At 50.7% G+C, this 57,671-nt stretch carries 52 protein-coding genes and 1 pseudogene (2 of these 53 cut by a window edge); 32 read left to right on the top strand and 21 right to left on the bottom strand.

Annotated elements, in window-relative coordinates:
• Positions 1 to 610, top strand: partial view of a TonB-dependent receptor gene (locus tag INP77_RS08260; protein WP_228518824.1) — the 3' end only. The gene continues 1,742 nt to the left of window position 1, outside the view; only the last 610 of its 2,352 coding nucleotides appear in the window; its start codon lies beyond the left edge, outside the window; it ends in the stop codon at positions 608 to 610.
• Positions 611 to 648: 38 nt separating this feature from the next.
• Here the strand turns inward: INP77_RS08260 and INP77_RS08255 are convergent, their stop codons facing one another.
• Positions 649 to 1,926: an HD domain-containing phosphohydrolase gene (locus tag INP77_RS08255; protein ID WP_194748577.1), complete on the bottom strand. Its 1,278-nt coding sequence runs from the start codon at positions 1,924 to 1,926 to the stop codon at positions 649 to 651.
• Positions 1,919 to 4,858 carry an EAL domain-containing protein gene (locus INP77_RS08250; protein WP_228518823.1) on the bottom strand — a complete coding sequence of 980 codons (2,940 nt, stop codon included), beginning with the start codon at positions 4,856 to 4,858 and terminating at the stop codon, positions 1,919 to 1,921. The genes INP77_RS08255 and INP77_RS08250 overlap by 8 nt, the downstream gene beginning before the upstream one ends.
• Before the next feature lie 170 nt (positions 4,859 to 5,028).
• On the opposite strand from INP77_RS08250, the gene INP77_RS08245 reads away from it, so the two are divergent.
• The 5 genes from INP77_RS08245 (at position 5,029) to INP77_RS08225 (ending at position 10,330) form a co-directional block, all read left to right on the top strand.
• Positions 5,029 to 6,186 (top strand): sialidase family protein, encoded by a 1,158-nt coding sequence (locus INP77_RS08245; RefSeq protein ID WP_228518822.1) that lies wholly within the window; start codon positions 5,029 to 5,031, stop codon positions 6,184 to 6,186.
• Positions 6,187 to 6,303: 117 nt separating this feature from the next.
• The gene (clpB, locus tag INP77_RS08240) at positions 6,304 to 8,886 is read left to right on the top strand and encodes an ATP-dependent chaperone ClpB (protein ID WP_194748575.1); all 2,583 of its coding nucleotides are present in this window, start codon (positions 6,304 to 6,306) and stop codon (positions 8,884 to 8,886) included.
• A 122-nt stretch (positions 8,887 to 9,008) separates the two neighbouring features.
• The gene (locus INP77_RS08235) at positions 9,009 to 9,545 is read left to right on the top strand and encodes a hypothetical protein (RefSeq protein WP_194748574.1); all 537 of its coding nucleotides are present in this window, start codon (positions 9,009 to 9,011) and stop codon (positions 9,543 to 9,545) included.
• Positions 9,546 to 9,575: 30 nt separating this feature from the next.
• Complete coding sequence (locus tag INP77_RS08230) at positions 9,576 to 9,995, top strand: secondary thiamine-phosphate synthase enzyme YjbQ (RefSeq protein ID WP_194740530.1); 420 nt, start codon at positions 9,576 to 9,578, stop codon at positions 9,993 to 9,995.
• A 35-nt stretch (positions 9,996 to 10,030) separates the two neighbouring features.
• The gene (locus tag INP77_RS08225; RefSeq protein WP_194748573.1) at positions 10,031 to 10,330 is read left to right on the top strand and encodes a hypothetical protein; all 300 of its coding nucleotides are present in this window, start codon (positions 10,031 to 10,033) and stop codon (positions 10,328 to 10,330) included.
• A gap of 47 nt (positions 10,331 to 10,377) precedes the next feature.
• On the opposite strand, the gene INP77_RS08220 is transcribed toward INP77_RS08225, so the two are convergent.
• Complete coding sequence (locus INP77_RS08220; protein WP_194748572.1) at positions 10,378 to 11,757, bottom strand: murein hydrolase activator EnvC; 1,380 nt, start codon at positions 11,755 to 11,757, stop codon at positions 10,378 to 10,380.
• 16 nt (positions 11,758 to 11,773) lie between these two features.
• Positions 11,774 to 13,324: a 2,3-bisphosphoglycerate-independent phosphoglycerate mutase gene (gene gpmI / locus INP77_RS08215; RefSeq protein ID WP_194748571.1), complete on the bottom strand. Its 1,551-nt coding sequence runs from the start codon at positions 13,322 to 13,324 to the stop codon at positions 11,774 to 11,776.
• 146 nt (positions 13,325 to 13,470) lie between these two features.
• Between gpmI and INP77_RS08210 the strand changes: the two genes are divergently transcribed.
• The 4 genes from INP77_RS08210 to INP77_RS08195 all read left to right on the top strand — a co-directional run bounded on the left by INP77_RS08210 (position 13,471) and on the right by INP77_RS08195 (position 15,785).
• On the top strand, positions 13,471 to 13,890 hold the full coding sequence (locus INP77_RS08210; protein WP_194748570.1) for a rhodanese-like domain-containing protein: 420 nt from the start codon (positions 13,471 to 13,473) through the stop codon (positions 13,888 to 13,890).
• Between the two features lie 11 nt (positions 13,891 to 13,901).
• Positions 13,902 to 14,159, top strand: a complete 258-nt coding sequence (grxC, locus tag INP77_RS08205) for a glutaredoxin 3 (RefSeq protein WP_194748569.1) — start codon at positions 13,902 to 13,904, stop codon at positions 14,157 to 14,159.
• A gap of 95 nt (positions 14,160 to 14,254) precedes the next feature.
• Entirely contained in the window at positions 14,255 to 14,731 is a 477-nt protein-coding gene (secB, locus tag INP77_RS08200; RefSeq protein ID WP_194748568.1) for a protein-export chaperone SecB, read from the top strand.
• A gap of 61 nt (positions 14,732 to 14,792) precedes the next feature.
• The gene (locus INP77_RS08195) at positions 14,793 to 15,785 is read left to right on the top strand and encodes an NAD(P)H-dependent glycerol-3-phosphate dehydrogenase (protein WP_194748567.1); all 993 of its coding nucleotides are present in this window, start codon (positions 14,793 to 14,795) and stop codon (positions 15,783 to 15,785) included.
• A 20-nt stretch (positions 15,786 to 15,805) separates the two neighbouring features.
• Here INP77_RS08195 and INP77_RS08190 read toward each other — a convergent pair whose 3' ends face one another.
• The 6 genes and pseudogenes from INP77_RS08190 to INP77_RS08165 all read right to left on the bottom strand — a co-directional run bounded on the left by INP77_RS08190 (position 15,806) and on the right by INP77_RS08165 (position 21,172).
• A complete protein-coding gene (locus INP77_RS08190; RefSeq protein ID WP_194748566.1) occupies positions 15,806 to 16,228 on the bottom strand; it encodes a cupin domain-containing protein in 423 nt (140 codons plus the stop codon).
• Between the two features lie 148 nt (positions 16,229 to 16,376).
• Positions 16,377 to 16,988, bottom strand: coding sequence for an FKBP-type peptidyl-prolyl cis-trans isomerase (locus INP77_RS08185; protein ID WP_194748565.1), 612 nt, complete (start codon positions 16,986 to 16,988; stop codon positions 16,377 to 16,379).
• A 177-nt stretch (positions 16,989 to 17,165) separates the two neighbouring features.
• Positions 17,166 to 17,729: pseudogene (locus INP77_RS08180) on the bottom strand (DUF4276 family protein); the annotation flags it as partial.
• A 32-nt stretch (positions 17,730 to 17,761) separates the two neighbouring features.
• The gene (locus tag INP77_RS08175) at positions 17,762 to 18,883 is read right to left on the bottom strand and encodes an AAA family ATPase (protein ID WP_194748564.1); all 1,122 of its coding nucleotides are present in this window, start codon (positions 18,881 to 18,883) and stop codon (positions 17,762 to 17,764) included.
• A 314-nt stretch (positions 18,884 to 19,197) separates the two neighbouring features.
• Positions 19,198 to 20,838: a chaperonin GroEL gene (gene groL / locus INP77_RS08170; RefSeq protein WP_194748563.1), complete on the bottom strand. Its 1,641-nt coding sequence runs from the start codon at positions 20,836 to 20,838 to the stop codon at positions 19,198 to 19,200.
• A 46-nt stretch (positions 20,839 to 20,884) separates the two neighbouring features.
• Positions 20,885 to 21,172 carry a co-chaperone GroES gene (locus INP77_RS08165; RefSeq protein ID WP_194748562.1) on the bottom strand — a complete coding sequence of 96 codons (288 nt, stop codon included), beginning with the start codon at positions 21,170 to 21,172 and terminating at the stop codon, positions 20,885 to 20,887.
• Positions 21,173 to 21,462: 290 nt separating this feature from the next.
• Between INP77_RS08165 and INP77_RS08160 the strand changes: the two genes are divergently transcribed.
• Positions 21,463 to 22,431: a hypothetical protein gene (locus INP77_RS08160; RefSeq protein WP_194748561.1), complete on the top strand. Its 969-nt coding sequence runs from the start codon at positions 21,463 to 21,465 to the stop codon at positions 22,429 to 22,431.
• Between the two features lie 465 nt (positions 22,432 to 22,896).
• Here INP77_RS08160 and INP77_RS08155 read toward each other — a convergent pair whose 3' ends face one another.
• Positions 22,897 to 23,505: a TetR/AcrR family transcriptional regulator gene (locus INP77_RS08155; RefSeq protein WP_194748560.1), complete on the bottom strand. Its 609-nt coding sequence runs from the start codon at positions 23,503 to 23,505 to the stop codon at positions 22,897 to 22,899.
• A gap of 134 nt (positions 23,506 to 23,639) precedes the next feature.
• Here INP77_RS08155 and INP77_RS08150 point away from each other — a divergent pair, with 134 nt between their 5' ends.
• The 12 genes from INP77_RS08150 to INP77_RS08095 all read left to right on the top strand — a co-directional run bounded on the left by INP77_RS08150 (position 23,640) and on the right by INP77_RS08095 (position 32,591).
• Positions 23,640 to 24,437: an SDR family oxidoreductase gene (locus INP77_RS08150; protein ID WP_194748559.1), complete on the top strand. Its 798-nt coding sequence runs from the start codon at positions 23,640 to 23,642 to the stop codon at positions 24,435 to 24,437.
• Positions 24,438 to 24,485: 48 nt separating this feature from the next.
• The gene (locus INP77_RS08145; protein WP_194748558.1) at positions 24,486 to 25,391 is read left to right on the top strand and encodes an alpha/beta fold hydrolase; all 906 of its coding nucleotides are present in this window, start codon (positions 24,486 to 24,488) and stop codon (positions 25,389 to 25,391) included.
• 75 nt (positions 25,392 to 25,466) lie between these two features.
• Positions 25,467 to 26,882 carry a DHA2 family efflux MFS transporter permease subunit gene (locus INP77_RS08140; RefSeq protein WP_194748557.1) on the top strand — a complete coding sequence of 472 codons (1,416 nt, stop codon included), beginning with the start codon at positions 25,467 to 25,469 and terminating at the stop codon, positions 26,880 to 26,882.
• Positions 26,883 to 26,898: 16 nt separating this feature from the next.
• Complete coding sequence (gene fabF, locus INP77_RS08135) at positions 26,899 to 28,173, top strand: beta-ketoacyl-ACP synthase II (RefSeq protein ID WP_228518820.1); 1,275 nt, start codon at positions 26,899 to 26,901, stop codon at positions 28,171 to 28,173.
• A gap of 90 nt (positions 28,174 to 28,263) precedes the next feature.
• Positions 28,264 to 29,139, top strand: a complete 876-nt coding sequence (locus INP77_RS08130; protein ID WP_194748556.1) for an alpha/beta fold hydrolase — start codon at positions 28,264 to 28,266, stop codon at positions 29,137 to 29,139.
• A 201-nt stretch (positions 29,140 to 29,340) separates the two neighbouring features.
• Complete coding sequence (locus tag INP77_RS08125; protein ID WP_194748555.1) at positions 29,341 to 30,273, top strand: NAD(P)-dependent alcohol dehydrogenase; 933 nt, start codon at positions 29,341 to 29,343, stop codon at positions 30,271 to 30,273.
• Between the two features lie 2 nt (positions 30,274 to 30,275).
• Positions 30,276 to 30,989 carry a YafY family protein gene (locus INP77_RS08120; RefSeq protein ID WP_228518819.1) on the top strand — a complete coding sequence of 238 codons (714 nt, stop codon included), beginning with the start codon at positions 30,276 to 30,278 and terminating at the stop codon, positions 30,987 to 30,989.
• Positions 30,990 to 31,214: 225 nt separating this feature from the next.
• On the top strand, positions 31,215 to 31,385 hold the full coding sequence (locus INP77_RS08115) for a hypothetical protein (RefSeq protein WP_228518818.1): 171 nt from the start codon (positions 31,215 to 31,217) through the stop codon (positions 31,383 to 31,385).
• Positions 31,386 to 31,520: 135 nt separating this feature from the next.
• Entirely contained in the window at positions 31,521 to 31,664 is a 144-nt protein-coding gene (locus INP77_RS08110; RefSeq protein ID WP_194748554.1) for a hypothetical protein, read from the top strand.
• Between the two features lie 82 nt (positions 31,665 to 31,746).
• Entirely contained in the window at positions 31,747 to 31,914 is a 168-nt protein-coding gene (locus tag INP77_RS08105) for a hypothetical protein (RefSeq protein WP_194748553.1), read from the top strand.
• Positions 31,915 to 32,030: 116 nt separating this feature from the next.
• Positions 32,031 to 32,234 (top strand): hypothetical protein, encoded by a 204-nt coding sequence (locus tag INP77_RS08100; protein ID WP_194748552.1) that lies wholly within the window; start codon positions 32,031 to 32,033, stop codon positions 32,232 to 32,234.
• A 138-nt stretch (positions 32,235 to 32,372) separates the two neighbouring features.
• Entirely contained in the window at positions 32,373 to 32,591 is a 219-nt protein-coding gene (locus INP77_RS08095) for a hypothetical protein (protein WP_194748551.1), read from the top strand.
• A 103-nt stretch (positions 32,592 to 32,694) separates the two neighbouring features.
• On the opposite strand, the gene INP77_RS14885 is transcribed toward INP77_RS08095, so the two are convergent.
• The 8 genes from INP77_RS14885 to INP77_RS08060 form a co-directional block, all read right to left on the bottom strand.
• Positions 32,695 to 33,102 carry an amidase gene (locus INP77_RS14885; RefSeq protein WP_228518817.1) on the bottom strand — a complete coding sequence of 136 codons (408 nt, stop codon included), beginning with the start codon at positions 33,100 to 33,102 and terminating at the stop codon, positions 32,695 to 32,697.
• Positions 33,103 to 33,130: 28 nt separating this feature from the next.
• Entirely contained in the window at positions 33,131 to 34,459 is a 1,329-nt protein-coding gene (gene atzF / locus INP77_RS08090) for an allophanate hydrolase (protein ID WP_228518816.1), read from the bottom strand.
• A gap of 43 nt (positions 34,460 to 34,502) precedes the next feature.
• Positions 34,503 to 36,065: a regulator gene (locus tag INP77_RS08085; RefSeq protein WP_194748550.1), complete on the bottom strand. Its 1,563-nt coding sequence runs from the start codon at positions 36,063 to 36,065 to the stop codon at positions 34,503 to 34,505.
• A 34-nt stretch (positions 36,066 to 36,099) separates the two neighbouring features.
• Positions 36,100 to 36,783 (bottom strand): cysteine hydrolase family protein, encoded by a 684-nt coding sequence (locus tag INP77_RS08080; protein WP_194748549.1) that lies wholly within the window; start codon positions 36,781 to 36,783, stop codon positions 36,100 to 36,102.
• Positions 36,784 to 36,968: 185 nt separating this feature from the next.
• Positions 36,969 to 37,337 (bottom strand): oxalurate catabolism protein HpxZ, encoded by a 369-nt coding sequence (hpxZ, locus tag INP77_RS08075; protein WP_194748548.1) that lies wholly within the window; start codon positions 37,335 to 37,337, stop codon positions 36,969 to 36,971.
• Between the two features lie 14 nt (positions 37,338 to 37,351).
• Entirely contained in the window at positions 37,352 to 38,701 is a 1,350-nt protein-coding gene (locus INP77_RS08070; protein ID WP_194748547.1) for an AtzE family amidohydrolase, read from the bottom strand.
• A 5-nt stretch (positions 38,702 to 38,706) separates the two neighbouring features.
• Positions 38,707 to 38,919 carry a DUF4089 domain-containing protein gene (locus tag INP77_RS08065; RefSeq protein WP_194748546.1) on the bottom strand — a complete coding sequence of 71 codons (213 nt, stop codon included), beginning with the start codon at positions 38,917 to 38,919 and terminating at the stop codon, positions 38,707 to 38,709.
• Between the two features lie 102 nt (positions 38,920 to 39,021).
• Positions 39,022 to 39,720 carry a GntR family transcriptional regulator gene (locus INP77_RS08060; protein ID WP_194748545.1) on the bottom strand — a complete coding sequence of 233 codons (699 nt, stop codon included), beginning with the start codon at positions 39,718 to 39,720 and terminating at the stop codon, positions 39,022 to 39,024.
• A gap of 499 nt (positions 39,721 to 40,219) precedes the next feature.
• Here INP77_RS08060 and INP77_RS08055 point away from each other — a divergent pair, with 499 nt between their 5' ends.
• Positions 40,220 to 42,127 carry a bifunctional diguanylate cyclase/phosphodiesterase gene (locus INP77_RS08055; RefSeq protein ID WP_194748544.1) on the top strand — a complete coding sequence of 636 codons (1,908 nt, stop codon included), beginning with the start codon at positions 40,220 to 40,222 and terminating at the stop codon, positions 42,125 to 42,127.
• Positions 42,128 to 42,180: 53 nt separating this feature from the next.
• Here the strand turns inward: INP77_RS08055 and INP77_RS08050 are convergent, their stop codons facing one another.
• Together INP77_RS08050 and INP77_RS08045 are read right to left on the bottom strand one after the other, a co-directional pair.
• Positions 42,181 to 43,362 (bottom strand): EAL domain-containing protein, encoded by a 1,182-nt coding sequence (locus tag INP77_RS08050; RefSeq protein WP_194748543.1) that lies wholly within the window; start codon positions 43,360 to 43,362, stop codon positions 42,181 to 42,183.
• A gap of 328 nt (positions 43,363 to 43,690) precedes the next feature.
• Positions 43,691 to 44,833, bottom strand: coding sequence for a diguanylate cyclase (locus tag INP77_RS08045; protein ID WP_194748542.1), 1,143 nt, complete (start codon positions 44,831 to 44,833; stop codon positions 43,691 to 43,693).
• 578 nt (positions 44,834 to 45,411) lie between these two features.
• Here INP77_RS08045 and INP77_RS08040 point away from each other — a divergent pair.
• From INP77_RS08040 to INP77_RS08005, 8 genes are all read left to right on the top strand, one after another.
• The gene (locus tag INP77_RS08040) at positions 45,412 to 45,915 is read left to right on the top strand and encodes an RNA polymerase sigma factor (RefSeq protein ID WP_194748541.1); all 504 of its coding nucleotides are present in this window, start codon (positions 45,412 to 45,414) and stop codon (positions 45,913 to 45,915) included.
• A gap of 25 nt (positions 45,916 to 45,940) precedes the next feature.
• A complete protein-coding gene (locus INP77_RS08035) occupies positions 45,941 to 46,993 on the top strand; it encodes a FecR domain-containing protein (RefSeq protein ID WP_228518815.1) in 1,053 nt (350 codons plus the stop codon).
• 336 nt (positions 46,994 to 47,329) lie between these two features.
• Entirely contained in the window at positions 47,330 to 51,040 is a 3,711-nt protein-coding gene (locus INP77_RS08030; RefSeq protein ID WP_194749085.1) for a TonB-dependent receptor, read from the top strand.
• 133 nt (positions 51,041 to 51,173) lie between these two features.
• Complete coding sequence (locus tag INP77_RS08025) at positions 51,174 to 52,091, top strand: hypothetical protein (protein ID WP_194748540.1); 918 nt, start codon at positions 51,174 to 51,176, stop codon at positions 52,089 to 52,091.
• Positions 52,092 to 52,174: 83 nt separating this feature from the next.
• Positions 52,175 to 53,050, top strand: coding sequence for a hypothetical protein (locus INP77_RS08020; protein ID WP_194748539.1), 876 nt, complete (start codon positions 52,175 to 52,177; stop codon positions 53,048 to 53,050).
• Positions 53,051 to 53,315: 265 nt separating this feature from the next.
• Positions 53,316 to 55,583 carry a calcium-binding protein gene (locus INP77_RS08015; RefSeq protein ID WP_194748538.1) on the top strand — a complete coding sequence of 756 codons (2,268 nt, stop codon included), beginning with the start codon at positions 53,316 to 53,318 and terminating at the stop codon, positions 55,581 to 55,583.
• A gap of 66 nt (positions 55,584 to 55,649) precedes the next feature.
• Entirely contained in the window at positions 55,650 to 57,368 is a 1,719-nt protein-coding gene (locus tag INP77_RS08010; protein WP_194748537.1) for a type I secretion system permease/ATPase, read from the top strand.
• Positions 57,365 to 57,671, top strand: partial view of a type I secretion system permease/ATPase gene (locus INP77_RS08005; RefSeq protein WP_228518814.1) — the start only. Its footprint extends 1,430 nt past the window's final position; only the first 307 of its 1,737 coding nucleotides appear in the window; its start codon is at positions 57,365 to 57,367; the stop codon falls past the right edge of the window. The genes INP77_RS08010 and INP77_RS08005 overlap by 4 nt, the downstream gene beginning before the upstream one ends.

Genomic DNA, 57,671 nt, shown 5'->3' with positions numbered 1-57,671 from the left:
CGAAAGGCGGTTTGCTAACGGCCTGATTCGCGCCAGCGTGTTTAACGAAGAAAAATATGATGCCTTGATCTCACAGACCATTGCCAATGGCCGCGCGATTCCCTATGGCACAGGGGTGTGTACAGCCGGGGCGGGTGGCTGTTCCTTTATCCAGAATCTGGACCACGTCAGGACCCGGGGGATAGAGTTGTCCACAGAATGGCAGGATGTATGGATTCATGGCCTGGATATTTTGGGCAGTGCCACGTTTACCGATGCAGAAATACTCCGTAACCGGGTGGACCGTAGTATTGAGGGCAACAAGGCCCCGCGGATTCCACGCGAAATGTTCAAGCTGGTGACGACCTATCATCAGGGCAGTCAGATCACCTACAGTGTGAGTGCCCGGTATAGCGGCCGCCAATATAACCTGCTGGATAACAGCGATGTCAATGATGACACCTACATCGCTGCGAGCAAGTTCTTTTTCGTGGATGTGAAGGCCAATTATCACATGAGCAGGCGCTGGACCGCCAGTGTGGGGATCGATAACCTGAACAACGATCAGGCCTATGTCCGCCACCCCTACCCGCAACGCACGGGATATGTGCAAGTCAAGTTTGATTATTGACCCGCGCCATCTTTACCGCGGGTCATCTTTCAACCGGGTCAAACGGTCGCGTACACCTTATCCAGAAAGTAGCTGGTGCGCTGTTTGAGCCGCATGCGTTTTTGCAGGATATCGGGCAGCTGCTCTGGTTTCAGACACTGGATGATGTTGATGTCCAGCGCTTCCCTGAGGTCAAAAGTTTCACCCTCTTCCTCAGGATCATCGTTGAGGATCTGCACGAAAGGCCTTAAAGGTTGCTGCGGGTTGGTGGAGATCACCGTTGCCAGTTGCTGATCTGAAAGGCGCACTACACTGCCTGGCGGATAAATGCCCAGGCACTTGATAAAGCGGCGCAAAATGGTCTGGTCAAATTGGTGACGTTGCTGCGCAAACATCATGCTGAGCGCTTCGTAGGGCGTTTTTGCCAAGGCCGGGTTAGAAGGGTTGCATAGATTGTCATACACATTGGCGATGATCAGGATATGCGCCAACGGGTCAATCTGTTCTGCACGCAGGCCTTGCGGGTAACCGCTGCCATCCGCAAATTCATGATGCTGGGCAATCAGTGTCATGATTTTTTTGGGTACGGCGACCTCTTTGAGCATATTCAGGCCTAAGGCGACGTGGGTTTGATAAATCGCGACTTCGCGCAGGTTAAGGGGGTCCTTTTTCAACAGGATTTTGTCACTAATCTGCCGCTTGCCAATATCATGCAAAATGGCCGCCATGCCCAGTATCACCGCATCCTCATCGCTGATATTCAGGTTCTTGGCCAGGATCAGGCTGGCCACCAGGGTATTCAGCTCATGCTGGTAATGCTGATCGCCGATACGGTGTCCGCTCATGGCGTGGATCGCAATATCACCTTCAGTCAGAGTGCTGCTGACCAGGTCTTGTACCAGGGTCTGAGCCAGTCCATAGGCCTGGTCAGGATGCTCGGTTGAGAGCTTCTGAATGTTTTTGACCTCGGCACTGGTGCGCATAAACTTTTGCTCACTCTCGTTGATGACTTGTTTGAGCACCTGTCGTTTTTGCTGAGCAGCATTGAGCGGCGTTGTTTCTTTGGCGGGTTCCGGCTCTGGAAACAACGCTTTTTTCACCAGAAACTCCACGACATTGGCATTTTTTTTCAGTGGGTGACTGGTGCTTCGTCGCGGGTCATAGCGTAGCTGCTTGAGCCCCAGCGATTTGATCGTGTCAATTTGCGCATCTTCAGTGATCTTGAAGTTGCTGACCGAGAATGGATGATCCATCCAACCGAGATCAAGGTGGATATATAACCCCACTTGCAGTTGGTCTGGGCTAATGTAATAAGTGTCGGAGGCTTGATTATGCATGGCGTTTTATTTTTCTTTGATTGTTTAATGTTAACAGTTTTACAAAATCGTCCGCATTGACCGGGTAGGCGTACAGATAGCCTTGGGCTGTCTGGCACCCCAGTCGCTGTAAAAATTTTTCCTGCTCTTCTGTCTCTACGCCTTCAGCCACCACGGTAAATCCCAGCTGGGTTGCCATGGCGTAAATCGCACTGGTAATCGCAGCATCGTCCTTGTCGTTTGGCAGGTCTTTGACAAAGCTGCGGTCTATCTTGATCTGGTCCAGCGGCAACCGTTTCAAGTGTGAGAGTGAAGAGTAGCCGGTGCCAAAATCATCAATCGCAATGCTGATTCCCAACAGCTTGAGTTGATTGAAGGTGTCGACCACATGTTGCGTATGCTGCATCAAGGTGCTTTCGGTGATTTCAAGCTCAATGATGGATGGGTCACATTCGCTTTCCATCAGGATGCCGTAGACCGTGTCGGCAAACTTGCTTTTCATGATCTGCACAGCAGAGACATTAATCGCAATTTTCTTGAATTCCGGATACTGTTGATGCCAGGCATGCGCTTGCCGGACCGACTGAGCGAGGGCCCATTCCCCTATGCTCAGAATCAGGCCGGTTTCTTCTGCCAGCGGGATGAATTTGGCGGGCGAGATAATGCCCTGTGTCGGATGCATCCAGCGGATGAGCGCTTCCGCGCCAATAATCATGCCTGTCTTGAGGTCAATCTGGGCCTGATAGAACATATTCAGCTGGTTTTTATTGAGCGCCTGCCGCAACTCGGTTTCCAGCTGGAAGTGCTCAACGGCGTCGCGGCTCAGTGCAGCGTCGTAAAACGCGACATGGTTTTTACCGTTGTTTTTGACCTGATACATGGCGAGGTCGGCGGCTTTGATCAGGCTCTCGACATCCTGCCCATCCTGCGGGTACATCGAGATACCTATGCTGCCACTGACAAAAATCTGGTGGTGATCAATATTGAATTCAACACGCAGGGCTTCCAGAATATCATGCGCTTTTTGTGAGGCATCGGCCTTGCTGCGCAGGTTTTCCAGCATGATGATGAATTCGTCACCACCAAGGCGGCCAACGATGTCAGACTCACGGACGGCCTGACGCAGACGTTCGGTTACGCTCAACAATAACTGGTCGCCGGCATAATGCCCCAGGCTGTCGTTGATATTTTTAAAGCGGTCGAGGTCGATAAACAGAATGGCCGCTTGCTGCTCATTGCGGCCGGAGCGCTGAATCGCATGCGCGAACAGGTGATTAATCAGACGGCGGTTAGGCAGGCCGGTCAGCGGATCGTGATTGACCAGAGAGTTCAACTGGCGTTGCGAACGTTTCATTTCCGAAATATCCGCAAACACGCCCACATAGTTGGTGATGGCATTGGCGTGGTTACGCACCGCCGTGATGGTCATCCACTCGGTGTAGCTCTCACCGTTTTTGCGGACATTCTCAATTTCGCCAGACCATTTGCCATGACGTTTGAGCGCACCAAACAAGCCGCGCGGACGCTGTTTGAAGATTTGCGGTTTGCTGCCCAGCACCTCTTCTTCTGCATAGCCGGTAATCAAGGTGTAACCCTGGTTGATCCCCACCAGCTCCCCGGCCGGGTTCACAATCATGATGCCTTCGGTAGTACTGTCAAAGGCGATTTTTGCCAGCTTGAGATGTTTGCCGGTTTGTTCGCGGTTGATGGCCACGCTCAAGGTGCGGCCGATAGCCATCAGTGAGCCCAGTTCTTGTGAACTGGTCGGCTCTGCATCAAAACAGCGTTCAATGACCATGGAGCCCCACCAGTCATCGTCCAGCATCAGCGGCACAATGACCAGGTTGACCGTGTCGTGCGACTTGAGCAGGGCGCGCTCGGCCTCTGGCAGGCTCAGGGCATCACACATGACCGGCTGGCCCTGCGCCAGCAGGGCATGCCAGCGTTGTAGTTCTGGCGTGAGGAAAGACACTTTTTCCCAGTGCTCATACGTGGCATGAAAGCCGTTCATGGCCCAATGAAACAGGGCCTTGGAGCGCATTTCTGTCTTGTTGCGCGTATGGATATTCTCATGCTGCAGCAGGGTGGCGCGACTGAATCTGAAGGACAGGCAGCATTGTTGCAGTACGTTTTCTGCCACCGTTTGCCAGCGTTCAGTCGAGTGCAGCATCCAGTCGCATGAGATCAGGGTATCCAGCACGGCACTGCGGTTGTTGAGTTGGGTTTGAATAAACTTTTGCTCGCTCACATCGCGGGCGACCGTGATCAGGTGGCTTGGAAGGTCTTTGCGGTCGTAGTAGGCGACTTTATGCACCTCCAGCGTTTTATGACCGCCTTGTGGCAAATGCACCAACTCTTCATTGTGATAGGGCTGGCGCGTTTGCCAGACTTGTTGGTCTGATTTTTCGTGATGTTCAAAACTGTTGCGGAATACCGGGTGCAAGGTTTGCGCAATTTGACGGTTATTCAAAAACTCAAAGTCAAAATGGTTGATCTGGAAGGTGTTGAGCATTTGCTCGTTGGCCATCATCCAGCGGTTGTCGCTATCCTTGATGCAAATCAGGTCAGGGCTCATTTCGATCAGTGAATGCACGATGGATTGCATATGCAGCAACTGGTCGGTCAAGGTCTTTTCTTCTTCCTCCAGCATGAGGCCCACGGCGCGACGGGTGTGTTGCGGATAGAATAGTCTGCATTTGAAATCGCGCTTGAGGCCTTTGAGGGTAAGCGTGATGTTTAGCTCGGTTTTGCCTTCGCGCATGGCTTCGATGAGCACCTGACGTGACTCTTTGGGTAATTCCTTGCCTATTGGTGCGAGCAGAGACAATGCCTGTTCGTTTGCCGCCAGGCTCACTGCACGGCGATTGATGGCCAGCATAGCCATATCGGGCATGGTGACGGCAAATGGCTGCAACCATGCTGTGCTATGATGATCAAAAACGGTGGGTAACATAATTCAGTCTGCTTGATTCCAGGCGTCTATCTGGGACGATTAAGTGGGTTAACGGCGCAGTTGGCGCTAAACTTTAGCGAGTTTCACTTGTGTTAATGAACGTCAATTTTATACATAAAATCAATCTGCTCAGGCACGGGTTAAGCGTGGTTTTAGGGCTATTTGTCCTGATGACAAGCTGGGTGGATTGTGCGCAAGCGCACGAAGGTCATGAGGGCCATGCCGAGCAGGCGCCCAACGCCCTGGCCGTCAGTGTCGCGCCCGAGGGTGCCGGCCGCATCTGGCTGGCTCAGGCCAGGCAGGGTCAGGTCTGGGTGTCTTTGCTGGATGCCACGGGCAAACCCCTTGGTCGGGAAACCGTGGTCAATCCGTTGCCGATGAAAGTGGCCGCCGATGGCGAAGCCAGGCCCAAGATTGCGGTTGGCCCCAATGGCCATCTGTATGTCACCTGGACCGAATCGCTGAAAAAGCCTTATGCCGGCTATATCTGGTTTGCACGCTCTACCGATGGCGGCAAAAGCTTTGAGGCCCCTTATATCGTGCACCAGCACCGCGATGAAATCACCCACCGTTTTGACAGTTTGCACGTGGCCGCCAATGGCACCATCACCGTGGCCTGGGTGGATAAACGTGATTTGCTGGCCGCCAAGGCTACGGGTAAACCGTATGATGGTGCTGCCATTTACTATGCGGTTTCAAGCGATCAAGGCAAAAGTTTTGCCCCAGAACAAAAATTGGCGGATAGCAGCTGCGAGTGTTGCCGGATTGCCATGACCAGCAAGCCGGATGGCACGGTGGCGGTCTTGTGGCGGCATGTCTTTGAGGGCAGTGAGCGCGACCATGCCATGGCCGAAATTGGTGGCACCGGCAAACCGGTGCTGGTGCGTGCCAGTTATGGTCACTGGAAACTGGATGGTTGTCCGCATCATGGTGCTGCGATTGCGGTTGGTGAAGGCTTTGGCTATCACCTGGCCTATTTTGATGGGGCAGGGGACAAGCCCGGCTTGCGGCTGGCGCGCATGGATGGCCAAGCCTGGGTGAGCTCACCGCCGAAACGGATTGGTGACCTCAAACGCAATGCCAGTCATCCGGCCTTGTTGAGCGTGGCCGATAAAGTCTGGCTGGCCTGGCAAGAGCGGGATGGCAGCGGTTTTGATATTGTGGCCATGGTCTCTGTGGATGGTGGCCGTACCTGGGGCGCGCCCAGTGTCATGCTGCATAGCACAACCAAGCTGGATTACCCGCAATGGCTCAATTTGCAAGGCCAGGTGTCGCTGGCCGTGAATACCAGTGATCAAGGCTTGAAAGTCCTGCCATTCGCAAAATAGCCAGCTCAAAAACGCTGTCATTTGATCTGGCGCTATTGAAAACGCAAAAACCCGCCGCATTATATGGGTATCCAGCCGCAAGCGTGCGGCGATACTTTAATCAAGAAAGGGTTTGCCATGCGTTTTGATAAACTCACGACTAAATTTCAACAGGCCCTGGCCGATGCGCAGAGCATGGCCGTCGGGGCGGACCATCCCACCATAGAAGCGCCTCACTTGTTGCTGGCCATGCTCAACCAGGACGACAGTGGGGTAGCGGCGCTGCTGTCTCGCGCAGGCGCGCAAGTCAGCGCACTTAAAACCGGGTTGCAACAAGCCATAGACAACCTGCCTAAAGTCAGCGAAAACAGCGGTGATGTCAGCGTGTCGCGCGACCTTAATAATTTGCTCAATGTCACTGACAAGCTCGCGCAAAAGAGCGGAGACAGCTATATCGCCAGCGAAATGTTCTTGCTGGCGCTGGCCGAAGATAAAGGCCCCACCGGGCAACTGCTCAAGCAACATGGCTTGAGTAAAACCGCACTTGAACAGGCGATTAAAGCCGTGCGCGGCAATGATTCCGTCAACAGCCAGGAAGCCGAAGGCCAGCGCGAAGCGTTGAAAAAATACACGCTGGACCTGACCGAGCGCGCCCGTGCTGGCAAGCTGGATCCGGTGATTGGCCGCGATGACGAGATTCGGCGCGCCATTCAGGTCTTGCAGCGCCGCACCAAAAATAATCCGGTATTGATCGGTGAGCCCGGTGTGGGTAAAACCGCGATTGTGGAAGGCCTGGCGCAGCGTATCGTCAATGGCGAAGTGCCTGATTCGCTAAAAAACAAAAAAGTATTGAGCCTGGACATGGCCGCCCTGTTGGCCGGGGCCAAATACCGCGGCGAATTTGAAGAACGTTTGAAAGCGGTGCTCAAGGAGCTGGCGCAAGACGAAGGCCAGACCATCGTCTTTATTGACGAGATTCATACCATGGTCGGTGCCGGTAAATCTGAAGGCGCGATGGATGCCGGCAATATGCTCAAGCCTGCATTGGCCCGGGGTGAGCTGCATTGCGTGGGCGCGACCACGCTCGATGAATACCGTAAATATATCGAGAAAGATGCGGCCTTGGAGCGTCGCTTCCAGAAGGTACTGGTGGATGAACCTAGCGTCGAGGCGACCATTGCCATCTTGCGCGGTTTGCAGGAAAAGTACGAATTACACCATGGTGTGGAAATTACCGACCCGGCCATTGTCGCGGCGGCAGAACTGTCTAACCGCTATATTACGGACCGTTTTTTGCCGGATAAGGCCATCGATCTGATCGACGAGGCGGCTTCGCGTATCAAGATGGAGATCGACTCCAAGCCGGAAGTGATGGATAAGCTGGATCGCCGACTGATTCAGCTTAAGATTGAGCGTGAAGCCGTGCGCCGCGAGAAAGATGAAGCCAGCCAGAAACGCTTTGGCCTGATTGAAGAAGAAATCAGCAAGCTCGAAAAAGAGTATGCCGACCTCGAAGAAATCTGGAAAGCGGAGAAAGCTGCCGTACAAGGCTCGGCAGGCGTTAAAGAGGCGATTGAAAAAATTAAACTGGAGATGGAAGCCGCCAAACGCAAAGGCGACTGGCAAAAAGTCTCAGAGTTGCAGTATGGCAAATTGCCGCAACTCGAAGCCCAGTTGAAGCACGCGTCAAGCGCTGAAGCGAGTGGCACGGTCAAACATAAAATGTTGCGTACCGAAGTCGGTGCCGATGAAATTGCTGAAGTGGTCAGCCGGGCTACCGGCATCCCGGTCAGTAAAATGATGACCGGCGAGCGCGAAAAACTGCTCAATATGGAAAATAGCCTGCATGCGCGCGTGGTGGGGCAGGACGAAGCGGTTCGGCTGGTCTCGGATGCGATCCGCCGTTCACGCAGTGGCTTGAGTGACCCTAACCGACCATATGGCAGCTTTTTGTTCCTGGGGCCGACTGGCGTGGGTAAAACCGAGTTGTGCAAGGCGCTGGCCAACTTTCTGTTCGACAGTGAAGACCATCTGGTGCGCATAGACATGAGTGAGTTTATGGAAAAACACTCGGTCTCGCGTTTGATTGGTGCGCCCCCCGGCTATGTTGGCTATGAAGAAGGCGGCACGCTGACCGAAGCCGTGCGCCGCAAGCCTTATTCAGTCGTATTGCTGGACGAGGTGGAAAAAGCGCATCCAGATGTGTTTAACGTGTTGCTGCAAGTGCTGGACGATGGTCGCCTGACCGATGGCCAGGGGCGGACGGTAGACTTTAAGAATACCGTCATTATCATGACTTCTAACCTGGGTAGCCAGATGATTCAGAGCATGAGTGACCAGGATTACCAGGTGGTTAAACTGGCGGTGATGGGTGAGGTGAAAACGCACTTCAGGCCAGAGTTCATCAACCGCATTGATGAGGTGGTCGTGTTCCATTCACTGGGTGAGACGCATGTGAAGTCGATTGCCAATATCCAGTTGCAATTGCTGGCCAAACGGCTGGCGGCCATGGAGATGCAACTCGACGTCACCGACGCAGCGCTGGCCGAAATTGCCAATGCAGGCTTTGATCCCGTTTATGGCGCACGTCCGCTCAAACGCGCCATTCAAAGTGAAATTGAGAATCCGCTGGCACGTGAAATCCTGGCTGGGCAGTTTGCAGCCAAAGACACGATACAGGTGGATTTTCAGGGTGGGAAAATGCAGTTCCGCAAAGCCTGAGTGTCAGCGCGCGCATCTTGGGCGCAGCGTGGTCATCTGCCTGCAGGCTGAACCTGTGGTGCAAGCAAAGGGTCATATTCGTATGACCCTTTTTTATTGTGCGGGTGTAAAATGGAGCAACTATGCGAGACTCACAAGCTTGGCGTTTGTCCTTGATCATTTTTTTGCTCGGTTTGATGAGCGGATGCGCGACACAACCACCGCAACCGGTGCAGATTGACCGTATTTCTCCCGAGCAACTCGCTGCGCTGGTGCCACCGCCGCAGTCGACGTTGAGTTTGGATGAGATTGTGACCATGAGCAAGCAGGGCAAGACGGATGCCGAAATTATTGATGCAATCAAGCAGTCGCAATCGCGTTATGCATTGACCCCTTCAGAGGTGCTGTCGTGGCATCAAAAAGGTATTTCCAAAGGCGTGCTTGATTATATGCAGCAGGCAAATGCACTGGCGCAGCAAAACGCCATCGCCGATGAGATTAACAAGCGTGAAAAAGCGCGCGCCGAGGCAGAAGCCAAGTTAAAGCGTGAACGGGATTATGCCCGGTTGCGCAGCATGGATCCCTGGTTTTACGGGCCAGGTTTTTACGGCGGCCCCGGTTTTTATGGTGGCCCTTGGGGACCCCGGCCCTATTGGGGCGGCGGCTGGCGTTACTGGTAAACTGACGCTGATTTACGGATAGATTGATGGATGCGACAACAGCACGAAACCCTCTCTATTAATGCCCAAGGTCGGCGTTTGTATGACATCACGCCGCAGGTATTGCAATGGGTGCAGCAATCCGGCATTCAGTCCGGCTTGTTGACGCTGTATATCCAGCACACTTCAGCCAGCCTGCTGATCAATGAAAATTATGACCGCGATGTGCTGGTGGACCTGGAAGCCTTTTTTAACCGGCTGGTACCGGATGGCGATGACCTGTTCATTCATACTGTGGAGGGCCCGGATGACATGCCTGCACATGTGCGTACCGCGCTGACACAAACCAGCTTGTCGATTCCTGTGCTACAAGGCAGGGTTGCCCTGGGCCAGTGGCAAGGCATTTTTTTGTTTGAGCATCGACACCTGCCTGCCCGCAGACGCGTCCTCATGCATGTGATGGGTGAATAAGATTTTTGAGTATTTGATAGAAGTGTCGTATTGCCGTGCGTTATTCTGAACTGTTTTTATCTCTGACCTGTAGTTTTTTGGTGGTGGCTTGTAGCGAAGATGCGCCCAGCCAAGTGTCTACAGCGCTTCCCCTGCCACCCAGTGATGTGTCGTCCAATGATCTGGCGCCGCCAGCGGATGCCATGCCAGCAGCGGGGGGCACACGCCCCGTGCAACTCATGCAGGTCTCTAACACCACGCTTACCATGTCGCAAGCTGAGCTGGACAAGTTGTATCTGGAAGCCAGGCAGCATGTGCGCGAGGCCGTGGATTCTTCAACAGAAGAACGGTACTAGGACCGCGCGCCGACCAGGACACCGGGGTGCGCAAGGCGGGCCAACGCCTAACGCACACTACTCCATTGCAGCGGATCAAACGGCACACTGTTGCGGCGCAGTTCGTAATAAACCCCATTTTCAGCATTGCCACCGCTATTGCCCACCGCGGCAATCGTATCGCCCGCTTTAACACTTTGCCCTGACGATTTGTACAAGGCCTCGTTGTTACCGTACAGGCTCATGTAGCCGTTGCCGTGGTCAATCACAATCAGGTTGCCAAAGCCACGCATCCAGTCGGCAAACACCACTTGCCCGCCCGCGACCGATTTCACCTCGCTGCCCTCCCTGGCGCGGATGAAGATGCCTTTCCAGCTTACCCCGGTCTCTGCCCGGGCCGTGCCAAAACGGTTGATCACATCGCCGCGCACCGGCAGGCGCAAGCGTCCCCGTAACTGGGCAAAGTTTTCCTTGTTGGCATTGTATTCAGGCAGCGTTTCGTTTTTGGCAATCACGGTGCTGCTTTGCGTGTCGCTGCCTGATTCATCGACTGTCGCTTGCGGCGTATGCTCAAACGTGCGGCCGCCAGATTTCTTTTTGCGCGTCGCCAGTTCGGCGGCTTTTTTAGCCGCTGCTTCTTTCTCGCGCTTGGCTTTCGCCAGCGCTTCCTGCTCACGTTTCTTGGCCTCGGCCAGCAAGCGCTGGAACAACTGTGACAGCGCTTCTTCGTCTTTTTTCAGCCGGACCATCTGCTGTTCTTGCGTTTCGATCTGTTTGGACAGCTCTTTTAACGCCTCGCTACGCAGTGATTTTTCGTTTTCCAGTTTTTGCGTGGTGTCGCTGTATTGGCTGGCCAGACGTTCGGTTTCGTGCAATTGTTCGGTGGTTTGCGTGCGGACGCGGTCTATGGCTTCCTGGTTAGTTTGCAGCGACTGAATCTGTTGCTGGTGCGCCGCCGTCAGATAGCCCAGGTATTTAAGATTGCGTGCCGTGTTGTTGGGGTCCTGTTGTTGCAACAGCATTTGCAGCGGGCTATGGTTGCCATGCCGATATTGCTGGTTTAGCTGCTCGTTGAGCGATTGTTTTTGCTGGTTGACCTGACGTTGCAGACCGTTGAGCTGCTTTTGCAAGTCTTGTAACTTGCTGCGGTTTTCCAGCTGCGCATCCTGAATCTCGCGCAATTTTTTGCGGGATGCGCTGATGGCCGTTTCCGAAGCCTTGAGCGCTTCATGTGCATCCTGTTTGGCCACGCGCGAAGCTTTCAGCGCATTGGCCAGTTGCTGAATTTTCTCTTTGACCTGTTCGAGATCGCCTTTGGTCGTTTCTGTTTTGTCCGCAGTCGCGGCCTGCGCTGGCAGGCTCACGGCGCCACAGAGCCAGAGGCCTGCCAACAGGCTAAAGCACTTGATCGCTGGCTTTGCCAGCTGCTTAACGAGGATCGGAGTCATGCACCTGAGTGGCCACTCAGGCCGCAGCATTCAATTGGATCAGCGACTGGCCGGTCATTTCTGCAGGTTGTGCGACCCCCATCAGCGATAACAAGGTCGGTGCAATGTCTGACAGTGCGCCGCCGCTACGAATCATCGCCTGGCGCCCAACGTAAATAAAGGGCACCAGATTGGTGGTGTGCTGGGTGTGTGCCTGCGCACTGGTGTGGTCAAACATGCTCTCGGCGTTGCCATGGTCGGCGGTAATAATCACTTCAGCGCCGGTTTTTTGGGCAGCCGCCACAATCCGGCCGACACAGGTGTCCAGCGTTTCTACCGCTTTAATGGCCGCTTGCAAGTTGCCGGTATGGCCCACCATATCGCCATTGGCATAGTTGCAGATCACGGCCTGATATTGCTGTGATTCAATGGCGGCGACCAGTTTGTCGGTGACTTCTGGCGCACTCATTTCTGGTTGCAAGTCATAGGTCGCAACTTTGGGTGAAGGCACCAGAATACGGTCTTCACCAGCAAAAACGGTTTCTTCACCGCCGTTGAAGAAGAACGTCACGTGTGGATATTTTTCAGTTTCGGCAATGCGCAATTGCTTGAGCCCGAGCTTGGAGACGTATTCGCCAAAGGTATTGGGCACGGTGTAGGGCGCGAAAATCGGTTCTGCCAGCGTCTGGTTTTTGTCGTACTGGGTCAGCGTAAAATAGTGGCTAAAGCGTGGCACCCGGCTGCGCTCAAAGCCTGCAAACTGCTGGTTGAGCAGGGCATCGGTCAGCTGGCGGGCGCGGTCACTCCTAAAGTTCATGAACACCAGGCAGTCACCGTCTTCCATACGCACGGGGGCTTCGTCAGCAGCGCGAATCGCCGTGCACTTCACAAACTCGTCGCTTTCATCGCGGGCGTACGCTTGCTGCAAGGCGGTCAGGCTATCTGCCGCCACATATTCGGCTGTACCATTGACCAGCAACTCATAAGCCACCGAGACACGCTCCCAGCGCTTGTCGCGGTCCATGCCATAAAAGCGGCCGCCCACAGAGGCCACCCGGCCAACGCCAAGCTGCTGGAGATGGTCTTCGAGCGCTTGCAGGTAAGGCTGCGCGCTTTTGGGCGGGGTGTCGCGGCCATCGAGAAAGGCATGCACATACACCTTGCTCAGGCCCTGTTGCTTGGCCATTTCGAGCAGGGCGTGAATATGCGGCTGGTAGCTATGCACGCCGCCATCAGACAGCAGGCCCAGGATATGCAGCGCTTTGTTACTGGCTTTGAGGGCATGCATGGCATTGACCAGGGCGGGTAACTTGAAAAACTCACCACTGCTGATACTGTTATTAATACGCTCAAAGTCTTGAAAGACAATGCGTCCCGCCCCAATATTCAGGTGACCCACTTCAGAATTGCCCATTTGGCCGTCTGGCAGGCCGACATAGTGTTCGGAGGCGTTGATCAGGCTGTGGGGGTAAGTGGCTTTGAGCCGGTCGAGGTTGGGCGTGTTTGCCTGTAAAACAGCATTGTGTTCGCGGGTCTCGCTGTGGCCAAAACCATCGAGGATCAGCAATATGACAGGTTTGATAGACATGGCTAACAATCTTTAAAAGTGGTGACGAAATGTCGGATTGATGAATTCGTCTATTATAATCGCAACCGCTGGTCACGCCTACCCAAGCGGCCAGTCTCCTGAAGACCGCACACCGGTCGTCATAACCCAACAAAGTGAGTAACGCTGTGGAATTTTTAAAACATAATGTGTTGTTAATCGGACTGGCGGTGGGCTCTGGCCTGGCGCTCATCTTACCCATGCTGAGCCGTTCTGCGGCGGGGGCAACTGTGCTCTCAGTCACTGAAGCCGTGATGCTGATGAATAGAAAATCTGCTTTGGTACTGGATGTGCGCGAGGCGGACGAATTTGCCCAGGGGCATTTGCAGGGTGCGCGCCATATTCCGCTTGCGCAACTGGCTGACCGCATAAATGAAATTCAAAAATTCAAGGAAAAGCCGGTGTTGCTGGTTTGCCAGCGCGGCAGCCGCGCCAACGCCGCCGCCAAATTGCTCAAGGCACAGGGCTTTACCACGTTGAATGTGCTCAAAGGTGGCATGGCCGCCTGGGTGGAGGCCAAGATGCCAGCCACCAAGTCATCCACTTGAAAGGAATCATGATGGCAAAAGTAGTGATGTATACCTCGGCAGTCTGCCCTTATTGCATCAATGCCGAACGGTTATTGAAAAACAAGGGCGTGACCGAAATTGAAAAAATTCGTGTCGATTTGCAGCCAGAGTTACGGGCCGAAATGATGGAAAAAACCGGCCGCCGTACGGTGCCACAGATTTTTATTGGCGAGCACCATGTTGGCGGCTTTGATGACTTGCATGCCCTGGATGTGCAGGGCGGTCTGGACCCGTTGCTGGCCGCTTGAAGTGACCTGTCCGCTGTCATAAAAAACCCATAGTCAGGCTAGGGATGTCCGGTTAGAATAGCGCCTTTGTGTATTGATAATTTTAAGGACGATTCATGGCTCAGGAACCACAAAACCAAGCGGACCAAAACGCAGCACCGATTTTCAGCATCGAAAAATTGTATGTGCATGATGCTTCTATCGAAGTGCCTAATGCACCAGCGATTTTCACCGAGCGTACGACGCCACAGATCAATGTAGAACTGGGTAATACGGCACAACAGGTTGAAGATGGTATTTTCAACGTCTCCATCAAAGTGACTGTGACCGCGAAAATCGAAGATAAAACCGCATTCCTGGTAGAAGTGAACCAATCCGGTATTTTTGCCATCCGCAACGTGCCACAAGAAAACATGGAGCCTATCCTGGCGGTGGCTTGCCCTAACATCTTGTTCCCTTATGCACGCGAAGCCATCTCCGATATGGTTACCCGCGCTGGCTTCATGCCCGTGTTGTTGAACCCGATCAACTTTGAAGCCTTGTATCTGCAACAGCAGCAACAAGCTGCGCAAGCGGCTGGCGCTCCTAACTAATTTCGTCTCACTTTGTCAGTCACCGCAGACAGCTCGCGGTGACTGATCAGGATCCATCCAAATGAGTAAAGTTGCCGTTCTTGGTGCAGGTGCCTGGGGTACTGCACTTGCCATGCATATTGCCTTGCAGCACGAGGTGGTGTTGTGGGCGCGTAATAGCGGGCACGTTTCTGGCATGCGCAAGGCGCGTGCCAATCCGCTGTATCTGGGCGACTTTGCTTTCCCTGAAAAACTCTCGGTAGAGGATGATCTGGCTGCAGCGATTGATGGCGCCGATTTGATTTTATCCGTGGTGCCTACGGCGGGTTTCCGGCCGATTTTGCAGCAACTCAAAAGTCTGGCCATACAACAGCCCTTGATCTGGGCCAACAAAGGCCTGGAGCCGCAAACGGCAAAACTGCCTTTTGAAGTGGCGCAAGAGGAGTTGGGCGCAGAGTATCCATGGGGCGTGTTAAGCGGCCCCAGCTTTGCCGCCGAACTGGTGCGAGGCCTGCCAACGGCAATTACACTCGCCGCCAATCACCGCGAGCTGGCGCAGCAATCTGCACAGCTGATTCATGGCGGCTGCTTGCGCGTCTACGATAGCGTCGACGTGGTCGGCGCTTCGGTAGGTGGGGCGGTTAAAAACGTGATGGCGATTGCCGCCGGCATCTCTGACGGCATGGGCTTTGGTAACAATGCGCGCGCTGCCATGATCACGCGGGGCTTAGCCGAAATCACCCGCTTTGGCATGGCGCTGGGTGCCAAGGCCGAGACCTTTATGGGCTTGGCGGGGGCGGGCGACTTGATCCTGACCTGTACCGGTCAATACTCGCGTAACCGTGAAGTCGGCTTGCAGCTGGCTTCGGGCAAATCACTTGAAAGCATTCTGGCGGGATTAGGCCACGTGGCAGAAGGCGTCAATACTGCGCGTGAAGTCATGCGTCGTGCCGAAACCATAGACGTCGAAATGCCCATCACTTTTGAAGTCAATCAACTACTCACTAACCAGAAAACGGCGCAAGAAGCGGTCAGCGCCTTGTTGGGTCGCGGTCAGCGACAAGAGTCAGTCTAGGTTTTTTACCAGCGGCTTGATCAGGCAAGCACAGTGGCCTGAGCCGCATAGACCCGCACACTTTCCTGCTCATTGGCATCGTTACGTGCCACGAGCGCAATCGCTTCGGTATCAGGGCTCAAATTGACAGGCTGATGCGGCACCCCTGCCGGGATGAAAATAAAGTCGCCCGCTTGATTGGTGCAGGACTTGCTCAAATTTTCACCATAAAACGTTTGCACTTCACCCTTCAGCAGGTAAATCGCCGTTTCAAAGCCTTGATGGTAATGCGGTTGCGCTTTGGCCGCTGGCGGGATCACCACGATATTCATCGAAATGCCACTAGCCCCCGCCGTCATTTGAGAGATGCCCACATAATTGGGCAGGTGCTGAATGGTATCTATGCTGTGTTCAGGGCGCACAGTCACGATTTCACCGGTTAAGTTTAATTGAGGATCTTGCATCTGTGGCGCTCGACAATGTGAAAGATTCACAAAGTCTAACAATAGCGCAGGCAGGGAGGCAAGCCGGGAATGAGCGGCCCCATGAAAAAGGGCACCCGACGGGTGCCCTGAATCTGTATTGCCTTGAATTTGTACTACTAGGACCGGCTTATTCGATAGCCAACAACTCAACCTGAAACACCAGCGTCGCATCCGGGCCAATCACCGGGCCGCTGCCGTTTGCGCCATACGCCAGGTGCGATGGAATGGTCAGCTCAAACTTGCTACCTACGTTCATCAACTGCAAGCCTTCTACCCAGCCTGCAATCACGCCAGTCACCGGGAACACAATCGGTTCGCCGCGCTGATAAGAGCTATCAAACACCGTGCCGTCGGTCAGTGTGCCGTGGTAGTGGACTTTGACACGGTCGCTGGTGGTAGGTTTGGCACCATCGCCTGCGACCAGTTGTTTGTACTGCAGGCCACTTGCTGTCGTGGTTACGCCTTCTTTTTTCGCATTGTCTGCCAGATAGGCTTCACCTGCCGCCTTGTTTTTCGCGTGGGCAGCCATCTGTCTGGCCTGGCTCTCTTGTTGTACTTGTTCCACTGTACTGCGTTTTTCGTCGTCGGTCATGCGTGAAGCATTGCCGGCCATCACATCGCTCACTGCCAGCGCCACGGCCGCAGCATCCAGCTCCAGGCCGTCATTTTGCAATTGGTGAGCCATATTTTCGCCGACGATATAGCTCAGGCGTTGAGTGAGGGTGTTTAAGGTGATCATAAATTTCCTTTGGTATCTCTTTATAATAATGCTTTAAAAAGCAAACAACACATTATGACGGAGAGTCATAAAGAAGCAAAATCCTACATAGGCATGATGCTTGGTTCATAACAACCTTTTAGGTTACAAATTATGTTCGCAGGCCCGACTAATTTTGCTTTAATAGAAAGTAGACGTTTAATCATTACAGAGTGATTCAAGTTTAGTAAGCCATGCATCAAATCCAACGCACATTTCTCTTATCTTTTTGATGCCAATTTCTTTAGCTATATTGGGCCCATGAGTGGTTTTACGGTACCCTGTTTTTTTCTCTAGCCTCTTAGATGGCGAAGTTTCGACAGAGTTGTTGATTTTTTCTGGGTTACTTTCAAAGGTGTCTAGAACTGTCTGGCACCACTCTTTCACTCCAGACTCATTTAATCCGCGCTCCATGCCCTCAGGACATGAAAACAAAAGTCCTTCAAACTCATACATCTGGATGTACGGAATTAATTTAGGTTTAATGCTTTCATGTACAACATCAACAATACGCTGTTCTAAGCCTGTCTTATTTTCGCCTGCTAGCTTCTTCTTAAATCCGTAAAAATCATACAATGTACTGACATAATCAAAGCTAAAACCTATTTTCTTTAGATCGCTTTTTATTCTGTCTATACTGACATCCCCACCCATTGAAATCGGTGTAACCATAACGTTTTTGGTGGCTAAGTAAGGTGCTAATACTGCTTTAACAAAACGTTCTTCAGTAGGGCCTTAAACTGACAATCCTATTCTTACCATTCTGGACGACCTCCAATGAGGTTTTTGGTCCAAATATCACCCATAGAGTAATCTTCAAGCCAATCTTTTAATTCTTTTTCCTCAACTCTCCTAAATTTTGATGCTCCTTTTTCTTGATCAACTACAATGAAGTCTTCTGCGTCAAACTGGTTTGCGAAAGTTACTGATTGTGTTGAACATATGACTTGGTTTGCTTTGGATGCAACTTTTACGAGTTCTGCCAGTACTTCTAAGGCTGCGGGATGTAGTCCTAGCTCAGGTTCATCTAAAACAATAGACTTTGGACGAAGTGCAATAGGTTGCAAAAAAAGTGTCGCCATACAAATAAAACGAGCAGTGCCATCTGATAGTTGATTCGCTGAGAAAGGTTCTGAATGGTCCCGATGAAGCCACTTGAGCAGAACTTTTTCATCAGTACTCTCCCCCCTTGGCTCAAGGTAGAAATCATGGAAATATGGAGCTACTGTTTTAATGGCGTCAATAATGTCCTGATAAGCTTTGATAAAGATGCTATCTGTACTTGATTTGAGCCGGTATAGGAACGCAGCAATATTGCTGGCATTAGAGAATAAATAGTCCGAATCTGTCAGATTGCAAGCCTGTTTAAAGCCGGCGGTCGAGCTAGTATCATGAAAGTGATAAACACGGCACTCTTCTAAGTATTCTCTTGTGTACTTCCTTACGTATCTACTGGCAGCCTCTCCATCTGGAAGTAGTCCGCTTTCTCCTTTTTTACCTTTGACAGTCCACGGCCTATTGGAGCTTTTAATCGTACAATATTCATTCTCAAATACTAGAGAGTCATCATCTGGACCGTGAGAAAATTGCACATGATAGCCATTAAAACCAACATCAATATTTATTTCTATGAAGGGCGTAACTCTTGGCCCAAAATGAAAAAATGCATTTGCAAATCCGTTTTTTTCGACATAGGTCTGAAGTTTTCCTTCAGATAAATTTCTTAGAAAAGTAAAGAGGGAAATGAAGTTTGATTTGCCAGAGCCGTTTGCACCAATTAGGATGTTAATCGGTTTCATTTCAAGGTTTAGAGATTGAATAGATTTAAAACCCCTAATTTGAATATGCTCTAAGTGTGTTTTTTGCGTATCTGTCATATATCTCTTTGCAATCTCAGTAAACGTGTCAATAACGTTCTATTTGTAATTGCGATTAGTCGCTCATTTAAATCAATCTAATCATACCTTCATGGAGTTATTAATACTATGAATACGTAGCGAGGTTTTTTGTAGTGAATCTCCTGTCTATTGAAGATAAAAAACCCGCCGAAGCGGGTTTTGTTTTTTTTGATGGTACTTAGAGCGTTTTTGCGTTAAGCAGAAAAGTGTAACAAACCAGCTATCCGTAGGCAGTACAACAAGTACGACAAGGATAAGCAACGCAGTATCACTGAACTGCTTAAATGCAAAAATTACATCATACCGCCCATGCCACCCATACCGCCCATATCACCACCCATCGCTGGTGCATCTTCTTTAGGCAGTTCAGCCACCATGCAGTCAGTGGTCAGCATCAGGCCAGCCACAGAAGCCGCGTGTTGCAAGGCAGAGCGGGTCACTTTAGTTGGATCCAGTACGCCCATCTCAACCATGTCGCCATAGGTTTCGTTGGCTGCGTTGTAACCGTAGTTGCCTTTACCGGCAGCCACGTTGTTCACCACGACTGATGGTTCAACGCCAGCGTTCTGTGTGATCTGACGCAGTGGCTCTTCAACCGCACGCAGAACGATCTTGATACCGGCTTCTTGATCCAGGTTGTCACCTTTCACTTTGGCAATCGCTTCGCGGGCACGAATCAATGCCACGCCACCGCCAGCCACAATACCTTCTTCAACCGCAGCACGTGTCGCGTGCAATGCATCTTCCACGCGGGCTTTTTTCTCTTTCATTTCGATTTCAGTCGTCGCGCCAACCTTGATCACGGCAACACCGCCAGCCAGTTTGGCCACGCGCTCTTGCAGTTTTTCACGGTCGTAGTCGCTAGAAGCTTCTTCGATTTGTGTTTTGATTTGAGTGATACGGGCCTTGATCGCTTCTTCGTTGCCAGCACCGTCAATGATGATGGTGTTTTCTTTGCCCACTTCGATGCGTTTGGCTTGACCCAGATCGTGCAGTTGTACGGCTTCCAGTTTCAGGCCCACTTCTTCAGAGATCACAGTACCGCCAGTCAGAATCGCGATGTCTTCCAACATGGCTTTACGACGGTCACCAAAGCCTGGGGCTTTAACTGCAGTCGTTTTCAAGATGCCGCGGATGTTGTTCACTACCAGGGTTGCCAGCGCTTCGCCATCGACATCTTCAGCGATGATCAGCAATGGACGGCCAGCTTTCGCTACTTGCTCCAAGGTTGGCAGCAAGTCACGGATGTTGGAGATTTTTTTGTCGTGCAACAACACGAATGGGTTGTCCAGCAACGCGATTTGGCGCTCTGGGTTGTTGATGAAGTATGGAGACAGGTAACCACGGTCAAACTGCATACCTTCAACCACATCCAGCTCGTTGCTCAGGCCTGAACCGTCTTCAACAGTGATCACGCCTTCTTTACCCACTTTGTCCATTGCATCCGCAATGATCTGGCCAACAGAGGCGTCAGAGTTAGCAGAGATCGCGCCAACTTGGGCGATTTCTTTGCTGGTAGTACAGGGTTTGGATTGTGCTTTCAGATCAGCTACAGCAGCTTCAACTGCTTTGTCGATACCGCGCTTCAGGTCCATTGGGTTCATGCCCGCAGCTACAGACTTCATGCCTTCACGGATAATGGCTTGTGCCAACACAGTCGCAGTCGTTGTACCGTCACCAGCGATATCATTGGTTTTAGAAGCAACCTCTTTCACCATCTGTGCGCCCATGTTTTCGAACTTGTCTTTCAGTTCGATTTCTTTAGCCACAGACACACCATCTTTAGTGATGGTTGGCGCGCCAAAAGAACGCTCCAATACCACGTTACGGCCTTTAGGGCCCAAAGTTACACGAACAGCGTTAGCCAATACGTTAACGCCATTTACCATTTTTTGGCGAACGTCATCACCAAATCTTACGTCTTTAGCTGCCATTTAAATTCTCCTAAATTACAAATGTGTGGGATTGAGTTACGAGTGATTACTCAACAATCGCCATAATGTCTTCTTCGCGCATCACCAACAGCTCTTCGCCGTTGACTTTCACTGTTTGGCCGGAGTATTTGCCGAACAATACTTTGTCGCCGACTTTCACGTCCAAAGCGATAGCCTTGCCGTTGTCATCTTTTTTGCCATTGCCAACTGCTTGAACCACACCTTGGTCTGGTTTCTCTGTTGCACTGTCAGGGATCACAATGCCAGAAGCAGTAGTGCGCTCTTCAGCAGCGCGTTTAACAATTACACGGTCGTGCAACGGACGAATGTTCATGAGATTCTCCTTGGAGTTTTCCTAAAGTGTTATAGGGATAACGTTAAAACTAAAACAATCAAAGCGGTACGCATTTTAGCACTCGCGCACCTTGATTGCTAATTTGGGGCGGGATTTTTTGATTTCAAGGGCTAATACATAAAAATTTTATGGGTTTTTGTCGTTTGTAATTCAACTTGAGATTTTTGCAATTCAAATCTAGAGTGTCATTTCATATTAATCAATAAGTTGCTATCTCCGATAGACGTGAAATAGCATTTCAAAAACGTGGGTAGTTCATAAAGTACAATATGATCATGATTCACGAGAGTGATACTAGTAGACAGAAACTTGCCCCTGAACTGCTGAATGCCTTATTTACAGCTGCAGAGCACTTTGAACAAATTTGGGATGGCATGCTTAATGATGGCTTCACTGTGGATGAATATTATTTCAGAATACTTGCAAAGCTAGAGCCGTCAGAACCGGGTTTAATCCCAGCAAAAAAATACTTGATAGAAAACATCAAAGAGTCTTTTACCAACACATACTGGCTTATGCGTACCAGATCTTCCAGCATGAATGGATATCGTTCAATTTATCTGGACTGGCTTGAAGAGCAAAATAAACTGGGAAAGTGGGTGATAGATAACCAAGGTTTTGATATTCAACCGTCATTTATGGCTTTAACACCTCTCTGGTATGGCGGACAAGATCCAACTTTGGAATTAAAAAGAAGTATCAAAGAGAGTATCAAGCTTCAAATTACTCAAGATATTAGTCAGCTAAAAGCTAAGGTTCCTGACTTTTTCAAAGTCCCTTTCGTGCTTACAAAAAAAGACTTTACTAAGTTGTTAGCTAGCCTACTAAGCGATATTGGCTTTACCCTTGTAAAAATCGAAAAAGATCTAAGGGCTATTGTATTTTCTAAACCCTTACCAAAATCTTTGGGATTTATCTCATTATGCTTTGATAAGAAACAATGGACACAACAACATCGATGGGATATTACCGTCGCGATCTCTCAGCAACCAGTCACACAATGGTTTACATGGCGTGGCTATCCGAGTATGCCTATCGCCTTTGACTTAGGTTTGTTTTCTCCGGGATGGCATGATGTTAGCTATTTCTTAGATTTTGAGTCTCGCCAAGATTTTCAAGGAGTGTGGCATCCAATAAGGAATGAAATTGATGATGATAAGAATAAATACGCAGCTCTTTTTATGAGAGATGCGATTAAGAATCTAGACAATTTGATTTCTGAATCTATAGCTGGATAAAAAGCTTTAGAGTGAGTTTTTATGCGTCCATCTGGCAATATGACATTTCAATCGCACCTATTCTGCAAAGCCACTTTGTTAAACTTTATCGTTCAGCGATAAAAGGCGAGATATCTGGAGTTAAATTGCCAACGATATTTGTAAGCCGCTGGCGCCGTACAACTCATTAATTGCTACTCAACCATTAGTGCAAAGCGTCTAGACAAAACATGAAGTTCGATTGCAACGAGCCATGCGTTTGACAGCTCCTCAGTGGTGAAGGCACCACATCGCTTCAGACATTCCATCGCTTGAATGATGAGATCGGCTAGTACGGCAAGTCCAGAGGCAATTGTTTGAGGTAATGCTAGCATGCCCATGGAGTGAGAATCATGAACAAGCATACTAGCTCGTCCTAGTGAGTAGTTTTTTAGCAGAGCATTGTATTTTCGATGTGTAAACTTTGATAATTGGGCGTAGATACCCTTATTTGCTCGGCCAATTCAACATCGCTACATTAACCATCCTTTTGAGTTCTTCTTGAGTGGCGCCATTGACCGCTTGCACTGACATCCCTTGATGTAGAGTAGCTAAATATTTAGATAAATCAACGGCATTTACGTCAGGCGATAAATCACCTTCCAGTTGTGCCAACTCAAATCGCTCAGTCAACAAGCCTTCATAATGTTTTCTATACTGAATAAGCTGCTCTTTGATGATCAGTGCGCCTTCACCGCATGAAAGGGCGCCTTGCACGATCATGCATCCCTTGGGATGTGCTTCACTAGTTAGAAACTCCGCGCTACTTAATAAAAACTTTTCTGCGACTTTGCGCGCTGTTGGCTCTTTCATCACCATCCTCACAAATGAAGCTGGACCGGAGACATACTTAGAAAGTGCTTGCCTAAACAATTCTTCCTTATTGCCAAACGCAGCATATAAACTTGGCTTATTCACACCAAGCGTGGAGGTTAACTCGGCCATTGAGGCGCCTTCATAGCCCCTTTCCCAAAACACTTTCAAAGCCTTGTCCAGGATCACCTCGTTATCAAACATTTTGGGGCGACCTCGTGTCTTTTTTAACTCTTCAGTCATCTCAATTTTCTTCACTTAAGTAATTTATACCAATTGTTACAAAAAAATGTTGACAGAGCAAATTTTGTTGCATAGTATTTATGTACCGATTGGTATTTATATACATAACTGTTAAACCGTAAAGAGGTAGAAAAATGAATGCAGTGAATAAACTTGGGACAGCATTGATCACAGGTGCATCAACTGGGATTGGGGCTGTGTATGCAGACCGACTAGCAAAGCGAGGTTATGACTTGATTTTGGTGGCACGTGATCAAGAAAAGCTGCAAAAAGTAGCAGATGGGATTAAGAGCACATCTGGAAGTCAGGTAGAAATCATGCCAGCCGACCTGACCCTCAAGACTGATTTATTAAAAGTCGAAACACGCTTACGCGAAGATAGCAGTATTACCCTGCTGGTGAATAACGCAGGCGGTGGTGCGTCTACGACGTTGGTTGAGTCTGATATGGATGCGATGGAGACCATGATTCAATTGAATATCACCGCGCTCACACGACTCTCCGGCGCAGCAGCCAAACGATTTTTTGCTGAAGGCAAAGGTGCCATCATCAATGTTGCCTCAGTGCTTGCCTATATTCCTGAAATGTTCAATGGCGTTTACAACGCAACTAAGTCTTATGTGGTGATGTTTAGCCAATCCATGCAGCATGAACTTGGTGACAAAGGGGTTCGCATTCAGGTGGTGTTGCCAGGCGCGACCGATACGCCGTTCCTGGACAAAGTGAATATGCCAGCAAGTCACTTGCCGCCTGAAATGGTGATGAAAACTGATGATCTGGTAGATGCCGCCCTTAGAGGATTTGATTTGGGCGAGGTGATCACTATTCCATCCTTGCCAAATATTGAGGATTGGCAAGCATTTGATGCGGCAAGAAAAGCATTGGGGCCGCATTTGTCATTAGCTAAACCAGCGAATCGTTACCTGAGCTAATCACCACCTAAGAACCCAATCATCCATTTGACTGAACAGGAGATATTCGTGAATAAAATTTTAAGATCATTGTTACTCATCGCCACTACCTTATCCATCATAGAGTCAGGCACGGCCTTGGCTGCGGATAAACTGGAGACAGCGGCCACAAAATTTGTCGAATCGAATGGCATTAAATTCTCTTACCGCATTTTAGGCCCTCAATCAGGTACTCCATTAGTGCTCCTTCAGCACTTCACTGGCAATATGGATGCCTGGGATCCGGCAGTAGTGAATGCCTTGGCCAAGAATCGTCCAGTGGTTGTATTCAATAACAGAGGCGTTGGTGCTACGAATGGAGTGGTTGCCGACAACATCGCACAAATGACCACAGATGCTTATGCGTTTATTCAAGCGCTGGGCTATAAGCAAGTGGATGTGTTGGGGTTTTCGATGGGTGGGTTTGTTGCTCAAGAACTTGCTGCGCAACATCCAGAACTGGTTCGAAAAGTGATTCTCGCCGGGACTACCCATCAAGGCGGTGGCAATCATCTGATGAAAGTGTTGGGTGAGGCCTTTTCCAGAGCCAATGCGCCAGATCCACGCGACTATTTGTTCTTCTCGCAAAGTGAAGCAGGGAAGCAAGCCGCCGCTGCATTTTTGTCTCGCGTCTATGCCAGAAAAGAAGGGCGTGACCCTGAAAGTGGTAAGGAGATTGCAGATGCACATGGCAAGGCCTTAATTGTATGGACGAGCACACCTGATCCTGAATTCAAAACGTTAAAAGCCATTCAACAACCGGTTTTGGTGGTGACGGGTAGCAATGACACCATGTTACCAACCGAGGGTTCGATTACCCTATATAAGCAGCTTAAAAATGCGCAATTGCTGTTATATCCAGACTCCAATCACGGTTCGATTTTTCAGTACCATGATTCGTTTGTAAACACAGCTGAGTTCTTTCTGAGTCACTAAGCGAACACTGGCCGCAACGAATCAAGGCGTTGTGGCCAGTATTACTAATACGCCTAAGTCAAATCAGAGAATGTCATGAACTCAAACATACAGCAGTTAGTGTCTGCAAATAAAGCAATCCCGGCAGCTTGGCGGGTATTCGCAATCGCCAGTATTGCGATTTTTATGTCCTCCCTGGATATGACGATTCTGTATGCTGGGTTCAATAATATTCTCAGTAGCTTTCCGGACTCTACTGCCGCTGATCTATCCTGGGCGATGAGCGGCTACTCTATTGTCTATGCTGCCATGCTGATCCCGGCGGGTGGTATTGCAGATAAATTTGGGCGTAAAAAAATATTCACATTAGGCACCTTGTTATTTATCAGTGCCTCATTTGCATGCGGTGCCGCCCCTAGTGTCTCATGGCTTATTGTCGCCAGAGTTTTTCAATCTATCGGTGCTTGTCTGCTGACCCCCTCTGCATTGGCGCTGGTATTGGAGGCGTTTCCTCGCGAGAGGCGGTCAGTCATCATGGGTGCTTGGGGCGCTGTTGGTGCTTTGGCCGCGGCATTAGGTCCGGGGATTGGTTCCTGGATTATTGATGTAGGCGGCTGGCAGTGGGCATTTTTTATCAACATCCCGATTGGATTATTTTGCATATGGCAAAGCTTAGCTGTATTGCATGAGTCGGTTCAGCCAAGAGCGCATATGCGGCTTGATCTCGTCGGCATGTTGCAGTTGGTCGTCGGTGTCGGAGCAATTGCGTTTGCGATTGTTGAGATGAAGTCGCCTAGTTGGAATCCCTATGAGTTAACAGCCATTCTGATATTAGGTTGGGTGTTGCTGGCAAGTTATATTCCTTGGGCGAAGTTTTACCCAGAACCATTGTTTGACCTCAGCCTGTTTAAAAACAAAACCTTTTTATTTGCAAACCTGGCAGGCATCACCTTCGGGATTGCGTTTTCCATCATGTTTTTTTCATTCTTTTTTTGGATGAAGAATATATGGCATTTAAACCAGTCCTTAGCCGGTGCGTCTGTCATGCCAGGGCCACTGATGGTTGTTCCTACCGCATTGGTTGCAGGGAAAATAGCCTCCAAAGTGGGGCATCGCCCTTTGCTTATCACAGGCACCATGACCTACGCCCTCAGTGGACTGTGGTTTTTAATGGTCCCCGATACCACCCCTAATTATCTGGCTACATGGCTACCGGGTTTACTATTAAGCGGCATTTCTGTCGGCTTGGTCATGCCCTCTTTATCCGCTGCCGCCATGTTTGGTTTGCCGCAAAAAGACTATGCCGTTGGTTCTGCCATCAATCACGCTGCCCGCCAAATTGGCACGGTGATAGGTGTGTCTATCACCGTGTTATTCCTTGGTAAAGCACTGCTCAAGCCGGGTGACTTTATCCCAACGTACAGCATACATATTGCATTGGCGCTCATCACGGCCATGTTATGTATCCCGATCAATACCCACCCAAAACAACTTACCAATTTAACTCAATAGGTCTTCAGGGAAATTTATGATGAAACGTATTGTGATTACTGGGATGGGCGCAGTCAGTCCGCTTGGAACAGGCGTTGACTTGGCATGGAAACATTTGTTGGAGGGAAAGTCTGGGATCTCTGCGCTCCCTGATGCGTTGGCAGAAGGCAGTCCAGTCAACATCGCCGGTTGGGTTAAGCCATCAGAACTTGATCCGAGCATGGGGCTCAATTTGTCTGAATATCTCGATGCAAAAGAGTTAAGACGCTCTGACAGATTTATTCAATTTGCTCTGATTGCCGCTAACGAGGCCATTCAGCAAGCCCAGTGGCTACCGATGACTGAGATTCAAAAACAACGCACTGCCACGATTGTCGCTTCAGGGGTGGGTGGTTTCCCAGCCATTGCACATGCAGTCCGCACAGGCGAAGCAGTGGGTGTGGGTAAGCTCTCGCCATTTACGATTCCATCGTTTTTGGTCAATTTGGCGGCTGCGCAGATAGCACTTAAACACCAATTCCAAGGACCACTCGGTGCTCCGGTTACCGCCTGTGCAGCAGGCGTACAAGCGATTGGCGATGCGGCCAGGATGATTCATGCCAATGAAGCCGATATCGCAATCTGTGGGGGGACAGAAGCTTGTATTGATAAAGTCAGCCTCGGCGGGTTTGCAGCCGCAAAAGCACTGAGTACAAGATACGCGGCAAGCCCTGAGTTAGCCTCAAGACCGTTTGACACACATCGTGATGGGTTTGTGATGGCAGAGGGGGCTGGTATTTTGGTGATTGAGTCCTATGAACACGCCATGGCGAGAGGTGCAAAACCGCTTGCTGAATTAGTGGGATATGGAACCACTTCTGACGCCTACCATATCACCTCCAGCCCCGAGGAGGGTTCCGGTGCTGCCAGGGCCATGATGATTGCCCTTAATCAAGCACACATATCTCCCGAGGCCGTTGACCATATCAATGCGCATGCCACGTCTACCCCCATGGGAGATGCAAGTGAACTGGCAGCCATCAGAACTGTGTTTGGTCAGCGTCATGCCCAACCTGTGATCAGTGCCACAAAGTCTTCCACTGGACATTTGCTGGGCGCAGCGGGCGGTCTAGAAGCCATTTTTACCATTAAAGCAATTGAAGCGCAGTGTTGCCCACCCACAATCAATTTGTACGCGCCAGATGCGCGGGCAACTGGGCTGGCGATTACGACACAAGCTCCCATTCATCGACATCTTGAATATGCCCTTTCGAATGGGTTTGGATTTGGCGGGGTTAATGCATCTGTCATTTTTAAACGTTTTAACGGTTGAGCATGATGGATCAAACCTGGGGGGGTGATCACTTAAATATCACTTCACTCGCAATGATAAGTACTAATTAATTTGATAAGGGAGAATGAAATGAGTGATGCACCAACAGATCTTAAATTTAACGGAGAGGAATTTTTTGTCACGCTTAAAGATGGAGAAACGGTTCGAGTCATTAAAACAGGGAGTGGAGAACCGCTGCTTTTAATGCATACGATCAGAACGCAAATTGAGTTGTTTAGCGAGATGATTCCATTTTATGCGAGCAAATTTACCGTCTATGCCATCGATTTGCCTGGCCACGGTCAATCGTCCATCAATAAGAAAATCAACTACGACGAGCCCTATTTGAGAGCCTCTGTGCTTGATTTAATTGATCAGCTGAATTTGACCAATCTCACCTTAATTGGTGAGTCTATTGGCGCGACACTGTCTCTCACGGTCGCTGCACAAATCCCAGATAAGATTAAGCAGGTGATTGCGGTCAATACATACGATTATGAAACGCGTTACGCAGATGGCATCCGGCGTGGCAACGTTATTGCCAACTTTATGATGTGGAATTACTCAATTCCCATCAATGGGGCGATTTTTGCTGCACTTGAGAATCGATTTTTCTTGAGCCTGGTGATGAATGGCGGCGTCACAAGAATCAAAAAAATCCCAACCTGGTTAATGAAAATGTTTGATAAAACAGGACATCGGCCGGGCTACAGTTTTCTTGGCAGGAACATATTAAAAAACTGGCGCAGTTGGGCGCAGGCCACTGATCAATATCATAAGATCAAAAGCCCTGTAATGCTGATATACGGAGAAAATGACTGGTCAAGACAAGCCGAAAGATATTTGACTTGGAAGAAAGTACCAAACGCAACGCTTGAGACCATCACAGGTTCTGGACATTTCCTCAGCGTGGATAATCCAGAGGATTTAAAAAAGACCATATCCCAATACTTGCAGGCAAATTAAGTGAAACCTCAGCCTGAAAATGTGACATTACATTTACAGGCATAAAGCCCATTGCTTAAACAATGGGCTTTATTTATTGGTTAAATATGTTGAAGATGGTGACAAAATCTGGCATGCGCACTGTTTATAGTAAGCATTTCAATACTCCATCGAAATGAATATGAACAAGTGTGCAACTATCCAGAAACAAAGCGTGTTCGCATGAAGCGCATTCAGTACCATCAATATGGCGGGGCAAGTATGATGCGCCTGGAGGAGTTTGAAGTGGAAGCTCCCGGCAAGGGCCAGCTACTTGTGAAGGTGAAATATGCTGCAATCAACCCCATCGACTGGAAGTTACGCAATGGCACGATGAAAATCCTGACCGGAAACACCTTCCCTCGGGCAATGGGTTTGGACTTCTCGGGGACGGTGATTTCAACTGGTAGAGGGGTGACACGCTTTGCTCCAGGCGACCATGTGTTTGGCATGGCACGACTGAAACAGGCAGGCGCGTTCGGCGAGATGCTAGTCACCAATGAGTCCTTTGTGACACACAAACCGGATACAGTCTCGTTTGAGGATGCAGCCTGTTTGGCGACGCCTGGCATTATGGCGTGGAGAGGGTTGGTGGAAAAATCCCGCCTGAGGGCTGGTCAACATGTATTTGTGAACGGTTGTGCCGGGGCTGTTGGGATAGCAACGATTCAGATCGCGCAGATGCTGGGGGCCATCGTCTCTGGCAGCTGCCGCCGTGAAGATATGGAAAAAATGCAAAAAATGGGATTAGCCCATGTCTACGACTATCGAAAAGTGGATTTGCATGCCCTGACGCAAAAGTTCGATATTGTCTACGATACCTCAACAACCATTTCCGCAAGCACAGGGATGAAGCTGCTCAAGAAAAATGGTGTATTTCTTGACCTTGACCCGAAACCAATGAAATTCCTGCGGGCGATTTTCTCGAAAAACTACCAGGTGCTGATAGGCAGTCCGAGCGAGTATACTTTGGGCAAGGTCGCAAAAGCGGCGGAACTCGGAAAGCTCCAATTACCGATTGGCAGAATCGTATCGCTCATCGATGGTGTAAATCTGATGAGTGAAATTGAGGGTGGACTCAAAATAGGGGGCAAAGGTGTTATCGCCATGGAGTAACAATGTCTCGTAGCCATCGCCTCAACGAACTGATGCAAGTGTTGCGTCGACATCGCGGGAGTGTTTCCGGCGCAATGCTGGCGCAAGAAACCAATGTCTCGTTGCGAACAATTCGCCGTGATATTGCAACGTTGCAGGCCATGGGTGCCAAAATTGATGGCGCAGCAGGCGTAGGGTACATGTTAAAGCCTGGATTTTTGCTGCCGCCGATGACATTCAATGAAGACGAATTGCAAGCTTTGGTCGCAGGTGCGCAATGGGTGAGTCAACAAACAGATCAAGCGCTCGCGCTTGGAGCTCAAAATGCACTGGCAAAGATTGGAGCAGTCATTCCTGCGGACATGAAACTATTCATGGAGGATGACATGCTTTATGTCGGCGAAAGACCATTTGTCGTAGATTTTGATTCAGGCGTAGTGCGTTATGCCATGCGCGAGCAAAAAAAACTCAAAGTGGCTTATATCAACAAAACGGGTGACACTTTGGCGTATGTGATCTGGCCGCTTATTTTAGGGTTCGTCGATTCGCGTTGGTCCATTGCCGCGTGGTGTGAGATCAGGCATTTAGAATCTTTCTGGTGGATCGTATTGTGGAGATCAGTGGCCTTGAAGATCACTATCCTGGCAATCGGCGCCACTTGTCAAAAGAATGGCGTAATAGCGTCTGCCAAAGTGCCGACAAAAATCAGTATATTGAATAACACATGCCTGGCTTAAGTGCGTGCATCGAGCGCGCCTTGAGTGTTTTGTGAATGGTGGTTGATGACTACAAAGGCATTATCTCCTCGCGCAGTATGTCAACCTTGTTTATTGCGAGCTCCATCGCTCAGCGCCCCATTCTGAAGTCTCAAATCGAGGTGTATCGCCTATTCATGCTGGATAAAGTCTAGAGCGAGTATGGAATGGAGCGAGATACAAGCGGACTAGAAGGCGCTGGAAACGGTGATTCTCGGCAAATGGGGGCGTCTGACCCAGGACAATATTTATGACATTGCGGGCAAGCGGGAGATTCTCGTAGAAAAACTGCAGCAAATTTACGGCATCAACAAGCAAGAGGCCAATCAGCAAATCAATGCGTTTGCCCAGTCGGTACAGGAGATCAAACACCATTGAACCGCATGACCTGGTCTTTCAACTGGTAAAGGCCACCTGTTCGTGATCTGCCTCCTGAAGTGGGCCAGTTCGGCGAGCTCTTGCTCACCCTCTGTGGCATGACGGCGCGCTTAGGAAATCGTGATGCATGGATATATGCAGAATCTTCATCAAGCCACTTTGCTGAATACAGATTTCAGGATGAATACAGACTGCAGGCGGGTGGTATCCACAGGACAGTATAGCCAGTTGCTTCTGGTCACACTCAAACCGGGCGAGGAAACCGGCTTTGAAGTATAGATGCAAGACCAGTTTTTACGCGTGTAAAAGGGCGCACATCATCATCCATGGCTTCACCGCAGAAGTTGAACAAGGATATGCGATGATGGTGCCAGCCGGGGGCCATCATCACCTGATCAATACGGGCAAACTGGACTTGAAACTACACAGCCTCTACTCGCCACCCAGTCATCAAGAGGGCACCGTCTGTCATCTGCGCGTGTATGCAGATGTCTCGAAGCTGCCCTTTGACGGGGTCACGACTGAATAAGCCAGACCGTGTTGGCTAGCGAACAAACAGCCCCTTGCGTGCCCGGTAGACTGCAAAGAATGGTTGTTGAATTTCCAACGGCCAGACACAGATCGACCACATAAAGGATTTACGCCATGTCAATTTCCAATCAAGCCAGTGGATTACATCAACAAGCTGCGACGGATCATGAAGCGGCCGCCAAACATCATCTCAATGCATCAGAGAGCTATCATAAAAATAATGTTTCAGAAGCCAAAGAAAGTGCAAAAAAAGCGATGGAAGCCTGCAACTCGGCCCAGCAGAAAACGCAGTCTGCCTGCAATTGCCATGAAAAATGAGTCAGGCATTTATGCAATGCTGACCGCAACAATCCCGCTTAGGCGGGATTGCTGACGCTGGTGTCTCCGTATGCGGCCAACCGGCGATACGACGGATACTGCTTATGTTTATGCACACGCTTATGAAAGGCCCATTCCATGCGCTTTGATCATCAGCCCACCACACAGTTAATCCGCATCTTGAAGGCCGGATTGGGCTTCAAGCTTAACCGCCGGCAACGCTCCGCACACGAGATCGCACAACTGGATCAGATTGCGCACACCAGCGGCGCGCACATTACCTGGATAGAGCCACAGGCACGGACTGCTCGAGCAGCGCCCGACGAATGCCATCAGTCAATGGCAAAAGAACATTGAGTGTGCCAATCTCCCTATTAAATCAATGGCTTGATCTGCACTGATTCGCCGTTACGACCAGATGAAAAATGAATTGGTTTTTCATGCGGCCTGGAGGCGGGCGCTATTTATTGCTGCCCTGGCTTTGTGCATGCAGATAAGCCCGCCAGCCGCCAAAGACCGAGATATCCGTGGCGGTTGCGCTGGCGTAGGCTTCACACAAAAAACCGGCCACTTGTTGGCCATCTTGCAGCGTAAGGGTGCCAAAGCCGAGCGGGGCCGGGACGCTGGCAACCAGTTTGCCGTAGTTCTCCAGCGGCAGTTGCCAAATCTCCAGGGCGATTGCGCTGCCGCCTGTATTGACTCTGACCAGGCCGGGGCGCGGTGGGTGAAAGCCGGCCAGGTGGTAGAGTTTGTAGTCGGCCGAGGTATGCGTGGCGCGCACAAAAGTGGCCTGCAATGCCTGCAATTGCGGGTTGAGTGGCAGGCCTTGCATATGCGCGCCGCAGACGGCGACTTCTATCATGGACATGCGTGTTTCCTTGTATTTTTTAGCGCGGTTAGCGGCCTAGCCGTTGCGCCAGTTCAACCAGCGCAAGGTCATGAAAAGCCGGTGAGCAGAGCGTAATGCCAAACGGCAGGCCGTTGTGCTGGAATCCAGCCGGGAGGGCGATAGCAGACAAATCCAGCAGGTTCATAAAGTTGGTGTAATAGCCCAGGTTGCTATTAGTCTGGATCGGGTCCTGTTCCACTTCTTGTATGGTGTAAATCGTGCCTGCCGTCGGCGTGACCAGCAGGTCAACCTCATCCCAGCATTGCTGGGCCTGCGCCTGGTTGGCTTTGAGCTGGTATAGCGTGGCATAGGCGTCGGCTGCACTGAATTTGCTGGCCCCCTGAATGATGCTACGCGTCACCGGGTGCATGGCCTCTGCGTGTGATTCAATAAAGGGCCGGATGGCGGCATAGCGCTCGGCGACGATGGCGCCCTCATAAAGCAAGCGCGCCGTGTTGAGAAATACCGAAAAATCTATTTCGACGGCTTGCCCGCCTATCGCGGTCAGTGCTTGTACGGCGTGGGCAAACAACGCGGGCGTCTCGGGGTTGCCAAAAAAATTCAGTTGCTCAGTCCGGGGCACGCCAAAGCGAAAGCGGGGTGGAAAAGTGTGCACTGCCTGCGCGGGTGCCCGCCGTGAATAGGCATCCTCGTGGTCTTCTCCTTGCGCGACTTGCAACACGGCGCGTGCCTCTTCGGCGGTACCGGCAAAAATAGAGACGCAATCGAGTGAACGGCAGGCCGGCACCACCCCATGCGTGCTAAGCAGGCCGCAGGTCGGTTTGATGCCAACCAGATTGTTAAACGCGGCCGGGATCCGTCCAGAACCTGCCGTGTCTGTGCCCAGGCTAAAACTGGCCATGCCCAGCGCAACTGCCACGGCAGAACCCGAACTGGAGCCGCCGGAAATGTAGTCAGGATCAATGCTGTTTTTGCAGGCGCCATACGGCGAGCGTACGCCGACCAGGCCGGTGGCAAATTGATCCAGATTGGTTTTGCCGACCGGGATCGCGCCCGCGGCAATCAGTTTTCTGACCACCGTGGCATGTTGGTCGGCCGTGTAGGCAAAGTCCGGGCAAGCGGCCGTGGTCGGATATCCGGCCAGGTCGATATTGTCTTTGATGGCAAACGGGATGCCGTACAAAGGCAGGCTGGTCGGGTCCATCGCCTCCAGTTGGCAGGCGTAGATCAGCATCTCTTCCAGGCTGACCCGGTCAATCCAGACATGGTGCGTATCCTCGGCATGGATTTTTTCTGCCAGCTGCCGGACCAACTGGCTGGGTTTCAGGCTGCCAGCGCGATAAGCGGCGCTCAGATGCGAAATGTTCAAATTCATGTGGGGCAGGGCTCCGGTGTGGGTCAGGGTGGCTGGCACGGGGTTAGTGCTGGCTGCTGAGGCCGGTGGGCAAGGCCTCAATGCGCGCATATTTACTGCTTAGCCACAGCATGATCGCCACCACCAGATAACTGGCGGCAATCGGTAGCGATTGGCCAATGCCGATCGCCTCGCCATGCATGAGGCCAAAAAAAGTAAACAGCGCCGCTGCCAGTGCAAAGCCAGCGGCTTTTGCCAGTTTGCGGTCTATGACCAGGGCGGCAATCGCACCCAGCATCAAGCCGCCTAAAATGGCGCCACCACCCAGCACCTCCAGCCCGTGGTAGAGCACGCCCACCTGGCCGAGTTTATCCAGCCCCAAGGTGGCGGCATTGGTGCCAGCGACGGCGAGGACGTTGTCAATTTGCAATTTTCCCCAGGCCGCAACATGTGGCAAAAAGGCCAGGATAATGGCAGGCGCGTGGCTCTTGGGCGTTTCTTGAAACGCTTGTGCGCCAATCAGCATGCCGATATAGAGCAAGATAGGCGAAATGGCGACCACTGGAATCAAGGAGGCCATGAGGGCGATGATGCCCAGCCAGGAAAGCAGCAAAACGATGATGCCGGTCGCCGCTGAGTAGCCGATGCGGCCGCCCATGGCCTTCCAGCCGGGATGGCCAATGTAGACCGCATTGATAAATGGGTTGCCCATCAGGCAGCCAATCAGGCTGATCACGCCGTCGGCCGTCAACACCCTTGTTGTCGGAAAGCTGTCGCCCCCGGCGGCGGCGCTCTCAACGTTGTCCATTGCCTCAACCAGGTCATAAATGCCAAACGGGATGGCGGTGACCAGAATCACACCTAAAAATTCAAAGCCTGAAAACACATGGTTGATGGCGGGTAGCGGGATGGAAAAGCCAAAGTTGGCAAGGGCGGCGCTGACGTGATTCAGGCTCATGTGGGCATAATCGAGCCCGAACAGGTGAGAACCCCAGGCGATGAGCGTCCCAGCGGCAATCGCCACCAGCCCGGCCGGGATGCCTTTGAAATAGCGCACGCCGCCAAACCAGCTGGCCAGAATAATGGCGAAGCAGACCACGCCTACCATGGGCGTCATGAACATCTCCAGCGCCGGGCGCAAACTGATAAACGCGACGGAGACGCCTGCCAGTGTGCCCAATAAGGCGGCACGTGGGGTGACTTTGCGGATCACCGGCGCAATAAAGCCGCCCAGCATCAGCACAAAGCTCTGGATAAACACCCAGGCCAGTCCGGCCTCCCAGCCTTTGACCGGGTCGCCACTGGCCAGCGAGATGGGCAACATGATCACAAACACCACCACAAACATGTGCGGAACGCTGACCCCTGAAGGCAGCGCACACACATCATTGCGACCGGTCTGCCTGGCGAGTTGATAGGCGAGCCAGGCGTAATACATGGTGCTCAGAAACAGCATGAGCCCGGTGGCCGGCAAGATGCGGCCGAACACCATCTCATCCGGCATTTTGAGCACAAACCTGAGCAGGCCGGTGAGCACCAGCAGATTGACCAGAATATTGGTGCCAAAACCAAAGAGCGCGTTCCAGTCGCCCGGTGACCAGAGTTTGATGCCTGAAGCGGTTTTCATGATGGGGATTCTCCTCAAATGGCGGGATGCCTGATTATTTTTGCAATGCGTTGACCAGTGGCTGGCTATCGGTGACCCAGCCAAAAATCGCGCCTTGGGCGGCAAACATGCGCAGGCTGACGGCGTGAAATTCGGGGTGGTATGAGGCGCAACAATCGCCAGGAATCAGGCAACGGAAACCGCGGTCATTGGCTTCGCGCACCGTGGTATGCACGCAGACTTCGGTCGTCACGCCACAGACAATCAGCGCTTCAATGTTGCGCTTGCGTAATAGCAGTTCGAGGTCGGTGGCATAAAAGGCGCCTTTGCCAGGCTTGTCGATAATGGGTTCGCCAGCGATGGGTGAGAGCGCCGGGATAATCTCGTGCCCCGGTTCGCCACGGATCAGGATACGCCCCATCGGCCCCTGATCGCCGATGCGCAATTTTGGCGCGCCCCGGTCCACTTTGGCTGGAAAGGCGTCTGACATGTCTGGTCGGTGGCCCTCACGGGTATGGATTACCAGCATGCCCTGCGCCCTGGCCGTCGCCAACACGGCCTGGCAGGGGGCAATTGCCGCTTTGAGCAAGCGCACATCATTGCCTAGACTTTGCCCAAAGCCTCCTTCTTCAATGAAGTCGCGTTGCATATCGATGAGCATGAGCGCGGTGCGTGCGGGATCAAAGACAAAAGCTTCGGGCATGGCTGCGACGGTGACTGTTTGCAGGGTGGAGATCATCTGAAAGGACTTTATAAAATGCATCAATGTATACAACAAAGCAAATCACATGCCTGAGTTGCGTCTATGCCTGGTTGGAAAAAAGGCTTTTAAAACAAGGGAATTCTTTTTTAATCTGCTCGGCGTGGATGCGGAAAATCAGCCAGTGCTCGCCAAAAGAGTGCGGCTCGCACCAAGCGAGCGCATTAGTCCGGCATCAGGGACACATGCGCCGCTGCGATTTTCCAGCCTTGTTCAGTGCGTATCCAACTCTGGCTTTGCCGGCCTGTGCCATTGTCGCGCCTAAACTCGGTGCTGGCGTTGGCATAGTCAAGGCCATAGGTGGTGATGACCGTATTAAACAGGGTGCGTGGCGGCGGGGGCGTGCGTTGTTTTCTGAAGGCGACAATCTGCTCCCAGCCATACAGGTTTTCGGCAGCGCCATATCGCACGGCGAGGGGGCTTTGCCAAAAGAAATGGATCAGGGCTTGTACGTCATTGTTGACCAGGGCACGTTCGTAGTCAGCAAATACCGCTGTGACTTCGGCGAGGACAGGGGGATGATTAATCAGCATGGGTCACCTCTGTATCAGTTTCTAACCACGGGAGACTGGCAGACTGACAACGACTGTAAATGGTGTGCCAGTTGCAGCAGCTGCGCCTCCTTGCCGGGCGCACCTATCAGTTGTACCGCAATCGGCAGCTGGCCGGGCAAATGCACAGGCACCGCGACGACAGGCAAGCCAATAAACGAAATCGGCTGGGTAAACATGCCCATGTTGGGCCGCAACGGCATACGGTTGCCGTTGATCACCATGTCTTCTTGCCCCAGCGGTTGTGCACAGCAAGGGGTGGCCGGTGCAATCAGCACATCCGTGCTCGCAAACACTTGCATGGCCTGCTCAAAAAACCAGCGCCGCAGGCGTTGTGCCTGCAGATACCAGGCGGCTGGTAGCGTGGTGCCTGCCGCCAGCCTGGGGCGGGTCAGCGGGTCAAAGTCAGCGGCCTGCATGCGCAAGCGGGTCAGGTGGCGGTTGCCGCCTTCGCTGGCGGTAATCAGATAGGCGGCTGAGCGGGCGCGCGCCACTTCGGGTAACTCGACCACTTGCGTCACCTGCAAGGCGTTGCACACGGCGGCGACGGCGGCCTCTGCTTGCGCATCGCCTTGCTCAAAATAGCCGCCCAGGCGGGCGAGGCGAGGCGTGTCTGAGACTAATCGTGGCGTTGAGTCCGCGCTGGTGTTGCCTTGCAGCACGTCAAAGCAAAGCGACAAGTCTTGCGCGGAGCGCGCAAAAATCCCGGCATGATCAAAACTGTGCACAAACGGAAACATGCCGTCCAATGAGAGTGCGCCATACGTCGGTTTGAGGCCAAACAGGCCGCACATGGACGAGGGCACCCGTACTGAGCCATTGGTGTCTGAGCCTAGCGTAAGCGGCACCAGCCCGGCAGCGACGGCGGCGGCTGAACCGCCAGAAGAGCCGCCAGCGCTACGCGTCGGATCATGCGGATTGCGGGTGGGGCCAAAATGGTGGTTTTCAGTAGTGAAGCCATAGGCATACTCATCCATATTGAGCGCGCCGAGCAAGATGGCTCCCGCTCGCTGCATGGCCTGCACCAGCTGCGCATCGGTGCTGGCGGGGGCATGACTTTGGTTGATTTTGGCCCCGGCCAGGGTAGGCAACCCGGCAATATCAAACAGGTTTTTCACCGCATACGGCACACCCGCCAACGGTGGCAAGCGCTCGCCACGGGCACGTGCCGCATCCACGGCCGCGGCCTCTTGCAACGCACGCCCCGCAGTTACGGTGGTAAAGCTGTTGTAGCGGCCATCATGGCGCGCAATGTCGGCCAGCGCCGCCTCGGTCACGCGCAGGGCTGAGACGGTTCCCAGGCGGATTGCGTTGGCAATCTCGATTGCATTCTGACTTCCATCCATGGCGCTTAGCTCGCTGCCTGTGGGCGAAACTCTGGTGCGGGCTCAATGTGCTCGTCCAGCGGCCAACTCATGACGCGTTCGGCATGGCTGAATAGCAGGCGGTAATGTTGCGTGGTTTGCAGCAGGTCCTGTTCGTCAAGCGTGATACCCTGTAATTGCAATTGGCTGGCAACAAATGCCGGTGTGATTTCGGTGTCTTGTAGCATGGCGTGTGACAAAGCAAACTCCTTGGTGAGGTTTTTTTTGATATGCAATATTGTATACAACAAAACCCAAGCAAGTGCCGTACCAGTGCCGCGTACTGGGTGGCTTTCAGGCGGTCAGGCAGAGGGGGTGGATAAGAACTTTTGCCGCGCCAAGGCAGTCAGCGTCAGGGTTTTGGCGAATTCTCGACTGCGCTGGATATGTCGCTTCATGGCTTGTTTGGCCTTGGTTGTGTCGCGCTCTTTAATGAGCTGCAGTATCTCATAATGCTCTTTATAGGTGCGCTGGCTGCGATTGTCAGCGTTTAGGTCCAGGCGACGAATGACGCGGATGCGGTGGTTAATGTTTTTTAAAATCGAGGCCAGCACCGGTTTGTCACTGGCTAGCGCCAGCCCGACATGAAAAGACTCATCTTTTTCACCAAGGTCTATACCCACCTGTAATTCCGCATCATGCTTCTCCGGCTGCCACAGTGCCATCATCTGCTCCACTTGCTTGTCACTCATGGCGTTGACCGCAGATTCGACGATGAGCAACTCCAGAGCGATGCGTGCCTCGTAATACTCCATCAGTTCGGTCACATCCAGCTCACGGATAAAGCAACCCTGCTTGGGACGTATGCTCAAAAAACCCTCTATTTCCAGCCGTTGCAACGCCTGCCGGATCGGCGTGCGGCTGACACCAAACATCTCTGCCAGCGCCAGTTCGGTAATGCGCGTGCCCGGATAGAGCTCAAAAGAAATAATTTTTTGCTTGAGCTGGCTATACAAAGCGTCGACAGTAGAGCTTTTTGCAGGTTTTTCTTTTTTGATCATGACCTTGAATCTGACTGGGGATGCGATTAAAGATACTTGGATAATGGCCTTTCGGCAACCGTTACACAACGTATGCGTGGTCACTACGCCTGCATTTTACGTGCGCCTGGCTTGAATAGTCCGATTGGGCTATGAGTAAATGCGGGCATCGCTTTTATAATGACAGGCGTTAATTCGGGTTTGGTCATTCATCAAGGGAACAGGGCTGATTGCAACGGCTTCAATAGCAAAGTTTGCATCGCTTGTTGTCTGATTCTCAAAAAAAACCGGACATTCGTGATACGAAATCTTCGGTAAATAAACATAGCAAGTCGTGTCCAGCATGGCAAAAGCAGTTGCCGCGCAGGATGCATCCAGATCAACCGCGGTTGATCCTCTCTATTTTTGCATTATTTAACAAAACCCCCGGCCTATTTGCCAATATACTCACCTGCTGCAAATAGGGCGTGTTTGCGGCTGTTCCGGCAGGACCGAATTTTGAGATTTTGATGTGTTACCCATGATTGACCTACGATATTACCGTCATTTTGACGAAAACATCCTTTACGCCAGATACTTTTCGTTGCTGCCTTATGTGCCTGTAGTGATTGTGGCTGCAGTGGTGGCGATGCTGACACAAATCTCGGTGTTTCACCGTAATGAGCCCTTTGTCTGGTCTTTTGTCGTGCCTGCCATGCTCACGCTGGTTTCGGCCGCAGTGTTTGTCTACTGGTTTATTCACCGCAAGGAAAAGCCACACACCGATGTGATTCGCAAACGCTTGCAGTTTTTCGCCAGTTTGCTGCTTGTGGCGGGCATCACCACTGTGATTTGCGACCTGCATCTGCTGCAAGACTCATCTGGCTACAGCCGCTACTTTTTGGTCGTGCAGATGACGCTATATGGCATCTGTTTTCCGTTTCTGCTGGTCAGCCTTGGCCGGCCGGCCTACCTTTACAATCTGATGCTGATCGTCACCACGCTTGCTTATGTGCTGTATGCCGACATTGAATATAGCCATTCATTTGCATTCATGATCCTGATTTTTGAGATTGGCATGTTGATTGCCATGTACCGCCGCAACAAGAGCTTTGATTCCCTGGTCTACAGTTCGTTACACGCTCAAAATCTGGCCGCCGAAAATGCGCGCCTGGCCAATGTGGATATGCTGACTGAACTGCCAAACCGCCGCCAGTTTTTTGCCACGATTAAAGCGCAGTCGCTGGAGCATTTGAAAAACGAAGGCAAAAAATTTGCGATTGGCATCATTGATCTCGACAAGTTCAAGCAGGTGAATGATGCGCACGGGCACCGCATTGGTGACCTTGTGCTGGTGGAAATCGGTCGGCGTCTCAAGCATTACCCGCGATGTCAGCATCCTATTCACTTCTACCGTTTGGGCGGCGACGAATTTGCCTTTCACAAGCATTTTGCTGGCGATGAAGCGGCGCTCAAACAGCTTGGTCAGTCTTTGATTGCGCTGATTGAAGAGCCGGTAGCCGTAGAGGGGATGTTATTCAATTTGAGCGCCTCTATCGGTATTGCGGTGTTTCCTGAGGTGGATGATACGTCTGAGAAACTGTATGAGTATGCGGATTATGCGCTCTACCATGCAAAGAACACGGGGCGCAGTCATACTGAGCTGTTTTCGGCCCGTCATCTTGAGCGGCTGCAAAGCCGCCTGCAAATTGAGCGGGCGTTACGCTCTGCGGATCTGGTGCAGGAATTTTTTCTGGTCTTTCAACCGATGGTGGATATCCCCTCTGGCCGCACCATCGCCTTTGAATGTCTGGCGCGCTGGAACAGTCCGGCACTGGGGATGGTCAGCCCGTGCGTATTTATCCCGGTAGCTGAAAGTATAGGCATGATCTCCAGTCTGACGCTGACTTTGTTTTCTCAGGCCTTGCAGGCCGTGCAGGCCTGGCCTGCCCAGATTGGCTTGTCTTTTAATCTGTCGGCGTTTGATATTATCAGTGATAAGGTGGTGCAGGATCTGGTGGCGATGCTCGCCGCGAGTGGTGTCGATCCTGCACGGATTACCTTTGAGTTGACTGAAACTGCCTTGCTTCAGGATTTTATTGTCAGCAGAAACAATATTGAGTTGTTACGGCAGACAGGCGTTTCCCTGGCGCTGGATGATTTTGGGACCGGTTATTCCAGCCTGAGTCACGTGCAAGGTTTGCCGCTTAACAAAATCAAGGTGGACCGCAGCTTTGTGCATGATATGGAAACCAATCCGAAGAGCAAAATGATCGTGCGTTCCATTCTGGCCCTGTCTCATGGCATTGGCGTTGATTGCGTGGTGGAAGGCGCCGAGACACAGCAGCAAGTCGACTTGCTATCCTCCATGGGCTGCAAGATTATCCAGGGCTTTTACTATGCCAGCCCGATGGTTGAACCCGAGATCGTCAGTTACCTGCGTACCTGACCGGCATCGGGTCAGGCGCTGCCTTGGCCATATGCCGGTGCCAGCTGCTGTGGTCAGCGTTGTCCGTTCCAGTGGCTGAGCCAGACTTTGCTGGCGGCCGCATCCATGGGTCTGGCAAAAAAATAGCCTTGCCCGAAGCGACAGCCCAGCTCCCGTAAACCGATGGCGGCCATACTGTTTTCTATGCCTTCGGCAATCGTCTCCAGCCCCAGGCTTTCTGCCAGTTTGAGCGTTGAGGCAATCACCTTGCGTGATTTGGAAGAGGCCTCCATGGTTGTGACAAATGACTTGTCAATTTTGAGCTCGGTAAATGGCAGCGCCGCTAATTGTGACATCGAAGAATAGCCCGTGCCAAAATCATCAATACTGAGCTTAAAGCCTTGTTCACGTAAGTGAGTCAGGATTCTTTCCGCCTGTTGCGTATCCAGCATGGTGGCGGTTTCGGTCAATTCCAGAATCATGCGCGCGGGATCGAAGGCAAACCGTTGACAGACTTGTTCCAGCATCTTGATCAAACGGTCATTGTGCAGGCTTTTGGCTGAAATGTTGACTGACAAGCATAGGGTTGAACTGATGGATTGGATAAACTGGATGCCAGTCACAACCACGTATTCAGTCAGGGCTTCTATTTGCCCAGTGTCTTCTGCCACATGAATAAATAATTCGGGTAACTGGATGCCCTGCTGTGGGTGTTGCCAGCGCAGCAAGGCCTCAAAGCCTATCACCTCGCCGGTAAATAACTCAATTTGTGGTTGATAATAGACGACGAATTGCTGCTGGCAGATCGCCTCGTCTATGCTCTCGTGGTCTATGCTGAGTGGTTTGACGATTTCTGTATGATCCGTGGCATGCAAATCGACGGAAGGATGGTCCGCCAGCAATTTTTGCAGCAGATGCGGTAAGACCGGGTGATGCAAAATGCCGCGGATATTCAATTGATGTTCCAAGGCGGTCAGTTGCGCCAGTGGCAGTAGCGCTGAACCGATGCCGCTGGTCAGGATAATGCTGCTTTGGCAGTCCATACGCGCCAGCGTTTTCAGAATCTCAATGCCATCAATACTCGGCATGACCAAATCGATGGCCAGGTGCGATGGCTTCCAGGCGAGGATGGCATCGATAAATTGCCTGCCATCTTCACAATGTTTGACCTCAAACGCCAAGTCTCTCGCGACGGCAGTCATCAGGGTCGTCAGCGTGACATCATCATCCAGAATCAATAGCGTATTTGTACTCATTGCACCACCTCCTTTTATCGGCATTCATTGCCGTTCTTGTTGTTGCTGTGTTGCAGGGGTGAAACTAAATGGGTTTGCTGAGAATAAACCTCAACACATTGGGCTGTTTAGACTGAGTAAAGTTTTATGGTAATGTAATTTGCTTAAAAAATGAACATGGTTTTGGCTGAAAACAAACGGAAATGTGCTGGTTTGGTTATAAATAGCCAAATTTTGAGGCGGGAAAAGTGTTAGTACCGCCACCGCATGCAGCGGTGATCGGTCAATAATGATGCGTTAGCAAGATTAGAAAGTGCATTGAGACGAAAGGGCAGGGCTTACTATTAAGTTATGCCATTTTTTTAAGGTCCAGGGGTTCGCTGTAAATCTGCAAGTGACCGCGGCCGGCACGCTTGACCTGATACAGCGCCTGGTCTGCGTGTTCATACATGGTTTGCGCAGAGAGTTTGGCGTCGCAGGTGGAGCAGGCGCCGATAGATGCGCTCACCGTCAGTACCCGTTCGTCGATATGCATGGCTTGAGACAGTGCATGGCTGATTTCCGCACACACTTGCTTGAGGCGCAGATGCTCGCAATCAGACAATAAATGAAATGCGAACTCATCGCCACCCAGTCGGTAAAACTGCACGTCTGCTGTGTGAATCGCAGCCAGCCGCTTGCCCACCTCGCTTAATACCAGATCGCCAATATGGTGACCGTACTGATCGTTGATCGGTTTGAAGTGGTCAAGATCCAGAATGCCAACAACAAAACAATGCTCGCCCAGGCTGGATTCGGCTTGCTGTTGTGCCGCTTGCAAAAAGAACTGACGCCGGTTAGGCAGCGCGGTTAACACATCCTGTTGTGCCAGCCGCTGATTTTCCTTAAGCAGGCTTTGCGTTTCAAAGGTTGCATTCACCCATTGGTCAAAGGTCTTGTTGCTGGCGCGCATGGTTAACAGCATGCCCACTTCAAACACCAGAATCAGCATGGCGACCAAATAGGGATGTTCAATGTCGCCGCGAAACACGCAGGTCACCGCCGCTCCAATCAGCAACACATTGTAGGCATAAGCCGCCGCCCCCAATTTGCTCAGGATAAAGGCAAAGCACAAGCCATACAGCGTGTTGTGCACGATTAAGAAATAATGCGAAAAACTGCCCGTGATTGGAAACAGGTACAAACTGCGCCAGAAGGTAAACAGGCCTGCCAGTATCAGCAAGGTAGAGGCGGTATCCAGGCGTTTGCGGATATTCTCGATCGGTGGCTGGTCATGCCTGTGCTTGTACCAGAACCACAGCAAAATCACGCCTATCGCCAAGCGCAACATGGGTGGCAAAATGGCAAATTTCCAATCAATCTCACCCTGCAACGCCACCATTTGGATCGTCAATGCGCTAATCGCGGTAAAAATGACCACGGGCACGTCGTTTACCAGGCTGTGGTAGCGGGCGCGCAATAAGTTAGCATCAGGTTTCTGGAGCAGTGACATTAAAATCGGTACAGGTTTCAGGAATAGCTTATCTTATGCAAGAGGCAACCGGCTTGATCATCAAAATATCGCTTTGTTTTATTCTTTATTAAGCGTTTTACTTCAGATGAAAGCAGCCATGTCCGAACCCGCATCCATTTTTCAGGCGATGGATGCCAGTTAGTTGGCGCTATTATCGAAAACTTTGAGCTTCTAGGGGGAGAGCATGGATTCAATTTATCGCTAATTTTTGCAATTTATTGTGAACTTGGGGTATGGCCGTGCCGCGCAATATTTTTGCGGTTTGGCGCTTCCCGCTGTGATGCCGGCATGATTCGATGCCTATTCATGACGGATAAACAAGTGTTAGCGTTGCAGGCCTCACGATCCAGCGGAGCGGTCGCTGGATGTTTCATAACCAAATTGGTTTTTATCAGCCATTTTTTATTAAATGTGGTTGTTTTAAACCTGTTTTATGTCAGGAAATTTTCCCTATTCATTTTTTTTATAATTGAGAATCAGTCTCTTATACGTGGTTGTGTCATGTGGCATGCGTTTTGCACTCTATGAATATAAATCTAAAAGTAGGGTGGCAGGATATGAGCGAGACACTGGCATGGTGCGGGATCGATTTAAAATGGGCTTACACGGATGTGTTGCGTCGCATTGGTCGGCGAACAGCCTGTGTGCAGCGGGCCAAAGATATTTTGCATGATGCGCTGGTGTTTTTTGCCGTCTCCAGCCATCCGGCACGTGAAGAGTCGCCACAGGCCTATTTAAACGGCATCGTGAATCATCTGCTGGTCGATGAGTTCAGATACCGCACCCGCTTTGTCGATGAGGAGCAGATGGACGAAACCGCCCTGATCCTCGACTGCACGCCAGAGCAGCTGTATGAAACTCGGCAAAAACTGCATCATTTGCAACGTATTGTGGATTTATTGCCAGAAAAATGCCGCCAGGTCTTTTGGTTGTATCACGTGGATGAAATGAAGCAACGCGAAATCGCCTTGCATCTGGATATCAGTACCAGCATGGTAGAAAAACACCTGATTCGTGCCATGCTGGACATCCGTGCCTTTCAGCAAAGCCTGAACCATTAAAGGCGTACTGACCTCAACTGCTGCCATGTCAAAACCCGCCCAGTCCAAGCCACTCAATGCCAAATCGCTCACCTTGAGCGAGATGGCGGCGCGCTGGTATTTACGGTTGCGTGAGCAGGAGAAAAATGCACGTGGGAGCGAGCAGCAAGCGTTTGAGGCGTGGCTGGCCGATGATCCGCGCCATGCGGCTGAATATGACAGTATTGCCCGCGCCATGCGGCAACTGGATTCAGCCGAGAGCCTCTCTAGCCTGGCCGATGCCGCCGAGCAGCGAATGTTTTTAGCCAACGAGGCCAAACGCAAAACCCGGCAGCGCCGGCTCGGCCAACTGCTCATGATAGGTATGATCAGTATCATGGGTTATTTCTCTCATCAGCAATACCAGGTTTGGCAGGCCCAGCCCGTCATGCAAATGGCCGCGCAAAACCCGGTTGGGCAGATCGTCACTAAAACGCTGGATGATGGCAGCAAAGTCACCCTCAGTGCCAAGAGCGACATGCAAGTCACTTACTACCGCCACGAGCGCCATGTGCTGCTCAAAGAAGGCGAAGCCATTTTTGAAGTGACCAAAGACCCAGAGCGCCCCTTTATTGTCGAAACCGATACCGCCAAAGTCACTGTGTTAGGCACACGCTTTGCCGTCAACCGTCTGCAACAACTGGTTCGTATCAGCGTGGATCATGGCCGAGTCAAGGTCGAACCAAATCTCGACTCTAAAGCTGAACAAGCCACCTCAACCGCTGAAGGCCAGCCCGCCATCGCCAGGGAGATCACCAACGGCCAGGTGCTTGAAGTCTACCCAAATCACGCCATGGCACTGGTCAATCGCCCCGCCTCGGACGCCTTTGCCTTCATGAAAGGCCGCCTGGTGTTTGACCGCGCCGATATCGACGAAATCGCCTACACCGTTTCGCGCTACCGCGTTAAACCCGTGCAAGCACAGGGCAAACAGGTGCGCAATATTTCTGCAGATATCAATATTCAGGATATCGACCATTTCCTGCGCGGCCTGCCCAATATTGCCCCGGTCAAACTGCAAGAAACGCCGCAATATACTTTGCTCAATAGCACGCACTAATCACTTGATGTGGGATGCTGAGTAAGGGCGTAATCAATCACGTTGCTTCAGCCATTCCTCGCTGCAAATGAGTCTTTGCAAATACGCATACGATTAAGCCTTCTCGCTAATTCCTGATCCCCAGTCTCGCCATATTTGGCTTTTCATCGGCTTTTATTAAAGCGATTTTCTAACGCTCAAAAAACATCACCAAACCCATTGTGTAAAGTTAAGTTAACAACGTCAGGGTTTTGTCGCGCTCACAGATGAGTCAATAGGACAGGAGAAGAATCTGTGATTAAACATACAAAAATACACAAAAGAGGATTACACACAGCGCTCACTGCATTGAGCGTGATGGCAACACAACCCACTTGGGCAGAAGCACTGAACACCCAATTGCCAACACAGCAAGAGGAGACTTTTAGCGTGCCAGTGAATGTGGATATTCCAAAACAGCCTTTGGCGAATTCGCTCCATATATTTGGTGAGGTTTCTGGGATGAGTATTTCATTCCCGAATGACCTTGTTTCGGGGAAAACCGCGCCCGAGGTACGTGGTCGCATGACGCGTAAGGAAGCTTTAAGGCGCTTACTTGATGGTAGCGGTCTACAGGGGAAATTTGAAGGTAATTCAATTTTTATTCAGCCAGTTCCTAAGTCTGGTATCGAGAAGCGTGAAGCCAAAAGCAGTCTAGGCTTAGATAAAGTCGAAGTGCGCGCCAAGAAGTTCTACGAAATTGGCCCCATGCCAGGATTGGCACTAACGAAAGAAGAAATCCCCGGTAACGTACAATCCCTGTCAGCCAAAGATATTAAAGAGGCGCACACGCTCACAATTACTGATTTGATGAACCAGAAGCTTCAATCAGTCACAGTCAATGACTATCAAAGCAATCCATTTCAGATGGACTTGCAGTACCGTGGTTTTACGGCCTCACCGCAAATAGGCACTGCTCAAGGGATTTCAGTATTTTTGGATGGCATCCGTGTCAACGAGCCGTTTGGAGATGTGGTGAACTGGGACATGATTCCCATGAATGCTTTGTCATCTTTGGAAATGATTCCAGGCTCAAACCCAATTTATGGATTGGGGACACTCGGTGGCGCATTAACGATGCGTACAAAGAGCGGGTTTGATGGCAAAACGCTGGACGCCGAAGTGCTGACAGGGTCATTTGGTCGCAAACAATTACAGATTTCAGCAGGTAATAATAATGGCGTAGTCGCTGGCTTTGTTTCTGGTAACTTTTTTCTCGAAGATGGTTGGCGAGATAATTCACCAAGTAAGGTTAACCAGGTGTTTGGTAAGGCTGAATGGCAAAATGAGCGGGCAAAAATAAGTTTTTCTGGGCTATACGCCGGTAATAAATTAACCGGTAATGGTCTTTTGCCGCAACAAATGGTCGATCAAAATCCCAAGCAGGTGTATACCTCACCTGATGAAAGTAAAAATGATCTCTTCCAGTTCCAGTTGAGTGGAATCTGGGATGTCACAGATACATTTAACATCTCTGCTCAGGTTTACAACCGTAAAAGCAAGCGCAAAAGCCATATGTCGGACATTAACGAGAACTTTGGCGGCGCATCTCAGGGGCCGGCAAAAGCAACTGTTCGTGACAGCAGCAGGCAAATACTTCTGGGTCTTCCTGACGTGAATAATGATGGTCTGCCTGATTACAATAACTATGCCTATAACATCGCAGCAAGTGCTAATAACATAGCATTGGCTTATGTTAGGGATGGTTCTAACAATATTATTGGTACAGCAGAATGTACTGATTTATCTACAGGGTGTGCTGATGACCTTGTTCGCGGAACAAGCTTTGCACAACAAGCAACGTATGTGGATGCTAATGGCAATACACAAGTAGTGACAGATCAAGTGCAAGTTAATGCATCAGATGGTTCTGGCAATCAGGTATGGAACTGGATTTATGACCCCCGAAAAGACTCGGATAACTTTGGTGAAAAGTCAAATGTTCCAGATGCTTTTAATGCTGCCGTGACACCAGAGTATGCCGCGCTAGTTAGAGAGCAATTTGAAAATAGAGGTGTGATTGTTGCTACAAATAACTCAACTGGGACAATCTCAAACGGTGTGCATGCTGGTACCGGGAACCCTTCATTTCAATATCAAGGGTTTAACAGGAATTCAGACACGATAATCTTGGGTGCCTACACGGATGCAGATGGGTTTTATCATGATTATTGGGAGCTAACCCCAGTTAATGCTGCCAATGTAGCCGGGACGCCTATTTCGGGTATTATCGGAGTGGGGCAATTTCCTACATACTCCCCTGTTGTAGTAGATGCCAATAACCAGGCTATAACCCGGGATGGAAAATTTGGCGCTGGAGGCGGAACCGAAACCGGGTACATCGAGGGCACCCCTACCGCCATTTTTACTGATACAGAAGTAGAGCAGCTGGGTAAAGGAGCTTCATTACAGTTTAACTGGAATCTGGACAAGCATAAGTTTATGGTTGGTGCTTCTCTAGATAAATCTGATAGTGATTACTACAGCAAGCAGTATCTGGGGCTACTAGACGCAAATCGGCGTGGCTATGTGGCACCTAATTTATTGGGCTGGGAGTATTTTGCGAATAGTCCAGAACGTGGTTTTCCTCTCAATGATTTTACGGGCGACTCGCTTACTAAAAGTTTGTATTTAAGTGAAACATGGTCTCCCACAGAAAAACTTAACTTCACTTTCTCTGCACGTTACAACCGTACCTATGTGAATAATGCCTTAGCGGTTAATCGATTAAGTTCGTTCGGTGATATCAACCGTATTCTTAATATCCTAAATCTTCCAGCGCTTTGCCCAGATACTGACAATGATGGCATTGTAGATGCAAGTGAATGTCCAAATGGATTAGACGACTATATTGTTTTATTCAATGAATCATTGGCAAATATAGATCAATTTGGACTAAATACTGCTGCATTGCGTCCGCCTGAAATAGAGAAGTTTAAATATCGTTCTTTTAACCCTTCCATCGGTGTGACATGGCAAGCGCGCGATGATTTGAATGTTTATGCCAACATGGGGCGCGGTGCCCGCACACCTACCGTTATCGAATTGGGCTGTGCGTATGACCCCACACCTCTCTCAGATGGTCGCCCACGTTCTTTGGCCGAACAGCGGGTATGTAATCTACCTGGAGCCCTCTCTGGCGACCCTTATCTCAAGCAGGTGCGATCAACCAGTTTCGAAATTGGTGCCCGTGGTCAATTAACTGACAATATTGAATGGAACGCTGCGCTTTATCGTACCGACCTCACAGATGATATTTATTTTGTTGCGGTGAATGCGACCGCCAGTTATTTCCAGAATATTGGCGATACCCGCCGACAAGGTCTTGAAATGGGCCTCAAGGGTAAATGGGGTAAGGCCACTTGGGGGGTGAACTATGCGCTGACAGATGCAACCTTTCAGTCTAGATTCAAGCTTGCAAGTGCGCATAACAGCAGTGCTGGCAATGTTTACGATATTAATAGCCAGACAGGTGTAGGGACTTATCAACAAATCACTGTGAGTCCTGGCGATCGCATGCCAGGTGTTGCATTACATAACCTTAACGCAAATTTCGCTTACGACATTACCAGTAACTGGCGCATAGGCCTGAATGCGGTTGTGCATTCTGAGGCATTTATTCGTGGTAATGAAAATAATAAACACCGCGCGGGACCTGCATCACCCATCACCGGGCCATTTTGTAATAACGGTAATACCGTCTGTACGGTCCAGCGTGCTGACTTTGGTGAAGGTAAGACAGATGGTTATGCGGTATTTAATCTCAACACCACCTACAAAATCAGCCCTGAATGGACGCTAGGGTTGCGTGTGAATAATTTATTTAACGAACAGTATGCAAGCGCAGGCCGATTGGGTTTAAACGCATTCTCGCCTTCTATTCGAGGGGTGATTGGTGAAAGTGGCTTTAACTACAACAGTGCTGATTGGCAAGGAGCAAGCTTTCTAGGAACAGGTGCGCCGCGATCGGCTTTCGTGACGTTGAGTTATGAATTTCAGCCTAAAAAACTGGAGGGGTTGGTGGAGTAGTTTTGCATTTATGACCACCTTTTCGTATTCAACATCAGTCAGATTAGTCCTCGCAAAAAGCTAAGCAGACTGTTGTGAATTGGTGATGCAGGCAGCCATAAATGCCTGTCTATTTTATAGGATGGAGAATTAAATGAGAAATTTAACGATTCAGGCAGCGGTTTTGGCTTCACTGGCATTTGTGGTAACTGACTCTTTTGCAGCAGGATTTGTCACTTTGCCTACTTCTGGCACTACGGCTTACGTGCAATGCCGCACAACAGGCAATTTTGGATCCACCTCAGATACAACATATCCATCAGCTCCTGATGATGCTTGTGTTGCACCCAATGGCGTAGGTGTTGCATTGAGTAACACAGGCAGTCCAGAAACAGGATTTTCATTACAGAGCGCAGTAAGTACATCAATCACTGCATTTAGTGAAACTCTGGGAACATTGAATGAACGTGTCTTTAGAAACAGTGGTGCTGGGCAGTGTATCTATGCCAAGCAAGTAGTGATGTCAAATACGACAACTAATGACTATAACCCGCAACTAGCCGGTGTTCAAAAAATGGAAGTGAATGATTACGCATTTGGGGGTTACACAGGTGCAGTTTCTGCGGCCTATGCAAAAGCCTCTAATACATTCTCTTCTGCATTCCGTATTGGCAGGACTTTTACATCTGTACAAATGCAGGCCGATGCTAGTGTACCTGCTAACGTAGCAGCCGGTTATTTGGTGCTGCCAACCGCAGGGGGTACCTCTGGCACAGAAATTAATGGTGTAGGTCAGACACTCACTCCTCCAGGTAGTCCAACTGCGGCACAACAACAGGCCCCATTCAGCTCTAGCTGGGTTGATTTCACTACTGATGTCACTGCGGGTATAGATGAAGACAATACAACTAACCCATCTTCACCCAATATGTACATCAAGCAAGCTTGTGCTAACGCAACAGTAAGTGTGGTTGCAAACAGCTTCAAAATTCGTCAAACAGGTCAAGAAACCCAGCCTTGGGTCACAGTGACAGCCAGCTCACGTGCTCCTAGTTCAACAATTACACCTTAATTTTTAACAGAAATATCAGGGAGCAAGCGCGGCGACAAAATCGCCGCGCGATTTTGGTCTGATTGATGAATATGAGTATGTATATGTACAAGAAGCTTTGTATTTCGATTTTTTTGCAATTCTTGATTAGTGTTCCTGTTGTCGGTGCACAGGGGTTTGTTGAGCTGCCAGATAGTGCTATTAAAGGGATTGATTCAGCTTATGTGAGTTGCAATACAACTGGTGAATATGGGCTTAGCTCATCGGCATTGCCAAGTGAAGAAGCAAATAATACTTGTGCGGTGATCAGTGAAGACTTAATGAAAAGCCCACTCAACAGCCCTGTTGATGGGTTCAAGCTGGTCGGTGTGCAGGTTGGCGATATTGAAATGTCAGCTGAAATGAGTGGTAAGGATAGTGTGGTTGCAAGGTTATCCGAAGCTATTTGGCGTAATCAGGAAAAGACAGAGTGTGTTTTGGCAACTCAGATTGAAATGCATGATGCGCCAATGATGAATGGAGAATATTTCGAAATTAATGATATTGCTCATGCAGGATTCGCAAATAAAAAAGTAGCTGTTGCTTATTTTCATAAGCCTCACTCTACTGAACCGGGCGGTAAGACAGAGGTATTGTTCAGGGCGGGTAGAACATTTACAAGTGTGCCTACAGAAAAGCAGAAAACGCTTCCTTCATTAGTAAACGATCCTGCTCAACCGCCAGCAATTGCTACCAGCAATAAAGCTGGATTGCATTCTAACTGGGTGGATTTCACCACAGACATAAGCTTTAAGGATAAGGATGGCGTGACAAGGTCAATCTCATCGATTTTTTATATTAGATACGCTTGCGATGCACGTGATCCTATATCCGCCCCAGGGGCGATACGTTTGAGGTCGACTGGCCAAAGTGGAAGTAAATCTTTTGAATTGCCTGTTTCGGGATTAATTCCTGCTGACGCAAATGTAATGTTGTTCTAATAATAAGGATTAAAAGTAAGGGCTTGTTTGGCAAGCTTAAGCAGGATTACAGATGTACTTAAAACAAGTGCATTTATGACTGCTAGAGATTCAATCAACATCGCGCTTAAGAACTTGATCGGCACTAAAGAGTGATGTGGTGAATTGGTGATACAGGCAGCCATAAATGCCTGTCCATTGTAACGTTAGATTGCTTGAATGAAAACTTTGTCTGAATGAGAGTTTTTTTAATCCGGTAATTTGATCTATTAAAAAGGATATTGAAATGGCGATTAAAATTTTTAATGCAACCGAAACTGAATATGTAGGTACCGAGAACGGCGATTTAGTCTTAGGTAACAGTATCGACAATTTTATTGACGGTGGTAATGGTAATAATGTGATTTTTGGTGGTGCAGGCAACGATCTTATTCTGACAGGCAGTGGGGATGATTTCATTTCTGGTGGAGACGGCGACGACACCATTGATGCTGGTGCTGGAGATAATGTGATCAGTGGTGGTTCAGGAAATGATTTTGTAGCTACTGCTGAAGGCGATGATGTGATTTCTGGTGGAGACGGCGACGATCAACTCTACGCTGGCGCTGGCGATAATTTTGTTATCGGTGGTGATGGAAATGACTACATCAATACTGGTGATGGTGATGATGTTATCTATGGTGGTGCTGGCGCCGACCAAATTGAAGCTGGTGACGGTGATGACATACTAAGCGGCGGCGAGGGAGTAGATACTATTAGCGGCCAGGGCAGTACTGCTGGCGATGAAACAGTCGTAGGTAACTTTTATTACGTTACTGACGACGATATGTTATTGGGTGGTGAAGGCAACGATAGCTTCAGAATCTCTGGTGAGGTTGAAGGTGAGGTTGTCATCGCTGGCGGGGTGTCCGATTTGGATAATGAAGGTGAGGAAGCCCGCTATGTAGATAAAGAAGATGACGAAGTCACTGGTGAAATTGAGGTAACTGATACTCAAACAGGTGAACGCGTTGAGATTGAAGATCTGGAGGTGGCAGAACAGACAGAAACAGATGTTCGTTTGAATATCGTTACTCGTCCTGGCTCCTCAGCCATCAGCACTTTTGCCACAACAGTCGCTGGCTATAACGCAGTAGATACATTGGAATTCACTGCATCTGGTGAGTACGAAAATATCGCGTTCTCAGGTATTGAGCGTATTGAGTTGGCAAGTGGCGTAAGTATCACTCTCGAAGCCGAGCAGCTTGAAGAAAATGGCGAGTCATTGGGTCTGGGGGAAGTATTAAACCCGGGCTACCAAATCCATGGTGTTGCCGGTGGTGATGTTGAAAATGTCACTGTTGAGCTTGAGTTTGAAGAGGCTACTTTTGAGCCAGCTTCTACCATTGTCGGTGCTACACCAGTTACATACGACAAGGCGGCGTTTGAGGTAGATGACTTCTCTGTTGCTCACCTTTACTACAATGTGGATGTGACCTATGACGCCTCTGAAGGCGAAGCTGGTAGTTTCACACGTATCGACGGAGCTAACGAAGGTAGCGACGCACACGAGATCGTACTGGGTAGCGAGGGTGTTGATTACGCGACCATGCGTTTGGGTGATGACACTGTTTACGGTAACGGCGGCAATGACCTGTTGATCGGCCATGGTGGTGCTGACTACCTGGATGGTGGCGAAGGTGATGACATTTTTGTGATCGGCGGTTTTGGTAGTGGTGTGCAAGGCACGACTTCCAAGGCAGATGACGGTAACAAAGAGTGGATTGCGACAGGCGACAAGCATGATGTGATCGTGGGTGGTGATGGCGTGGATACATTGCGTATTACTACCGGTATCGGTGCTAATACCAAAGCCAACGGCACTGTTGTGCTCAACAACGACAACTTCCAGTCTATGGAAGTGGTGCAAGTGGGCGGCACTGTCGGTCGTTTGAATGTTGAAAACACTGACCTGCAATTGCTCAACGATCATTACTACTTCAAAGCCAACGGCACGGTATCTGATCTCTCCAACACCTTGGGTAACAACGGCGGCACCATCAACAATGTGGTGGTAGATGCTTCTGGCTTGACCACCAATGGTCTGCGTTTTGAAGGTAATGCTAACCAGCAAACCTTTATCGGCACCAGCAAGGCTGACGTATTTGTTGGCAATGGCGGGAACGATACGCTGACAGGGAATGGCGGCGCGGATACGTTTGTGTTCGGCAAAGTCTACGAGCAAGTCGTGACTGGCTCTTCTACTAGCGTGCAAACCTATACCAACACGGCGTTTAACCTGACCGGGGTAGACACCATCACTGATTTCACCCGTGGCACCGACAAAATCGAGTTGCACCTGGATCAGTACAGCCAGTTGGCAGGGTTTAACAGCAGCATGTTGCGTGTGAACAGCACCGGCACTGCGCAAGACGCCAATGATTACCTGATTTACAACACCACCACTAAAACCCTCAGCTATGACGCGGATGGTAATGGTAGCGGTGCCAAGGTAGACATTGCAGTGTTGACAGGTGTCAGCACAGTGTCTGTGTCGGACTTTGTTGTCGTTTAAGTAGCGGCGGATAGGCGGGCAGGGAAACCTGCCTGCCGATACGCTCTATCAAAGTCCTTAGTCGTGATGAAGTTGTCGCAAGCTGAAACCATCAAGCAAGCATTGCCAGCCCTGTGGCCGTTGTGGCGCCGCGTATGGTTGTTTGGGGTGGTGACCAATTTGCTGATTCTGGTGCCTTCCTGGTATATGCTGGAGGTGTACGACCGCGTCATTAATAGCCGTAATGTTTCGACCTTGCTGATGCTCACCGTGATGGCGGCCTTTGCCTATCTGGTGATGGAAGCACTCGAGTGGCAGCGCCGCAATTTGTTGCAGTCAGCGGCCAAAAGATTTGAATCCCTGTTGCAGCAACGCGTATTTGAACGTGTATTTGCGAGCAGGTTGTCCATGCCTGAGTTCCCTGCCAGTCAGGTATTTTCTGATTTCTCTACCCTCAAGCAAGCGTTACATTCTTCTGCCTGTTTGAGCCTGATTGATGCCCCATTCTGTCTGATTTTTTTAGCGGCCGTGTTCTGGATTCATCCGGCACTGGGCTTGCTTACCCTGGCCGGGCTCACCATCCAATTGATTTTGACCTGGCATAACCAGTCTCGCGTGGCCCCGCTGATGGCGCAGGCCAACCAGCATGCAATCGAGTCACACCGTTATTTTGCCAGCATCAGCCGTCATGGCGATGCCATGCATGCCATGGCCATGCTCGCGCCCATGCAGCAGCGCTGGCTGCAACACCAGCACGGATTTTTGTGGCAGCAGGCGCAAGCCTCGGCGCTGGCTGGAAAAAGCGCCGCGGCTGCCCGCTGGCTGCAAACCCTGCAAACCAGCTTGATTCTGGGCCTGGCCTGTTACCTGTTTATTGCCGGTGATCTCTACAACGGCGGGGCCATGATGATTGTGGCCTCGATTCTGGCTGCCCGCGTGCTCGCACCGCTGGTGCAATGTGTGGGCCATTGGAAAACCTATGAGCAAGCCTGGACCGCATATCAACGCATAGACAGTTTGCTGGCGGGCGCGCCAGCCAATGTGCCCGGCATGGTCTTGCCGCCGCCAGTCGGCGAGTTGAGCGTAGACCAGCTGGGTTATGCCATGCCGAAAGCAGGCAAAGCAGCTGCCGAAGCGTTTATCCGCCAGGTGCAGTTCAAGCTTGCGCCGGGGCAGGTGCTGATTGTCGCTGGCGCCTCGGCGTCAGGCAAAACCACGCTGGCCAAATTGCTGGTCGGCTTGCTGGCCCCCACCACCGGCCGGGTACGCCTGGATGGGGTGGATATTTACCGTTGGGATAAAAACCAGCTCGGCCCTTCGCTGGGATATCTGGCGCAAGAGGTCGATGTGTTTGATGGCCGCCTGGTGGATAATATTTGCCGTTTTCAAACGACGCCTGATCCTGCCGCCCTGGCCGAGGTACTTGATCTACTGGGCCTCAGCGAGTGGGTGCAGCAGTTGCCAGAGGGGCTGAATACCGTGATTGGCGCATCTGGCATGCACCTGTCTGGCGGCGAACGGCAGTTGATTGGCCTGGCCCGCGCTTTTTATGGCAAGCCGCGTTTTGTGGTGCTCGATGAGCCCAATGCCAACCTCGACACCACCAGTGAGCGATTGTTACAGCAGGCGATTGCACGCATGAAGCAACAGGGCACTACCTTTGTCATCATCAGCCATTTGCAACACATTTTAAGCATCGCCGACAGCATGCTGGTCATGTGCCAGGGCCAGATGATCCGCTTTGGCAAACCGGCCGAGGTGCTGGCTAGTTTTCAGCCGGAGTCCGGCAAGGTGGCGAGTTTATGATGGCTTTAGCGGGCGGATGGCGGCAGTCGCCGATGTGGGCATTTATGCAGCCTTTTCAGGGTGCATTTTTGCAGATGTTCTGGCTGAGTTTTTTAACCAATGTGCTGATGCTGGTGCCCACGCTGTACATGCTGCAACTGTATGACCGGGTTATGCTCAGCCGTAATACGCTGACGCTGGTAGCGATGACGCTGCTGACAGCCGGCTTGCTTGTGTTCATGGCGGGGGCTGACTGGTTGCGCAGCCTGTATGCGGTGAAGACCGGGGTGCAGTTTGACTTGCGCTTTGGCAAACAGGTGTTTA

It is taken from the genome of Methylophilus sp. 13 (genome assembly GCF_015354335.1).
Classification (GTDB): Bacteria; Pseudomonadota; Gammaproteobacteria; order Burkholderiales; family Methylophilaceae; genus Methylophilus; species Methylophilus glucosoxydans.
Note: the sequence above shows the minus strand (reverse complement) of the source record. Positions and strands in the feature narration are given on the sequence as shown.

Bases quoted from the DNA above. Each gene is read 5' to 3' on its own strand.
- INP77_RS08255 (WP_194748577.1), bottom strand. From the start codon at position 1,926: ATGCATAATCAAGCCTCCGACACTTATTACATTAGCCCAGACCAACTG.
- INP77_RS08250 (WP_228518823.1), bottom strand. From the start codon at position 4,858: ATGTTACCCACCGTTTTTGATCATCATAGCACAGCATGGTTGCAGCCA.
- INP77_RS08245 (WP_228518822.1), top strand. From the start codon at position 5,029: ATGACAAGCTGGGTGGATTGTGCGCAAGCGCACGAAGGTCATGAGGGC.
- clpB (WP_194748575.1), top strand. From the start codon at position 6,304: ATGCGTTTTGATAAACTCACGACTAAATTTCAACAGGCCCTGGCCGAT.
- INP77_RS08235 (WP_194748574.1), top strand. From the start codon at position 9,009: ATGCGAGACTCACAAGCTTGGCGTTTGTCCTTGATCATTTTTTTGCTC.
- INP77_RS08230 (WP_194740530.1), top strand. From the start codon at position 9,576: ATGCGACAACAGCACGAAACCCTCTCTATTAATGCCCAAGGTCGGCGT.
- INP77_RS08220 (WP_194748572.1), bottom strand. From the start codon at position 11,757: ATGACTCCGATCCTCGTTAAGCAGCTGGCAAAGCCAGCGATCAAGTGC.
- gpmI (WP_194748571.1), bottom strand. From the start codon at position 13,324: ATGTCTATCAAACCTGTCATATTGCTGATCCTCGATGGTTTTGGCCAC.
- grxC (WP_194748569.1), top strand. From the start codon at position 13,902: ATGGCAAAAGTAGTGATGTATACCTCGGCAGTCTGCCCTTATTGCATC.
- secB (WP_194748568.1), top strand. From the start codon at position 14,255: ATGGCTCAGGAACCACAAAACCAAGCGGACCAAAACGCAGCACCGATT.
- INP77_RS08195 (WP_194748567.1), top strand. From the start codon at position 14,793: ATGAGTAAAGTTGCCGTTCTTGGTGCAGGTGCCTGGGGTACTGCACTT.
- INP77_RS08190 (WP_194748566.1), bottom strand. From the start codon at position 16,228: ATGCAAGATCCTCAATTAAACTTAACCGGTGAAATCGTGACTGTGCGC.
- INP77_RS08185 (WP_194748565.1), bottom strand. From the start codon at position 16,988: ATGATCACCTTAAACACCCTCACTCAACGCCTGAGCTATATCGTCGGC.
- INP77_RS08175 (WP_194748564.1), bottom strand. From the start codon at position 18,883: ATGACAGATACGCAAAAAACACACTTAGAGCATATTCAAATTAGGGGT.
- groL (WP_194748563.1), bottom strand. From the start codon at position 20,838: ATGGCAGCTAAAGACGTAAGATTTGGTGATGACGTTCGCCAAAAAATG.
- INP77_RS08165 (WP_194748562.1), bottom strand. From the start codon at position 21,172: ATGAACATTCGTCCGTTGCACGACCGTGTAATTGTTAAACGCGCTGCT.
- INP77_RS08160 (WP_194748561.1), top strand. From the start codon at position 21,463: ATGATCATGATTCACGAGAGTGATACTAGTAGACAGAAACTTGCCCCT.
- INP77_RS08155 (WP_194748560.1), bottom strand. From the start codon at position 23,505: ATGACTGAAGAGTTAAAAAAGACACGAGGTCGCCCCAAAATGTTTGAT.
- INP77_RS08150 (WP_194748559.1), top strand. From the start codon at position 23,640: ATGAATGCAGTGAATAAACTTGGGACAGCATTGATCACAGGTGCATCA.
- INP77_RS08140 (WP_194748557.1), top strand. From the start codon at position 25,467: ATGAACTCAAACATACAGCAGTTAGTGTCTGCAAATAAAGCAATCCCG.
- fabF (WP_228518820.1), top strand. From the start codon at position 26,899: ATGATGAAACGTATTGTGATTACTGGGATGGGCGCAGTCAGTCCGCTT.
- INP77_RS08130 (WP_194748556.1), top strand. From the start codon at position 28,264: ATGAGTGATGCACCAACAGATCTTAAATTTAACGGAGAGGAATTTTTT.
- INP77_RS08125 (WP_194748555.1), top strand. From the start codon at position 29,341: ATGAAGCGCATTCAGTACCATCAATATGGCGGGGCAAGTATGATGCGC.
- INP77_RS08120 (WP_228518819.1), top strand. From the start codon at position 30,276: ATGTCTCGTAGCCATCGCCTCAACGAACTGATGCAAGTGTTGCGTCGA.
- INP77_RS08110 (WP_194748554.1), top strand. From the start codon at position 31,521: ATGCAGAATCTTCATCAAGCCACTTTGCTGAATACAGATTTCAGGATG.
- INP77_RS08105 (WP_194748553.1), top strand. From the start codon at position 31,747: ATGATGGTGCCAGCCGGGGGCCATCATCACCTGATCAATACGGGCAAA.
- INP77_RS08100 (WP_194748552.1), top strand. From the start codon at position 32,031: ATGTCAATTTCCAATCAAGCCAGTGGATTACATCAACAAGCTGCGACG.
- INP77_RS08095 (WP_194748551.1), top strand. From the start codon at position 32,373: ATGCGCTTTGATCATCAGCCCACCACACAGTTAATCCGCATCTTGAAG.
- INP77_RS14885 (WP_228518817.1), bottom strand. From the start codon at position 33,102: ATGTCCATGATAGAAGTCGCCGTCTGCGGCGCGCATATGCAAGGCCTG.
- atzF (WP_228518816.1), bottom strand. From the start codon at position 34,459: ATGAATTTGAACATTTCGCATCTGAGCGCCGCTTATCGCGCTGGCAGC.
- INP77_RS08085 (WP_194748550.1), bottom strand. From the start codon at position 36,065: ATGAAAACCGCTTCAGGCATCAAACTCTGGTCACCGGGCGACTGGAAC.
- INP77_RS08080 (WP_194748549.1), bottom strand. From the start codon at position 36,783: ATGATCTCCACCCTGCAAACAGTCACCGTCGCAGCCATGCCCGAAGCT.
- hpxZ (WP_194748548.1), bottom strand. From the start codon at position 37,337: ATGCTGATTAATCATCCCCCTGTCCTCGCCGAAGTCACAGCGGTATTT.
- INP77_RS08070 (WP_194748547.1), bottom strand. From the start codon at position 38,701: ATGGATGGAAGTCAGAATGCAATCGAGATTGCCAACGCAATCCGCCTG.
- INP77_RS08060 (WP_194748545.1), bottom strand. From the start codon at position 39,720: ATGATCAAAAAAGAAAAACCTGCAAAAAGCTCTACTGTCGACGCTTTG.
- INP77_RS08055 (WP_194748544.1), top strand. From the start codon at position 40,220: ATGATTGACCTACGATATTACCGTCATTTTGACGAAAACATCCTTTAC.
- INP77_RS08050 (WP_194748543.1), bottom strand. From the start codon at position 43,362: ATGAGTACAAATACGCTATTGATTCTGGATGATGATGTCACGCTGACG.
- INP77_RS08045 (WP_194748542.1), bottom strand. From the start codon at position 44,833: ATGTCACTGCTCCAGAAACCTGATGCTAACTTATTGCGCGCCCGCTAC.
- INP77_RS08040 (WP_194748541.1), top strand. From the start codon at position 45,412: ATGAGCGAGACACTGGCATGGTGCGGGATCGATTTAAAATGGGCTTAC.
- INP77_RS08035 (WP_228518815.1), top strand. From the start codon at position 45,941: ATGTCAAAACCCGCCCAGTCCAAGCCACTCAATGCCAAATCGCTCACC.
- INP77_RS08030 (WP_194749085.1), top strand. From the start codon at position 47,330: ATGGCAACACAACCCACTTGGGCAGAAGCACTGAACACCCAATTGCCA.
- INP77_RS08025 (WP_194748540.1), top strand. From the start codon at position 51,174: ATGAGAAATTTAACGATTCAGGCAGCGGTTTTGGCTTCACTGGCATTT.
- INP77_RS08020 (WP_194748539.1), top strand. From the start codon at position 52,175: ATGTACAAGAAGCTTTGTATTTCGATTTTTTTGCAATTCTTGATTAGT.
- INP77_RS08015 (WP_194748538.1), top strand. From the start codon at position 53,316: ATGGCGATTAAAATTTTTAATGCAACCGAAACTGAATATGTAGGTACC.
- INP77_RS08010 (WP_194748537.1), top strand. From the start codon at position 55,650: ATGAAGTTGTCGCAAGCTGAAACCATCAAGCAAGCATTGCCAGCCCTG.